This is a genomic window from Photobacterium alginatilyticum, from assembly GCF_009910675.1.
Taxonomy (GTDB): Bacteria; Pseudomonadota; Gammaproteobacteria; order Enterobacterales; family Vibrionaceae; genus Photobacterium; species Photobacterium alginatilyticum.
In genome coordinates, this window is record NZ_RSEJ01000012.1 from 57,415 (window position 1) to 115,085 (window position 57,671).

Annotated in this window: 48 protein-coding genes and 1 tRNA gene (2 of these 49 only partly in view); 34 read left to right on the forward strand and 15 right to left on the reverse strand. The window is 51.6% G+C overall.

Annotated features, from left to right (window positions below):
* From EIZ48_RS12715 to EIZ48_RS29730, 8 genes are all read left to right on the forward strand, one after another.
* Window positions 1-2,606 carry the 3' portion of an efflux RND transporter permease subunit gene (locus tag EIZ48_RS12715; RefSeq protein WP_160651884.1) on the forward strand. It extends 517 nt beyond the left edge of the window, so the window shows 2,606 of its 3,123 coding nt (coding positions 518-3,123); the start codon falls outside the window, past its left edge; its stop codon occupies window positions 2,604-2,606.
* Window positions 2,607-2,783: 177 nt separating this feature from the next.
* Complete coding sequence (locus EIZ48_RS12720) at window positions 2,784-3,293, forward strand: phosphatase PAP2 family protein (RefSeq protein WP_160651886.1); 510 nt, start codon at window positions 2,784-2,786, stop codon at window positions 3,291-3,293.
* Window positions 3,290-4,402: an MJ1255/VC2487 family glycosyltransferase gene (locus EIZ48_RS12725; RefSeq protein WP_160651889.1), complete on the forward strand. Its 1,113-nt coding sequence runs from the start codon at window positions 3,290-3,292 to the stop codon at window positions 4,400-4,402. The genes EIZ48_RS12720 and EIZ48_RS12725 overlap by 4 nt, the downstream gene beginning before the upstream one ends.
* A gap of 346 nt (window positions 4,403-4,748) precedes the next feature.
* Complete coding sequence (gene leuO / locus EIZ48_RS12730) at window positions 4,749-5,705, forward strand: transcriptional regulator LeuO (protein ID WP_160651892.1); 957 nt, start codon at window positions 4,749-4,751, stop codon at window positions 5,703-5,705.
* A 270-nt stretch (window positions 5,706-5,975) separates the two neighbouring features.
* Window positions 5,976-7,808, forward strand: coding sequence for an AMP-dependent synthetase/ligase (locus EIZ48_RS12735; RefSeq protein ID WP_160651895.1), 1,833 nt, complete (start codon window positions 5,976-5,978; stop codon window positions 7,806-7,808).
* A 603-nt stretch (window positions 7,809-8,411) separates the two neighbouring features.
* Window positions 8,412-10,130, forward strand: a complete 1,719-nt coding sequence (locus EIZ48_RS12740) for an acetolactate synthase 3 large subunit (protein WP_160651898.1) — start codon at window positions 8,412-8,414, stop codon at window positions 10,128-10,130.
* Entirely contained in the window at window positions 10,130-10,627 is a 498-nt protein-coding gene (gene ilvN / locus EIZ48_RS12745; protein WP_075763546.1) for an acetolactate synthase small subunit, read from the forward strand. The genes EIZ48_RS12740 and ilvN overlap by 1 nt, the downstream gene beginning before the upstream one ends.
* 319 nt (window positions 10,628-10,946) lie before the next feature.
* On the forward strand, window positions 10,947-11,075 hold the full coding sequence (locus EIZ48_RS29730) for a hypothetical protein (RefSeq protein WP_255724956.1): 129 nt from the start codon (window positions 10,947-10,949) through the stop codon (window positions 11,073-11,075).
* A 54-nt stretch (window positions 11,076-11,129) separates the two neighbouring features.
* On the opposite strand, the gene EIZ48_RS12750 is transcribed toward EIZ48_RS29730, so the two are convergent.
* Window positions 11,130-11,795 (reverse strand): GntR family transcriptional regulator, encoded by a 666-nt coding sequence (locus EIZ48_RS12750; RefSeq protein WP_192928564.1) that lies wholly within the window; start codon window positions 11,793-11,795, stop codon window positions 11,130-11,132.
* Window positions 11,796-12,185: 390 nt separating this feature from the next.
* On the reverse strand, window positions 12,186-13,598 hold the full coding sequence (pykF, locus tag EIZ48_RS12755; protein ID WP_160651901.1) for a pyruvate kinase PykF: 1,413 nt from the start codon (window positions 13,596-13,598) through the stop codon (window positions 12,186-12,188).
* A gap of 1,012 nt (window positions 13,599-14,610) precedes the next feature.
* On the opposite strand from pykF, the gene EIZ48_RS12760 reads away from it, so the two are divergent.
* The 10 genes from EIZ48_RS12760 (at window position 14,611) to EIZ48_RS12805 (ending at window position 23,462) form a co-directional block, all read left to right on the forward strand.
* On the forward strand, window positions 14,611-15,468 hold the full coding sequence (locus EIZ48_RS12760) for a DUF2608 domain-containing protein (RefSeq protein ID WP_160651904.1): 858 nt from the start codon (window positions 14,611-14,613) through the stop codon (window positions 15,466-15,468).
* A 357-nt stretch (window positions 15,469-15,825) separates the two neighbouring features.
* A complete protein-coding gene (locus EIZ48_RS12765) occupies window positions 15,826-17,052 on the forward strand; it encodes an integrase arm-type DNA-binding domain-containing protein (RefSeq protein WP_160651907.1) in 1,227 nt (408 codons plus the stop codon).
* Between the two features lie 354 nt (window positions 17,053-17,406).
* Window positions 17,407-18,438 (forward strand): hypothetical protein, encoded by a 1,032-nt coding sequence (locus EIZ48_RS12770; RefSeq protein WP_160651909.1) that lies wholly within the window; start codon window positions 17,407-17,409, stop codon window positions 18,436-18,438.
* Window positions 18,435-18,791: a hypothetical protein gene (locus EIZ48_RS12775; protein ID WP_160651912.1), complete on the forward strand. Its 357-nt coding sequence runs from the start codon at window positions 18,435-18,437 to the stop codon at window positions 18,789-18,791. Before EIZ48_RS12770 ends, EIZ48_RS12775 begins: the two co-directional genes overlap by 4 nt.
* Entirely contained in the window at window positions 18,788-20,614 is a 1,827-nt protein-coding gene (locus tag EIZ48_RS12780) for a phage major capsid protein (protein ID WP_160651915.1), read from the forward strand. Before EIZ48_RS12775 ends, EIZ48_RS12780 begins: the two co-directional genes overlap by 4 nt.
* A gap of 55 nt (window positions 20,615-20,669) precedes the next feature.
* Window positions 20,670-20,957, forward strand: coding sequence for a hypothetical protein (locus EIZ48_RS12785; RefSeq protein ID WP_160651918.1), 288 nt, complete (start codon window positions 20,670-20,672; stop codon window positions 20,955-20,957).
* Window positions 20,947-21,153 carry a hypothetical protein gene (locus EIZ48_RS12790; protein WP_160651921.1) on the forward strand — a complete coding sequence of 69 codons (207 nt, stop codon included), beginning with the start codon at window positions 20,947-20,949 and terminating at the stop codon, window positions 21,151-21,153. Before EIZ48_RS12785 ends, EIZ48_RS12790 begins: the two co-directional genes overlap by 11 nt.
* Complete coding sequence (locus EIZ48_RS12795) at window positions 21,146-22,558, forward strand: hypothetical protein (RefSeq protein WP_160651924.1); 1,413 nt, start codon at window positions 21,146-21,148, stop codon at window positions 22,556-22,558. Before EIZ48_RS12790 ends, EIZ48_RS12795 begins: the two co-directional genes overlap by 8 nt.
* Before the next feature lie 311 nt (window positions 22,559-22,869).
* Window positions 22,870-23,247, forward strand: coding sequence for a hypothetical protein (locus EIZ48_RS12800; protein ID WP_160651927.1), 378 nt, complete (start codon window positions 22,870-22,872; stop codon window positions 23,245-23,247).
* Between the two features lie 32 nt (window positions 23,248-23,279).
* The gene (locus EIZ48_RS12805) at window positions 23,280-23,462 is read left to right on the forward strand and encodes a hypothetical protein (protein ID WP_160651930.1); all 183 of its coding nucleotides are present in this window, start codon (window positions 23,280-23,282) and stop codon (window positions 23,460-23,462) included.
* A 35-nt stretch (window positions 23,463-23,497) separates the two neighbouring features.
* Here EIZ48_RS12805 and EIZ48_RS12810 read toward each other — a convergent pair whose 3' ends face one another.
* The 6 genes from EIZ48_RS12810 to rpsU all read right to left on the reverse strand — a co-directional run bounded on the left by EIZ48_RS12810 (window position 23,498) and on the right by rpsU (window position 29,918).
* Window positions 23,498-23,893: a hypothetical protein gene (locus EIZ48_RS12810; protein WP_160651933.1), complete on the reverse strand. Its 396-nt coding sequence runs from the start codon at window positions 23,891-23,893 to the stop codon at window positions 23,498-23,500.
* A gap of 1,251 nt (window positions 23,894-25,144) precedes the next feature.
* Window positions 25,145-25,220, reverse strand: a tRNA-Ile gene (locus EIZ48_RS12815).
* A gap of 202 nt (window positions 25,221-25,422) precedes the next feature.
* Entirely contained in the window at window positions 25,423-27,267 is a 1,845-nt protein-coding gene (gene rpoD / locus EIZ48_RS12820) for an RNA polymerase sigma factor RpoD (protein ID WP_160651936.1), read from the reverse strand.
* A gap of 92 nt (window positions 27,268-27,359) precedes the next feature.
* A complete protein-coding gene (dnaG, locus tag EIZ48_RS12825) occupies window positions 27,360-29,114 on the reverse strand; it encodes a DNA primase (protein ID WP_160651939.1) in 1,755 nt (584 codons plus the stop codon).
* 117 nt (window positions 29,115-29,231) lie between these two features.
* The gene (locus EIZ48_RS12830; RefSeq protein WP_160651942.1) at window positions 29,232-29,675 is read right to left on the reverse strand and encodes a GatB/YqeY domain-containing protein; all 444 of its coding nucleotides are present in this window, start codon (window positions 29,673-29,675) and stop codon (window positions 29,232-29,234) included.
* 27 nt (window positions 29,676-29,702) lie between these two features.
* Window positions 29,703-29,918: a 30S ribosomal protein S21 gene (gene rpsU, locus EIZ48_RS12835; protein ID WP_005301411.1), complete on the reverse strand. Its 216-nt coding sequence runs from the start codon at window positions 29,916-29,918 to the stop codon at window positions 29,703-29,705.
* 182 nt (window positions 29,919-30,100) lie between these two features.
* On the opposite strand from rpsU, the gene tsaD reads away from it, so the two are divergent.
* Window positions 30,101-31,120 (forward strand): tRNA (adenosine(37)-N6)-threonylcarbamoyltransferase complex transferase subunit TsaD, encoded by a 1,020-nt coding sequence (gene tsaD / locus EIZ48_RS12840; protein WP_160651944.1) that lies wholly within the window; start codon window positions 30,101-30,103, stop codon window positions 31,118-31,120.
* A 45-nt stretch (window positions 31,121-31,165) separates the two neighbouring features.
* On the opposite strand, the gene plsY is transcribed toward tsaD, so the two are convergent.
* Window positions 31,166-31,789 (reverse strand): glycerol-3-phosphate 1-O-acyltransferase PlsY, encoded by a 624-nt coding sequence (gene plsY / locus EIZ48_RS12845; RefSeq protein ID WP_075763568.1) that lies wholly within the window; start codon window positions 31,787-31,789, stop codon window positions 31,166-31,168.
* A gap of 239 nt (window positions 31,790-32,028) precedes the next feature.
* Between plsY and folB the strand changes: the two genes are divergently transcribed.
* Genes folB through EIZ48_RS12860 form a run of 3 tightly spaced genes read left to right on the forward strand, consistent with a single transcriptional unit; the run spans window position 32,029 to window position 33,678 of the window.
* Window positions 32,029-32,382: a dihydroneopterin aldolase gene (gene folB / locus EIZ48_RS12850; protein WP_160651947.1), complete on the forward strand. Its 354-nt coding sequence runs from the start codon at window positions 32,029-32,031 to the stop codon at window positions 32,380-32,382.
* Window positions 32,379-32,864 (forward strand): 2-amino-4-hydroxy-6-hydroxymethyldihydropteridine diphosphokinase, encoded by a 486-nt coding sequence (gene folK / locus EIZ48_RS12855; protein WP_160651950.1) that lies wholly within the window; start codon window positions 32,379-32,381, stop codon window positions 32,862-32,864. The genes folB and folK overlap by 4 nt, the downstream gene beginning before the upstream one ends.
* A gap of 10 nt (window positions 32,865-32,874) precedes the next feature.
* A complete protein-coding gene (locus EIZ48_RS12860) occupies window positions 32,875-33,678 on the forward strand; it encodes an undecaprenyl-diphosphate phosphatase (RefSeq protein ID WP_160651952.1) in 804 nt (267 codons plus the stop codon).
* Between the two features lie 100 nt (window positions 33,679-33,778).
* On the opposite strand, the gene EIZ48_RS12865 is transcribed toward EIZ48_RS12860, so the two are convergent.
* Window positions 33,779-35,005: a multifunctional CCA addition/repair protein gene (locus EIZ48_RS12865; protein ID WP_160651954.1), complete on the reverse strand. Its 1,227-nt coding sequence runs from the start codon at window positions 35,003-35,005 to the stop codon at window positions 33,779-33,781.
* A gap of 164 nt (window positions 35,006-35,169) precedes the next feature.
* Here EIZ48_RS12865 and EIZ48_RS12870 point away from each other — a divergent pair, with 164 nt between their 5' ends.
* Together EIZ48_RS12870 and EIZ48_RS12875 are read left to right on the forward strand one after the other, a co-directional pair.
* Window positions 35,170-36,843: an ExeA family protein gene (locus tag EIZ48_RS12870; protein WP_160651957.1), complete on the forward strand. Its 1,674-nt coding sequence runs from the start codon at window positions 35,170-35,172 to the stop codon at window positions 36,841-36,843.
* On the forward strand, window positions 36,843-37,733 hold the full coding sequence (locus EIZ48_RS12875) for a general secretion pathway protein GspB (RefSeq protein WP_160651960.1): 891 nt from the start codon (window positions 36,843-36,845) through the stop codon (window positions 37,731-37,733). Before EIZ48_RS12870 ends, EIZ48_RS12875 begins: the two co-directional genes overlap by 1 nt.
* Before the next feature lie 69 nt (window positions 37,734-37,802).
* Here EIZ48_RS12875 and EIZ48_RS12880 read toward each other — a convergent pair whose 3' ends face one another.
* The 3 genes from EIZ48_RS12880 to EIZ48_RS12890 form a co-directional block, all read right to left on the reverse strand.
* Window positions 37,803-38,420, reverse strand: a complete 618-nt coding sequence (locus EIZ48_RS12880) for a TIGR04211 family SH3 domain-containing protein (RefSeq protein ID WP_160651963.1) — start codon at window positions 38,418-38,420, stop codon at window positions 37,803-37,805.
* 114 nt (window positions 38,421-38,534) lie between these two features.
* Window positions 38,535-39,803, reverse strand: coding sequence for an inorganic phosphate transporter (locus EIZ48_RS12885; protein WP_160651966.1), 1,269 nt, complete (start codon window positions 39,801-39,803; stop codon window positions 38,535-38,537).
* Between the two features lie 32 nt (window positions 39,804-39,835).
* Window positions 39,836-40,516: a TIGR00153 family protein gene (locus EIZ48_RS12890; protein WP_075763561.1), complete on the reverse strand. Its 681-nt coding sequence runs from the start codon at window positions 40,514-40,516 to the stop codon at window positions 39,836-39,838.
* A 184-nt stretch (window positions 40,517-40,700) separates the two neighbouring features.
* Between EIZ48_RS12890 and EIZ48_RS12895 the strand changes: the two genes are divergently transcribed.
* On the forward strand, window positions 40,701-42,215 hold the full coding sequence (locus tag EIZ48_RS12895; protein WP_160651969.1) for a CYTH and CHAD domain-containing protein: 1,515 nt from the start codon (window positions 40,701-40,703) through the stop codon (window positions 42,213-42,215).
* A gap of 48 nt (window positions 42,216-42,263) precedes the next feature.
* Here EIZ48_RS12895 and EIZ48_RS12900 read toward each other — a convergent pair whose 3' ends face one another.
* Window positions 42,264-43,049 carry a potassium channel family protein gene (locus EIZ48_RS12900; RefSeq protein WP_160652080.1) on the reverse strand — a complete coding sequence of 262 codons (786 nt, stop codon included), beginning with the start codon at window positions 43,047-43,049 and terminating at the stop codon, window positions 42,264-42,266.
* 202 nt (window positions 43,050-43,251) lie between these two features.
* Here EIZ48_RS12900 and EIZ48_RS12905 point away from each other — a divergent pair, with 202 nt between their 5' ends.
* The 3 genes from EIZ48_RS12905 (at window position 43,252) to hldE (ending at window position 49,360) form a co-directional block, all read left to right on the forward strand.
* Entirely contained in the window at window positions 43,252-44,853 is a 1,602-nt protein-coding gene (locus EIZ48_RS12905) for a methyl-accepting chemotaxis protein (protein ID WP_160651971.1), read from the forward strand.
* A 141-nt stretch (window positions 44,854-44,994) separates the two neighbouring features.
* Entirely contained in the window at window positions 44,995-47,844 is a 2,850-nt protein-coding gene (glnE, locus tag EIZ48_RS12910) for a bifunctional [glutamate--ammonia ligase]-adenylyl-L-tyrosine phosphorylase/[glutamate--ammonia-ligase] adenylyltransferase (protein WP_160651974.1), read from the forward strand.
* Between the two features lie 85 nt (window positions 47,845-47,929).
* Window positions 47,930-49,360, forward strand: a complete 1,431-nt coding sequence (gene hldE, locus EIZ48_RS12915; protein ID WP_075763565.1) for a bifunctional D-glycero-beta-D-manno-heptose-7-phosphate kinase/D-glycero-beta-D-manno-heptose 1-phosphate adenylyltransferase HldE — start codon at window positions 47,930-47,932, stop codon at window positions 49,358-49,360.
* 118 nt (window positions 49,361-49,478) lie between these two features.
* Here the strand turns inward: hldE and tolC are convergent, their stop codons facing one another.
* Entirely contained in the window at window positions 49,479-50,762 is a 1,284-nt protein-coding gene (gene tolC, locus EIZ48_RS12920) for an outer membrane channel protein TolC (protein ID WP_160651977.1), read from the reverse strand.
* A 252-nt stretch (window positions 50,763-51,014) separates the two neighbouring features.
* Between tolC and nudF the strand changes: the two genes are divergently transcribed.
* From nudF to parC, 6 genes are all read left to right on the forward strand, one after another.
* Window positions 51,015-51,653 carry an ADP-ribose diphosphatase gene (gene nudF, locus EIZ48_RS12925; protein ID WP_160651980.1) on the forward strand — a complete coding sequence of 213 codons (639 nt, stop codon included), beginning with the start codon at window positions 51,015-51,017 and terminating at the stop codon, window positions 51,651-51,653.
* Between the two features lie 26 nt (window positions 51,654-51,679).
* Complete coding sequence (locus EIZ48_RS12930) at window positions 51,680-52,108, forward strand: DUF1249 family protein (protein ID WP_075767074.1); 429 nt, start codon at window positions 51,680-51,682, stop codon at window positions 52,106-52,108.
* A 30-nt stretch (window positions 52,109-52,138) separates the two neighbouring features.
* Window positions 52,139-52,966, forward strand: coding sequence for a 3',5'-cyclic-AMP phosphodiesterase (cpdA, locus tag EIZ48_RS12935; RefSeq protein WP_160651982.1), 828 nt, complete (start codon window positions 52,139-52,141; stop codon window positions 52,964-52,966).
* Window positions 52,967-53,545, forward strand: coding sequence for an esterase YqiA (gene yqiA / locus EIZ48_RS12940; protein WP_160651984.1), 579 nt, complete (start codon window positions 52,967-52,969; stop codon window positions 53,543-53,545).
* 142 nt (window positions 53,546-53,687) lie between these two features.
* Window positions 53,688-55,571 (forward strand): DNA topoisomerase IV subunit B, encoded by a 1,884-nt coding sequence (gene parE / locus EIZ48_RS12945; RefSeq protein WP_160651986.1) that lies wholly within the window; start codon window positions 53,688-53,690, stop codon window positions 55,569-55,571.
* 104 nt (window positions 55,572-55,675) lie between these two features.
* A protein-coding gene (parC, locus tag EIZ48_RS12950) for a DNA topoisomerase IV subunit A (RefSeq protein WP_160651989.1) crosses the window boundary here: on the forward strand, window positions 55,676-57,671 show its 5' portion. 269 nt of this gene lie beyond the right edge of the window; only the first 1,996 of its 2,265 coding nucleotides appear in the window; the start codon lies at window positions 55,676-55,678; its stop codon lies beyond the right edge, outside the window.

A 57,671-nucleotide genomic window follows, 5' to 3' on the forward strand; every position in this document is an offset into this window, starting at 1 on the left:
TCTCCGATCACCAGCTCCGGGTGGAGCTGAAAGAAGCCCCGCTGCGCCAGTTGGGCCTCAGTGTCGGTGATATTGCCGATCGTCTGTCCCGCCAGAACTTGAAGCTTCCCAGCGGTAACATAGAGCTGGCGGAGAAAAACCTGTTGATCCGGTTCGATGAGCAGAAGATCACTCCGGACACGCTGGCCAGCACCGTGATCGGTGCCGACAGCGACGGTGCCCTGCTGCGGCTGGGAGATATTGCAACCATTACCGACCGGTTCGAGCTGGATGAACAAAAAGTGCTGTTCGACGGCCAGCCGTCGGCGCTGCTGAAGATCAGCAAGAACAAGGCAGATGATGCCTTGCGGATCAAAGAGCGGGTGGTGCAGTTTGTCGAGGATGAGAACCAAATCGCCCCGACCGGCGTCACGCTTAACCTGACCAATGATATCTCCTCGGTCTTGTGGGATCGCCTGACCATGATGGTGAAAAATGGCTGGCAGGGGGTGGTGCTGGTATTTGCTACCATGTGGCTGTTTTTCACTTTCCGCTATTCGTTCTGGGTAGCCGCCGGGTTGCCGGTGGCCTTTCTGGGCAGCCTGTTCCTGATGGCTGGCCTTGGTTTGTCGATTAACATCATGTCGTTGGTCGCTCTGCTTATGGCGATTGGTATCATGATGGATGATGCCATCGTGATTGCTGAATCGATTGCTGCCCACCTCGAGCGAGGGCTGACGATCCCCGATGCCGTCTCTGAAGGGGTAAAGAAAGTCTTCCCCGGAGTGCTTTCCTCTTATCTCACAACAGTATGTATCTTTGGTAGCTTGTTGTTTTTGGAAGGGGAAATGGGGGCCGTTCTCAAGGTGGTACCTATGGTGCTGATCCTGGTGCTGACCATCAGCCTGGTTGAAGCTTTCCTTATCCTGCCTAACCACCTGAGCCATTCGCTGCAAAAGCAGCAGGCAAGAGGCAGGCATGAGCGGCCGCCGCTGGCATTCAAGGCCCGTTTTCTCAAGCGCTTTGAGACATTCCGTCACAACCAGTTGGTGACTGCGGTAGATGCCGTGGTGCGCTGGCGCTACCTGTTTCTGGGCAGCGTGATTGCGATGCTGTTGATTTCTTTCTCCCTGCTTGCCGGCGGCGCGCTGAAGTTTGTCGGCTTCCCTGAGCTTGACGGTGATATTGCCGAAGCCCGGGTGATCCTGCCGCCGGGAGCGTCATTGGCCCAGACCGAACTGGTGGTCGATGAAATCATCACGGCCGCTGAAAAGCTTAACCGTGAGTGGAGTGACGAGCGGGAAGGCGGGCAGAAGCTGGTCGAGCATATTACTGCGCAATATAACTTCAATGCCGATGCTGATGAAAACGGCCCGCATGTCGCCACGGTAAGGCTGGATATGCTGGGCGCTGAATCGCGCAATAGCCTGATCGATGAGTTTATTGCTGCCTGGCGTGAGGAAGTCGGGGTGATTGCTGCGCCGGTGTCCATGGTCTTCAAGCAGCCGATGGTCGGGCCGGGTGGCCGGGCGGTCGAGATTCGGATGCAGCATGACGATCTTGAGATGCTCAAGGGCGCTTCGATTGAACTGCAGCAGTTTCTGAATGAGTTTGATGGTGTATCCGGTGTGCTGGATGACATGCGGATGGGCAAGCAGGAGGTACTGGTCAAACTGCGCCCGGGGGCCGAAAGCTTCGGCATTGACGGCCAGATGATAGCGTCTCAGCTGCGGGCGGCCTACTTTGGCCAGACTGCTGATGAAATTCAGATTGGCCCAGAGAATATCGAGGTCGAGGTGCGCTTTGACAAGCAGGAAGCGGCCAACCTCCAGACGCTGGCAAGCTTCCCGGTGATCCTGGGCGATGGCAGCCAGATCCCGCTAGCCTCGATTGCCGTGTTGGAATATCAGCGTAACTTTGTCCGTATTCAGCGGATCAACGGGGTCCGGACGCTGAGTGTGTTTGCCGATCTTGATAGCAGCAAGATCAGCTCGACAGAAATTACCCGCCAGTTCCGTAATCGCCTGATGCCCGAGTTGCAGCAAGCATATCCGGGCCTGCGGTTTGATTTTGAAGGCGAGGCCAAAGATACGGCGCAAACCGGTCAGTCGATGGGGATTGGTTTTATGCTGGGTATCTTCGGGGTGTTTGTGATCCTCAGCTACCAGTTCCGAAGCTACCTGGAGCCGTTCGTGGTGTTGCTGGCGATCCCGCTGGCCCTGATTGGCGTTTTCTGGGGGCACTGGTTACTGGGCTTTGCCCTGAGCATGCCCAGTATCATGGGCTTCGTTTCCCTTGCCGGGGTCGTCGTCAATGACTCTATCTTGCTGGTGCAGTATATCCGCCACCATGTCGATGATGGTGACAGCGTGCATGATGCCGTGGTGAAAGCGAGCCGGGAGCGTTTTCGTGCCGTGTTCCTGACGTCCCTGACGACGGCGGCCGGGTTGCTGCCGCTGCTGCTGGAAACCAGCCTGCAGGCACAGGTGATCCAGCCGCTGGTAATATCAATCGTATTCGGGATCTTTACCTCGACCCTGCTGGTGCTGTTTATGATCCCGGCGGCCTACGCCATTCTTGCCGATTTCAATCTGGTGCGAAAGCACGAGGAACTTGTGCCGGCCTAGACCGGTATTGCCATCGCACTCACAAACGGGACCTGTTGGTCCCGTTTTTTTATTGTCTGCTGTCTGGTCTGGCTTTCACACTGGCGTGCTTTGTCATTGAGCCTCCTTGAAAACGTCACGGCATTGTCATCTCGCTTTTTTAGTCTGGCGATAAATTAATCAGTAAAGGACTCAATGATGGCCGTTCTCGCACCGATACAGCGTTTTGATAACGCCTTTTCTACTCTTTGCCTGTGTCATCGGTTTAATTATCAGGTGGCAGCTATGAGCCGGGCGGTTTCTCGTTCGGGAGACGGCCCGCTGTATGCCGTTTTCGGCATGACGGTATGGCTGGCCGACGAACAGCAAGGCAGTCAGGTGCTCGTTCTCGGTTTGCTGGTATTTCTGATCGAGCTGCCGGTTTATTGGTTGCTTAAAAACGCATTCAAGCGCAGTCGGCCCAGTCACCTGCCGAGCTTTATCAAACCCTCCGATAAATACAGTTTGCCCTCCGGACACACGGCTGCCGCGTTCATCATGGCCTCGCTTATCTCGGCGTTTTATCCGGCAGTGGCATGGCTCGTGTGGCCATGGGCGGCACTTGTCGGTTTGTCCCGGGTACTGCTCGGGGTGCATTTTATCAGTGATATTGTGGCGGGCGCATTGCTCGGACTGATCTGCTTCGATTTCGTTCAGGGGGCATTATGAAGATTCTTTACGGCGTACAGGGTACCGGCAATGGTCATATTTCACGGGCCCGGGAAATGGCACGGGCCTTTAGCCAGCTAGATGTCGAGGTGGACTACCTGTTCTCCGGCAGGCCGCCGGAGCACTACTTTGATATGGCCTGTTTCGGGAACTATCAGACTCGTCGCGGTCTGACCTTCGTGACTGAAAATGGCCAGCTCAACCAATGGAAAACCGTGACGCAAAATCACCCGGCCAAGTTCCTGCAGGATGTAAAGGTCTTGGATTTGAGCCGGTATGATGTCGTACTGAATGATTTTGAGCCGGTGACAGCATGGGCGGCTAAGCGGCAAAAGGTACATAGCATCGGGATCAGCCACCAAAGCGCTTTCCTGCACCCGGTTCCCAAGAAGGGTGAAGGATGGAGCGATCGCCTGATCACCCGCAATTTTGCCCCGACCTCACAGCAGCTAGGGCTGCACTGGCACCACTTCGGACATATGATCCTGCCGCCCATAGTGCCGCCAACCCATAGTAGCCAGATCCGCAATGACGGCAGTGTATTGGTCTATTTGCCCTTTGAAGAGCTGGGCAAGGTATTGGCATTGTTATCGCGTTTCTCCCAGCAGCACTTTTATTGCTATCACCCTGCCGCCACCGACGATCAGGAGCTGGAAAATATCAGTATCAGGGCATTGAGCCGGGAAAGCTTTCATTACCGTTTGCAACGCTGCGCCGGGGTAATTGCCAATGGCGGTTTCGAGCTGCCGTCTGAAGCCATCGGGTTGGGAAAAAAATTATTGCTAAAGCCATTACAGGGGCAGTACGAACAGCAGAGCAACGTGGCAACGCTGGAGCAAATGGGACTGGCGATGTCGATGGTCCATCTTGACCCTGCTGCTGTTCGTCTGTGGCTGGACACAGACGCGGCCGGGAAGGTCAAAATTCCCGATGTTGCCCAGGCGATCGCACGCTGGGTGATTGCCGGTGATTGGTATAACTGTGATGAATTATGGCGGCGGCTCTGGCAGCAGGTTGAGTTTCCTGATTTGGTGCATGATTTAATGGTCGAGTTTGACTCATCTCAGGAAGTCGAGAAGGGTATATTTTCAATCACTGGGACTTATTGATAAGTCGTAAAGTGGCTTTTTTAGTTGAATGGATGCGGTGATTAATTGCTCAATAAGGCGTCATTTTTTGCTTATAATTACGCCTTTATTTAATTTATAGAGATTTTATAACTTTTTATATCTGGCTTAAGGTGTTGATTTTGTTTGGTTTGTATTCTGAATTTTAGTGTTTGCTTATAAGTCTTTACATTTGCTGAGTTTCGCCTATTGGTTTCGTCAATCTATTTGAATAATACTGGCCGCATCCCGAAAAGGGGGGACAGTGGTAGGAGCAGAGGAGATGCTCTTTTATTCAGCGGTGGCATAACGGATTTTGCCCCAAATTTAATTCAAGTAGAGGCAAAATATGACGCGAAAAACTTCATCTATTCATCCGACTGATAGCTATAGAATGGAGTCAAATCTAAGAAGTGTTGACCTTAACCTTCTGACTGTATTTGATGCGGTGATGCAAGAGCAAAACATTACCCGTGCTGCCCATAATCTGGGTATGTCGCAGCCTGCGGTAAGTAACGCTGTGGCGCGTCTGAAAGTGATGTTCAATGATGAGTTGTTTATCCGTCATGGCCGTGGGATCCAGCCAACCCAACGTGCGAAGCAGTTGTTTGGTCCGGTGCGTCAGGCGCTCCAGTTGGTAAAAAATGAACTGCCGTCTTCTATCTTTTCACCAGAGACGTCAAACCGTACTTTCAAGCTGGCGATTTGCAGCCCGTCGGACATGCGCTTTGCCCCGCGTATTTTAACTAACGTGGCCGAGCAGGCACCTAACCTGCGTATGCAGCTAGAAGCCGAACTGGATGCTGAACTTGCCCAGAAGATGCGCTATCAGGAAGTTGACTTTGTGATTGACTATGTACGCTTTGACGAGCCGGGTTTTTGCAGCACCGAGCTGTTCAGTGACGAACTGGTTGTGATTGCGGCCGGTAACCACCCGCGTATTGGCGATACGATCACCGAGGCTGAGTTTGCGGCAGAGAAACACGCGGTGCTGAAGTCGATTCCGGGCGTCAAGCTGTTCGCGGATCATATTTATAACCAGCACAATTCGTACCATGAAGCCTACCAGGGCGCGAGCCTGAGCAACATTATGTATGTGGCTGGCCAGTCTGATTTGATTGCGGTTATGCCGCGTTGGCTGGCGGAGTCGGCTGCCCAGTCGCAGCAGCTGAAAATTCTGCCGCTACCGTTTGAATCGGCGAAAATCTGCGGTTACCTGAGCTGGCATGAATCGTCTCAGAAAGACAAAGGTCATATCTGGATGCGAGATCAACTGCTGAACGTCTGTGGTGACAGCTCGTACTAACCACAATTAACCACTGTTTAAGAAGCCAGCGCCTGCTGGCTTCTTGTGATCGCCGGGCCCCGCCTCCTGCCCGGCGACCATAATTTCTTACATTTTGTATTATTTCTTTTAATAACTCGTATCAGGCCTGTACCGACAGGGATAGGGACTGGGATCGCCACGACATAAAAAATAAAATATACCGCTTTAGAGTTGCCTTTTCTGGTGCCGACTGTAGACTTCGCTATCTCTAATAGGCTTACAGGTGTAAGCCAGAATGGCAGAGTAGTTATGGCTGAACGTGATTTTCATATCGTAAATCGAATTCGTGCCCAGATTGCCCGTTTGGGTGATCGGGTGGCATTGCGTCATCAGGTCGGGGACCAGTGGCAGGATATAAGTTGGACGGAGTTTGGTGAGCAGATCCACCAACTTGCCCTGGCAATGCTTAGCCAGGGGCTGAATGTCCAGGACAAGGTCGGTATTTTCTCCAACAACATGCCGCGCTGGACCATTGCAGATTTTGCTGCCCTCTATAACCGTTGCGTCACCGTGCCTATCTACCCGACCAGCACGCCGCAGCAGGCTGCCTATATCATCAATAATGCCGATGTTCGTATTCTGTTTGTCGGCGAGCAGGCCCAGCATGATGCAGCGTTAGAAATAATCGCAGAATGCCCGCAGCTAGAGCGTATCGTCGTAATGTCTGATGCTGTCGAGCTGGCCGATCATCCTTTAGTTTGTCGCTACCATGACTTTGCTGGCCAGGCTGCTAGCGAAGCCTCTGCTGAGAGCGAAACTGAATTGGCACAGCGCCTCGAACAGGCGGCAATGGACGACCTGCTGACCCTGATCTATACCTCGGGTACCACAGGGACGCCGAAAGGGGTCATGCTGGATTACGCGAACATTGGCTCGCAGCTGGAAGGCCATGATACCAATCTTGCTCTGGATGAGGGGGATACGTCGCTTTGCTTCCTGCCGCTGTCTCATGTATTCGAGCGTGCCTGGACCTTCTACGTACTGCACCGTGGCGGTGTAAACTGCTATCTGTCAGATACCAATAAGCTGAAAGAAACCTTGGTAGACGTGAAACCGAACGTCATGTCTGCGGTACCGCGGGTGTATGAAAAAATCTATTCGGCGGTTCACGATAAGGTGGCGAAAGCGCCTTTCCATCGCAAGGTGATTTTCACCTGGGCGGTGAATATGGGGGCGCGGATGGCCCTGTGTCGTCAGCAGCAGCGTAAACCTTCGCTGATGCTCAAAAAGAGCTACAAGCTGGCGGACAAGCTGGTGCTGTCGAAGCTGCGTGAAATTCTCGGCGGTCAGATCAAGTTTATGCCGTGTGGTGGTGCCAAGCTTGATGCCAGTATCGGCCGTTTCTTCCATGCCATTGGCGTTAACGTCAAGCTGGGCTACGGCATGACCGAAACCACGGCCACTGTTTCCTGCTGGGACGACACCTGTTTTAACCCGGACTCTATCGGGATACCGATGCCGGGCGCCGAGGTCAAGATTGGTGACAATAGCGAAATCCTGGTCCGTGGTCCGATGGTCATGCGCGGTTATTACAAGATGCCGGAAGAGACTGCCAAGAACTTCACGGAAGACGGCTTCCTGAAAACAGGTGATGCCGGTGAGTTCGACGAGGCTGGCAACCTGTTTATCACCGATCGCATCAAGGAGCTGATGAAAACCTCGGGCGGTAAGTATATTGCGCCGCAGGTGATAGAAGGCGCTATTGGTAAAGATCACTTTATCGAGCAGATTGCCGTAATTGCCGATACCCGCAAGTTCGTCTCGGCCCTGATCGTCCCGTGCTTCGAGACGCTGGAAGAGCATGCTCGTGAGCTCAACATCAAATACCAGGATCGCCTTGAACTGGTTAAGCACAGCCAGATCGTGGAGCTGATCGAGAAGCGAGTGGTGGAACTGCAGAAGGACTTGGCCCGCTTCGAACAGGTGAAAAAGTTCACCTTGCTGCCGATAGCATTCTCGATGGACAAGGGAGAGCTGACTCCGACGCAGAAACTGCGCCGTAAGGTGATCCAGGACCGTTATCATCAGGAAATTGAGCGGATGTATGAAGAAAGTCATAAAAAGTCGGTGAGACACCACTGATACCGCCTTGCAACCCTCTGTACAAAGGAGCCTTCGGGCTCCTTTTGTGTTTTATTCGCCCCTGTTATTCCTCTATAGCCGTGGGAACCAAGAGTCGCTGTGCCAAGAGCCCCTGGTTTCGCCTTTATCTTTTCCTTTCCCTTCAGATGAATCTTCTCATTGTTGCATTATATTCAGCCCATGATCTCTATTGCGTAGCTCTCCGGCCGAAGGAAGCTGACGTATTTCACCCTGTTGCAGAGGAATAATGTGAACTGCTTTTAGCCAATAGACTTGATTGATAAAAAAGCGTTACAGTTGTTGCGGGTTACCGTTGTTTGTTATGGCAGGCAGCGGCTCACATAGCATGAAGAAGTAAACATGATTTCAATTTAGGCTAAAAATAAGCCCTAACTATGTTATATCAGCCCGTATAGCTAATTGACGTGGTGTAAACACCTCAAAGTCCGGCCACGATAAGGCGATTGTGCTACCCATACTGTCTCTTTCTGTAAACGCGTCACTGACTCCTGCGGTTTACGGCATTGAACAGGTTACAGTCGCTGGGTTGGGTCCGGAGAATTAGCTATATGGGATGATATACGCGACCTGGAGGCAAGAAATATGGAAATGTTGTCCGGCGCTGACATGATCGTTCGCTCGATGATCGATCAAGGCGTAAAACATATCTTCGGATACCCTGGCGGCTCGGTGCTTGATATCTACGATGCCCTGCATGAGAAAAGCGATATTGAACACGTTCTCGTCCGTCACGAACAGGCTGCAGTACACATGGCCGACGGTTATGCCCGTGCAACGGGTGAAGTCGGGGTGGTGCTGGTTACATCCGGTCCCGGCGCAACCAATGCGGTTACCGGTATTGCGACAGCCTACATGGACTCAATTCCAATGGTGGTTTTTTCCGGCCAGGTAATGAGTAACCTGATCGGCAATGATGCCTTCCAGGAGTGTGACATGGTGGGGATCTCCCGCCCGGTCGTCAAGCACAGCTTCCTTGTTAAAAATCCTGAAGATATCCCGGATATCGTCAAAAAAGCATTCTACATCGCATCCAGCGGCCGACCGGGCCCTGTTGTCATCGATATCCCTAAAGATATGCTGAACCCGGCTGAAACGTATCCCTATAAGTATCCCGAGTCGATCGCGATGCGCTCGTACAATCCGACGACCCAGGGGCACAAAGGGCAGATCAAGCGCGGTGTCAAAGCCTTGCTGGCAGCCAAGAAGCCGGTATTGTATGTCGGTGGCGGGGCCATTATGTCTGACTGCGGCGAGCAGATCCTGAAACTGGCCGAATCGCTGAACATTCCCGTTGTGAATACCCTGATGGGGCTGGGCGCCTTCCCGGGCTCGCACAAGAACTGTCTGGGTATGCTGGGGATGCACGGCACCTATGAAGCCAATATGGCGATGCACAATTCGGATCTGATCTTCGGCATCGGGGTGCGTTTTGATGACCGGACCACCAACAACGTCGAGAAGTACTGCCCTGACGCCACTATCATGCACATTGATATTGATCCGTCTTCGATTTCCAAAACCATTGCGGTGGATATCCCGATTGTCGGCTCGGCTGATACGGTACTTAATAGCATGCTTAAGCTGCTTGATGACCAGAGTGGTACCAGCGATGAGCAGGCGATTGATAGCTGGTGGAGTGAAATTGAGTCCTGGCGTGCTCGCAAGTGTCTGAGCTATAACAAGAACAGCGAGCGGATCAAGCCGCAGGAAGTGATTGAGGTTCTGTATAAGCTGACTGACGGTGATGCCTATGTGGCATCTGATGTTGGCCAGCACCAGATGTTTGCCGCGCTGTACTACCCGTTTGACAAACCACGTCGCTGGATTAACTCCGGCGGTCTGGGCACCATGGGCTTTGGCCTGCCTGCTGCAATGGGCGTGAAGTTTGCGTTGCCGGATGCCGAAGTGGTCTGTGTCACCGGTGATGGCAGTATCCAGATGAACATCCAGGAGCTGTCCACGGCGCTGCAGTATGATATCCCGGTTAAGATCATCAACCTCAACAACCGCTTCCTGGGTATGGTGAAGCAGTGGCAGGATATGATTTACCAAGGACGCCACTCCCATTCCTATATGGACTCCGTACCTGACTTTGCCGCTATTGCCGAGGCCTATGGCCATGTCGGGGTCCGAATTTCTGATCCTAACCAACTGGAAAGCGAGCTGGAAAAAGCGCTGGCGATGAAAGACAAGCTGGTCTTTATCGATATCAGTGTGGACGAGACCGAACATGTGTACCCGATGCTGATTCGTGGGGGTTCAATGAGTGAAATGTGGCTAAGCAAAACGGAGAGAACATAATGCGCAGGATTGTATCAGTACTACTTGAAAATGAATCGGGCGCATTATCACGGGTTGTCGGCCTGTTTTCCCAGCGAGGCTACAACATTGAATCGCTGACGGTCGCACCGACTGATGATCCGACCTTATCCAGGCTGAATATCACCACCAATGTGGAAGACGATGCTGCGCTCGAGCAAATCGAAAAGCAGCTGCACAAATTGATTGATATTCTCAAAGTCAGCAATGTGACCGAAACGGACCATGTCGAGCGTGAGCTGATGCTGGTCAAGGTGAAAGCGAGCGGCTTTGCCCGCGCGGAGGTCAAGCGGACTGCCGATATATTCCGGGGGCAGATTGTCGATGTGACGACCCAGATCTATACCATTCAGCTGGCTGGAACCAGCGACAAGCTGGATGCGTTTATTTCAGCCGTCGCCGAAGCCACTGAAATTGTTGAAGTGGCACGAAGCGGTGTGGTCGGTATTGCTCGCGGAGAGCGGGCACTGAAAGCCTAACGCTCTGAACGACAGTTAGTTGTTTTGTATCAAGCCCGGCTCGGGGATCCTGAGCCGGGCTTGTGCTATTTGGAGCCGATAAAAACCTGGCTGTCGGTCAGCCTCAGTCTGACAACTTGCCCGGAAAGGCTCTGCGTCTTAGACTAAAGTCTAATAGGTGATAGCATGAAATATTGGGTGTCGAGGGCTTATCTTGCTTGAGAGTTACTGCCTGATAGCTATCGCATAACTGTCATATCAGCTGCCGCCTTCGACTTAAGTCGCGGTAGCGATAGCGGACAGTTTGGCGAGAAACATGCGTAGCAGAGGAGTTGGGGCGATGGTGAATAAATTTTTGGTTAGGCTAACCACTCTTGGATTATTCTTGCTGGGATTTAATGTCAGTGCGCTGTACTTCTTGTTGGCTGTGCTGCTGCTAAACACTCACCATAAAGAGATCTTCTGGTGATCTGATGTCATGATGGAGTGTTAGCAAGCAAATATAAGTACGAAGAGTAAGTACTTACAGATAGGTTTTGATCATATCAATGGCACGTTGTGAGTGGGTACTTAGAAGCGCCTGCGCTTCATGGTGATTGCGGCTGAGTACAGCCTTCATCATCGCTTCATGTTCGCCGTTGTCATGATAACGCTCCTCATAATGACGTGTCTGGCTAACCCAGATATGCCGATAGCGTTCTATTTGCTCGTAGACATCACGATAGAGCCCAAGCATGACGGTTGACTGACTTCCCTCCAGCAGGGCAAGGTGGAAATCGCTATGGCGTTTCTCCCATTCGTTGAAATCGACATCTGCGTCTGCAGGATTGATTCGACTGAGTTTGTGGTAGCTGGTCAGGATATTGAGCTCCCAAGCTTCATCGCCATTTTTCATCGCTCGCTCAAGTAGGGCTTGAGACAGAAGCTGACTGGTTTCAAATAGCTCTTCAAGCTCGGCAATGGAGACGGGTGCGACCCAACAGCCCTTCTGAGGGGCAAAAATAACATATTTCTTCCACGACAGTTGTACCAGTGCTTCCCGGATAGGGGAGGCACCGACGTCATAACGGGCTTTTAAGTCAGCAACAACAAGCTTTTGTCCCGGAGCCAGTTCACCGAGCAAGATATCTTGTCGGATCATTTCCATGACTTTGTTGGTCAAAGTAGGACTAGACACTGCGTTCCTCATTTTTTTATTGTTTTTTATACTAGGCATTACCGCCTAGGGGGTATTAGTAGTAGCTGATTGAATTTAATTGGTAAAAAAGCATCAGCCAATCCAATCGTAGCCAGAATAGAGTTTGGTCGTTCGGAATTATACCTTGCGGGAATCTGCTACAAAGTGAGTATACGACGGAAAAACCAGTGGGGCGACAGCGAACCCTTGGTTCTGTGAGTCGTTTCAGCTTATCACTACAGATTTATACTATTGAGGTAAGTTATTGATCATTATTGACGGCTAAAAGCATCGATAAGTAAATCAAAGGGCAGGTCTTGGGGGGCAATACCTTGTTTCGTCTCGGTGCTGGGATAAAAAAAGGGAGCCTCAGGGGCTCCCTTCTTTGATTCAGTATTCGTCTTATAGTACGTGTACTGAAGCTGTGTTAGTTGTACCAGAAGGTACTAGCGCGCCAGATACCATAACAACGATATCGCCTTTCGCGCCCAGGCCAGTTTCAAGAGCTAGATCTTTACCGCGGCCGTAGAAAGCATCAGTGCTGTCGATAGATTCAACAACAACAGGAGTAACACCTTTAGTCAGTGCTAGCTGAGCAGCTGTCTTAGTGTTAGTTGTTACCGCTAGGATGTTTGCAGTTGGGAAGTACTTACGTACAGAACGCGCAGACTTACCAGCTTCGGTCGCAACAACGATTAGTGGTGCGTTTAGCTTCTCAGAAGTGTCTACAGCGCCTTTACATACCGCTTCTGTAATGCGAAGACGAGAGCTGTCCAGGCGAGAGCCTAGCTCGGCTTTAAGAGCTGTATCAGTACGCTCACAGATCTGAGCCATGATAGTAACAGCTTCGATTGGGTATTTACCCTTAGCAGACTCACCAGAAAGCATTACTGCATCAGTGCCGTCCATGATTGCGTTCGCAACGTCACCCGCTTCTGCGCGAGTTGGACGTGGGTTCTTGATCATAGAGTCAAGCATCTGAGTTGCAGTGATAACCACTTTACGTGCACGGTTACACTTCTCGATCATCATCTTCTGCGCGAAGATAACTTCTTCAACTGGGATCTCAACACCTAGGTCACCACGAGCAACCATGATACCGTCAGAAGCTTCTAAGATAGCGTCGAAGTTATCAACACCTTCCTGGTTCTCGATCTTAGAGATGATCTGGATCTTCTCGCCGCCGTTTGCATTTAGCAGTTCGCGGATTTCTTTTACGTCTTCTGCTTTACGGATGAAAGAAGCAGCAACGAAGTCAACGCCTTGCTCACAGCCGAACTTAAGGTCAGCTTTGTCTTTTTCAGCAAGAGCAGGAAGTTTTACAGAAACGCCTGGAAGGTTAACACCTTTGTTTTCGCCCAGGTCACCGTTGTTAAGTACTTTACACTTAACTTCAGTTTCAGTTGTTTCTAGTACTTCCATCTCGATCAGACCGTCGTCAACCAGGATAGTGTTGCCTTTAGTCAGGTCTTTAGCGAAACCAGGGTAAGTTACCGCCACGCGGTCTTGGTTACCGATAACAGAAGTGTCTGTAGTGAAAGTGAACTCCTGGCCTGCAACCAGAGAAAAGTCTTGACCGTTTTCTAGCTTGATTGTACGGATCTCAGGACCTTTTGTGTCAAGCAGAACAGCAAGTTGCTTGCCAGTCGCTGCCATTACTTCACGCAGGTTGTTGATACGCTGACCGTGCTCTGCGAAGTCACCGTGCGAGAAGTTAAGACGCATAACGTTCATGCCAGCGTTAGCCAGCTTAGTTAGCATCTCTACTGATTCAGTTTTAGGTCCAATCGTACATACGATCTTAGTCTTTTTCATTGAGGATTGTCTCCGGACGAACTTTTACCCAAGGGAAATTTGAATCACAGAGTTATACCTGAAAACGGACGTACATTTATGTTGAAATACGCCTACAAATTGCGGGCCAGATCAAAAAAACGCAACTTCTCGAGTTCAGTTCTAAGTGATAATACAAATTTTTTACAAAAATATTGCCTTATGAAAGCATCGGGTTGCTTTCATAAGGCAGCTCTTGTGTCCATGTTTTGCTTATGTCGTCCGTCCTTGAAAGATGTTCTCATGCCAGCATGACGAAAGTGTGTCGAGCAGCCATAAAATTGGCTAACAAACAAGCTCAGTATTATAGCACAGCTCGATTCTTTTATCACCTTGTGATGATGCGCAAACTTTTCATCAATGATTTTATTGAGGGTGAGATTATCTACTTATTTCACAGATTTTTTTTGTTGTGTATCAATAGTTGATTTATTTCTAACCCCAAAATAAATCAAAAGCACTGAATGTGTTTTAACGTAAACAGTGTGTTTATTGCTGTGACTATAAATGAAATAAGCCTTTCAGGTATTAAAGGCGATTGCATTAACGTTGAAGGCATTACGTATATGCTTTTAGGGTTTATTGGGTGTGACCGGTGTACTTGAGGGCATGTCTGAACATGGAGGGTAAGGTTCTGTAATGTACCGAGTTGAGTGGAACCCTGGCTTCTGGCGGCCAAGTTATATGATGGCAGCCGCTTTAATATGTGATGGATCCTCATATAGGAAACAGCTTCCGGTTAATCCATCCAAATACTACTTTGGTATTAAAGTAATTTGTTGGTTTATCGTTTGCGTGTGATTTAATGGAAATTCATCGTGGTATGTTGCGCTAACTTCTTATTTGAATGTGATCTGTCTCTGTTTTATTTCTCTTTGTATCAGAAATACTTACCGCTCGCTTAAATGTTATAACATAACAGTTTCTCTGTTATGTCAGCTGTATTCTGATCATTAACCCATTTATTCATATGGATTGAAGTTAAGGGAATTCCATGAAAATAAGAACAATAGCATCTCTGTGTACTCTTCTTTTTGCTGCCAACACCTTTGCTGACGTTGTTGTAAAAGAGACAGATAAATTTCAAGACGTTGCGGACAAAGTGAGCGCGTTGACCGCCAAGGCCGAAAATCCTTTGGTGGTGATTGATATCGATAATACCCTGCTGACAACGACCTCTGATCTTGGCGGTGACATTTGGTACCAGTGGCAGCGTGGAAAGCTGGATGTGAAACCGGCAGATGGCGCCAAGGTTGATTGCTTATTTCAGGACTCTATCGGCCTGCTGTATGAGTTGGTTCCGATGAAAACGATTGAAGATAATGTTCCGGCAACAGTTCGAGGCTGGCAGGACAGCGGGGTGACGGTAATGGCACTGACGTCGCGTTCGCCGAACTACCGCTATGCAACTGAGCGAGAGATGTATCGAAATCAGTATGACATGACGATATCTCCGCTCAAAGAAAAGGGCTCTGATGATATCCCTGTGTATATCGACAATCCTAAGCGAGCGTTAAGCTACATTAACGGTATCATGATGACGACCGGCATGAACAAGGGCACCATGCTGAAGTATGTGCTTGATAAGACCGATCAGAAATTCAGTCAGGTCGTATTTGTCGACGACAGCAAGAAGAATGTCGTGAATATGGAAAAAGCCTACAAGGATGATGCATCCGTTGATATGACTATTTTCCACTACACCAAGGTCGAAGATGATCGCGTGGCGAAATACGGCTCGGTGCTCACTCAGGCTCAGGCGAGCAAAATGGCTAGCGACTGGAAAGAGCTGAATCAGATTCTGGACAAGGTTGCACCGGCACGTATCGGAGATACGTGTCTAGGACGTTAATGATGGGACGAATAACGCAATAGAATGCTCAGAAACAGAAAAGGCTGATAGGTTTCCCTATCAGCCTTTCTTCAATCTGGTGGCCCCTCGCAGACTTGAACTGCGGACCAAGCGATTATGAGTTTCTAGCCTAGCGGTTCATTCTGTTTTAAATCTCGTCTTTGTAAGTTACCATTGCCGACAGTAATTAACGTAAATCATTGATTTTGATGTGTTTTAAATCATTTTTAATCTATTTTGAGTCATGTTTGATTAGGTCTGATTTAAGCTGAATTCGTTATAAATCAGCTTAAATTCAACATGAATCACATTTAGATAAGCGTGATACGGAACATATGCGGTAACGGGTTTATTGCAGTGACAGAGAAAAAGAAGTTAACCAAACGGCTTTTAAACGGCCTACAGCCAACAGAAAAACGCTACAAAGTAATAGATACAGAAACCAGGGGGCTATATGTTGAGGTTATGCCCTCAGGCTCGAGGATTTTTCGCCTACGAAGCAACAGAACATCAAAGCACAGATCGGAAATAACGATCACTATTGGCCGTTATCCAGAGATTGAGCCAGAAGCGGCCCGAGAGGTTGCACTCACTCACCTAGTAGAAATAGCAAAAGGGAACAACCCAAACGAGAAGCGAGTCGACAGAAAAAAGCGGGCCGTTTCGTTAATGCGGGTTTTCCAGGACTACCAGGCCCACAATAAGAATATAAAAGCAGTAACCGCCAACAAGTACGAGGCCCTTTTGCGTCGTAACCTGGCGGATTGGATCGAAAACCCCCTCTTATATATAAGCAGAGAACAGATCAGCGAACGGCACAGAGTTTTAAGCGACCACAGCCAGGCCCAGGCCGACGGCACTTTTCGAGTGCTCCGGGCTTTGTTCAATTTTGCAAAAGAGGAATACCGGGGCCAGGAAAGCGAGATTTTTTTCGACGAGAACCCGGTCGAAATCCTTAAACACCGTAAACAGTGGAATAACGTCAAGCGTAAGACGACGCACGTTAAAAAATCTGACTTGCCGAAGTGGTGGCGAGTAGTTTTTAAAGAGTGGGAACAGGCCAAAGCCGATCGAGAGGTTTATCGGGCGTCGGTTTGTTGTTCTTTACTGGTTGCGCTATTAACTGGCTTACGCAAAAACGAGATCCTTTCCCTGGAATGGCGTCACGTTGATTTTAACAATGATATTTTAACCGTAAACGACACTAAAAACGGCGACGCGCTCGAGTTGCCGATCTCCCCGTTATTGAAATCAATTCTACTAAGCCAAAAGGCATTTACTCGCGAAAAATACGCCTTTCCGTCGCCTGGTTTTGGCCGTGTAAAGGAACCGAAAAAGGTCACGGCAGATTTAAATAAATTGGTCGGTTTCCCTATTGGTTATCACGATTTGCGCCGAACATTTGCAACCATAGCAGAGGGGGCCGTCGTGGGTGGTTATGCCCTAAAGAGATTGCTTAATCATAGAACGGCACGCTCAGACGTAACGGCAGGATATACGATTTTAACCGCCGAAGAATTACGAGAGCCAGCGGCCAAGATTGAGCTGAGAATCATTGAAATTGCACAGGTAGGCGGCCATTAGGTCGCCTTTTTTTGGCCTTGTGAAAAGGTACTAGGTCAAAGGGCCAATGTACGGGTGCAGAGCTGCGCCGAGTTTTGTTAGTGACAAAGTTTAACAGGTCAGCAACTTTAATGTGTTGAAAATAGATGATTGGTAATCTAATTTGATTCAAGTTTGATTTTATATAGCTTAACTTTGATTTAATGCCCTAAAAGTGCCTTGTTTGGTTTTGTGTGGTGCGTTTGAAAGCGTGATCATGTCTGCAAATATAATCAAATTATGCCTAATCATTCCCTTTAAGGGTTTGATTTGATTAAAAGTGATAGAAACCCGTCCTATTCCGATCTTTAATTGGTCGACTTGGGAGGGTTTTACATGAAAATTCACACATCAATAAATGTTCTGATTAAGGAAGCGCAAGCGGCCCGATCTGCATCATTCAGCACAGACGGCGGCGGTAATGTTATCGGCACAATGCCAGGCATTGCCGCGCCAGTGGGCGGCCTCTTTGACTTGCGTCAAATTACGGCGAATCTCGATACCATTCGCGGCCATGCAGTCGGCGAGGGCCAACGCGCGGCAATTGTCGACGTCCCGGTCGGCGTGGCCGTGGAAGATACCGACCTTTTTTCCCTGGTCGATAAATTGTCCCGGCTTTCTCTTTTAGGTGCGTTTATCTCGCCGTTTCCGGCACAAAAAGGCCGAGTCGTTAAGGTTGGTCCGACGGAGGTTAAAAAGAAAACGCGCGGCGAAGATGCGGCCGACGCTACCCCGGCGATCACTTCCTGGCCGTGGACTTGGAAAAGCGGCGATACGATCGACGTTGACGAGTTCGGCGCAACGGTAAAAATCAGCATTAACGCCGAGCAGTTAACCGACTTAAATCTCACTCAGACCGTTTTAACCTCGCTTTCTCTTGGCATGGTTGCAGCCATTGAAAAAGAGACGATCGCGAAGATTGTCGCCCACAAAGACACAAACAAAACAGAACCAAAAGCCGCCGATTTTGCGACCCAAAACGTCGAAGTCGAAAAGGTGCGCGCGCTATGCGGTACAGGCGACACGAAAGGCGGTTTTATTCAGGGTAAATACTACCGCGAGAACATTATCGCCGAGGTTTCCGACAAGTACGCAGGCGAGGCGATTGTCGGCCAGTTTGACCGAGTTATGACTCAGTTATCGCCCGAGGTTTATATCCAGGTGAGCCCGTTCAACCTAGATCAGTCGGTACAAATCACAATGCTTTTCAATCATAAAACGGTACTACTCGAGCCGGGCCTATTGTGGGCGATTCCAAAGGCGGCAGCTTATGACGCAAACCAACCAGAGCCACAGGCAGAGCCGACGCCGGAGCCAGTGGGCGAGACTCCAAAGAAACGAGCAAAGCCTCGTAAGGCGGCAAAATGAAACAGAGAAAAGCACCCGCAAAACTTGCATTAACAAAGCTACAGATTGAGCAGATCCGCAAGCTGTTTAGCCTGGGCGCGCCGTTATGGGTGGAAGAAAACCAGAGTGTTAACTCGATGGTAAAAAACGCCGACACTCGCGCGGTATTTTCACCAGGTCGCCAACCATTCACAGCCAACAATGATGCGGCTATCGAATCGGCTATTTCGGCCACGTTCCCCGAGCTTTCATTTCAGCAACGAGCCCAGGCCGTAAGCGTGGCGAAAAAGCACATTAAAAACCTGATCGCGGGCGAGGTGTTATCGGCTCGTTTGAATCGCGCGAGCGGTTGGGCGGAGGCTTGGAAACGATGACTATAAACCTAGAAAACAGAACGGCCGAGATCGCTTTTTCGAGCGAGAACCCGGTCGAGCGTTGGGGCGGTTTTGAAGTCCTCGACCACAGCGAGGGCGCGGTCGATTTGGTTCGCTTTGAAACTGGCGAGGCCGCTTTATTGGCGGATCACAACTGGCGAGATCAAATCGGGGTAATCCTCGAGGCGAGAATCGATCAGGCGACCAAAAAGGGCCGGGCCCTGGTCAAGTTCAGCCAGAGCCAACGCGGCGAGGAATTTTTCCAGGATGTGATCGACGGTATCCGCCGTTCGATTTCGGTTGGTTATGAAATTCTCGAGGCAAAACTCGAGCAGCACCAACGCGACGGCCTGGACGTTTACCGGATCACACGTTGGCGACCGATTGAGGCGTCGATCGTGTCGGTTCCGGCCGATCTCGAGTCAGGCGTCGGCAGAAGCGATGAAACGGGCCCGCTAACGTGTAGAGACGGCAAAACAGAGTATTACGCGGGCCGAACTATAGAAAATGATTTTAAAGGCTCGGAGAGTCACACAGAGGGCGAGAAAATGACGGATAAAACAAAACCAGACGCGATCACACGCGCAAAAGAAGAAGCAGACAAAAAACGAGCGGCCGACCTAATGGAAATGGGCGAAAACTTTAAATGTCCAGACCTGGCGGCGCGAGTATTCGCCGAGGGCGGCGATTGTGACGATCTGCGAGTGAAGATTTTAGAAAGCCGTAGCACGTCAAAACCAGAAGCAGCCCGATCGGGCGATCTCGATATTGGCCTAACAGACGCCGAGGCGGATTCGTTCCGAATTACAAACCTATTACGCGCCCAGGTTGATCCGCAATACAAAAAACAGGCGGGTTTTGAAATGGAAGCAGCCCGAGCAGTAACCGAGAAAATGGTCGCTCGAGGTATGCCCGTTTCAGACGGTTTTAACATTCCGCTCGAGGTTCTAAAACGTGAGATTAAGGTCGACGGCAACGCGGCCCCATTGGTCGCCGATAACCTGGTCGCGAGTTCGTTTATTGAGTTACTACAAAACAAACTCGGTGTAATGCAAGCGGGCGCGACCGTACTTTCTGGCCTGGTTGGTAACGTGGTGATCCCTCGAGCGTTAACAGGCCCTAAAGCATTTTGGATTAAGAAAGAGGGCGATAACACTACCAACACTACGGCGACTTTCGACGATCTAACCATGACGCCGAAGCACCTCGGCGCGTATGTCGATATTTCAGCCCAGGCACTAATCCAGGCCGAGATCCCGCTCGAAATGTGGCTACGTTCAGAATTGGCGAACGCGATCGCGCTCGAGATTGACCGAGCGGCCATTTACGGCAATCCGTTAGAATCAGACAAAACGACAGCAACAGGCGAGCCGAAAGGCTTAGTTAAATATGCCAAGTTGCCGACCGTCGATTTCACGGCAGAAAACCCGACTTATGCGGAACTTGTCGCAATGGAAACGAAACTCGAGACGGCCAACGCCGAGGGCCCGTTTAAATTCCTAGTGAATCCGGCGACAAAAGGCCACGCTCGAACCACTCAAAAATTCACAGGTGACACGATCACCGGTGGCACGATTTGGGAACCAGGCGGCAAGCTGATCGAACGTCCGGCAATCGTAACCAACCAGATCACCAAAGGCGATATTTTCGCGGGCAATTGGGCCGATCTAGTGGTCGGTATTTGGGGCGGTCTGAATCTTTTAGCTGATCCATATACTGGCGGTAAATCCGGTTCATTGCGTCTTGTAGCGCGTCAGTTCGTTGATACAGCAGTACGCCGCGAGGTTCAGTTCGTACACGGCCGTAAAAAGCCAGCAGCGTAATTAATTAACCAACCAAGGCGGCCCGCGTGGTCGCCTTTTTTTAATGGTGGTAATCATGGTTTTTGAAGTAGGAAAAGACGTCGGCGACCATATCGAACCGACGGCCCAGGAGTACGAGCAAGGCGTTAACCTGGCGATGTATCGAAGCAATGGCAATTTAACGATCGCGGGCTTATACCAGGCATTACACGAAACGGTTAAATCGCCTCGACAAATGACGGCAGACGAACGAGCAGAGGCCGAGGCCCTTATCGCCGAGGAACGGAAAAAGGCACAGACGACCGAGCGTTTACGAGAGATCGACGCACTGGCCGAAAGAATGAGGGCGAGAAATGAAAAATAAAAAATTAGATAGCTTTGAATTTGAAGCCTCTTGTTTAGTCGAAAAGGCCGACGAGTTGAGCAAGGAGGACGCGACAAAATTTATTAAAAATTTCGGTTCGAGAGCCGGGACGTTTGTAAATTCTCAGGGTAACGAGCACGACTGTAAATCGTTCGATATTGAGTTAACGGTAAAGGTGATCGCGCGCTATGAATGAAAACGAATTACTCGAGGCCATGCCCGAGGGTATGGCTAAACGTCTAGTTAGGGAAATGCAGTCGATCGCCTGGCGACAGCAAACAATGCTTTTTATGGGCGGGGCTTTGCACATTGTCGCGGCGGTTATGTCCGGCAAGTTACAGACGCCAAACGGGATCACAACGAGCATGATCTCGATAATGGTCGCGGATACTGGCAAGGGAAAAGAGCCGATTATCAAGGTTGCAAAAAAGGCTTATCAATCGGTTTTCAAAACGAAATTGATTCACGGCCGGATTAAGTCGGCCCAGGAAATGACAAAGACGGCGATCGACGGTTTAGGCCGTCAAAACTATGTTATCGACGAGGTGGTCGGCTTGTTTGGCTGTCTCGAATCAAAAGAGATTTATCACCGGGATATTGGCCCAAACCTTTTAAAGATGATCACAGGCGACCAGTTAGAGGCAAGCCCGGAGGACGTCAAATCGGCTAAAAAGGATCTGGTTAAAGAGTTAAAGACGATAAACGACCACATTAAAAAATTCAGTGGTGACGAGCGGCAACGCCTGGACTTTGAGATCGACCGGGAGGAAATAAAAGCCAAACTCGATTGGATTAATAAGGGATGCAACGGCGTAGAAATAAACCTACTCGGCGCGACTCAACATTTCACGCTTAAAAAGATTGTGAACGAGAATAATATCGCCTCGGGATTGGTTGGCCGTTCGCTTATGGTCTACAGCCCGACAGTAACGCCGCCAAAAACGAAGCCGCAAAAGGTCACGTTAAACGAAAGCGTTTTTATAGACCTTTGCAAGCTGCGTACAGAGAAAAAGCTCGAGTTTAGCCAAGAGGCTAAAAAAAGGATGGATGAACTAGATCGCTATTATGATTCGATTGTTGACGAAATCGGAGTCATGGGGGCCATTGTAATACGAAAGACCGAGATGATCGAACGCCTGGCGGCCCTGGTTGCGATTGATAGTGGTTTTATTGATGTTTCACATATTGAGTGGGCCAACGACTTTTTAACGGCTCAGGAGCGCGTCACGGCCTCAGAATTAAACGTCGCGCAATATTTCGAGGGTAACGGAAAGCTCGACAAGCTAGAAGTAAACGACGCGTTAGCCGCCAGGGTGGGAAATATCCTCGAAAAGAAAGGCAAGCCGTTAGCATGGGGCCAGGTGGTACAAAACGCAGAGAAGCAGAAAGAGTTTAGGATCGCGTCGAAAGCCTGGGCGGCCAACAAACCGACCTACAGCGAGCAAAAGGCATTTTTTAACGAGCCGTTTAACCGCCAACAGTGGGCCAGTGCGAGATTATGCGATTTGATTATCAAGCGCGGAATAGAACTCGGACTATTTGAACACACGCCAAGCCCCACAGGCAGGGGCCTTGGTAGCGTTTCAATCGTCAAAAAGTAGCGATTTAAGGTATCACAAATATACCTGGGATATACCACAAATATACTAGCTAATATCCCTCGGAGCCCTTGCTATATAAGGGCTCATTACAAATATACCAAATATCCCTAATTCCCATAGATAGATCATTTAGTCTCTCTCTTTATATGGATCTATATAGGAATATTTGTCTAAGTCTAGGATGTTGGGATATTTGAGGTATTTACACTAAGTGTATGATTAAAAAGAACAAATTAAGTATATTTGTGGGTATATTTGCGGTATATCTAAGTATATTTATAAAGCTAAGTAATTGTTTTTAAAGGTATTAAATGAGCGAGTTAAAATTTTTAAATATTGATGATTTAGAAAAAGAACTATTACAACCTTGCAAGTTAATCACCGGGAAACCGTCTCGAGAGGGGCTTTACCCGTGGATTAAGTACGAGGACGGCCAGATCGGGATCTGCGAGGTGGTAAACGCTACAGGCGAGCAGTTCGTTAACGATTATCGTTGGATGGATGCAACCACACGCCGCCAGGTAGCCGACTCACTGGCCCACCATTTAGAAAAGGGTTGGTTTACCATCCAGCACGTCTCGGCCTTTGCTGATCTATGGGAGGAGCTATTTAACGAGAACGCCGACCATATACGCGCTATTGATACCGATCTCGCCTGGTGTACTGCTATGCGACGCTTAGGATTTTAAAAGGTACTAGGTCAAACGGTTAACTGACGGGTGTGGAACTGCGCCGAGTTTTGTTAGTGTCAGAAAAAAGTGATGCTCAACATCCGCAATTATTAAAACGCCAGGCTCGAGCCAGTGGCGGGCGAAAGGCCCAAAAGTATCAGTTTTCTATGGTGGTTGAACAGGGTCAAAAGAAAAAGTTATCACCAGGCGAAAGACAACAAAAAGGCCGCTAAAACGTCATGTTTTGCGGCCTTGGTATTGGTGGGGATTAGTTCAGACTACAACAATCTGATGCTGCGCTTTGCAGTTTCATCAATTTATTACGAACTGCTTTCAAGTCGATATCGTTAGGGTCTTTACAAAGATCACTTAATACTGTCTCGCAAGTGTCTAAGGTTTTTCTAACCAAGTTTTGATGTACTGTTGGTGGGATTTTTTCCCCATCAACATACACATAACCATACATTTTAGGTAGAAAAGCGGCGGATAGAGGGTGAGTTCTTGAACTGCGACTGGCTAGTTCTGCAAGCTGGTAAATCTCATTTGGATTGCGATAGCGTCTTACATGACGAAAAAAGTAAAGTTCCTTTTTTTCTTCGGTATCAAATTTAGCAAGTTCAATTTCTAACTTTTCTAACTGTTGATGCTGTTCAGGTGTTGTCATTGCTAGTCGCTCCACGCTATGAGTACATAGTTTTATATGGGGATTCAGACAGTAAAACCAACCCTAAAAGGGTATTTTTCTGATCAAAAATTAAACTTTTTTGTGATTTGGTTTGAATCAAATTTAATTCAGATGAGATAAACAGCGTGAGAAATGACCGAACGAGATCAGTTGCGGCTTAAAAATTAAGCACTTGCACTAAAAGGGCATTGTTTGAAACTGAGTAAGGGGTAAGAATTGCGGCCAATGGTTCACAGAGACTGCAATCTCTAATGACCGAGACAGAAAAACAGAACGGTGAGACAGGTAAACATAAACCTTTTTGCCGTCAAGAATTCAAATCTCAGCCCGGAACCCTGGCCGAGCCGCAATTCTCCCGATTTGGTCGATTGTGTCAACCCTGACAAAGACTGACTGATCAAATCGTCGCCTTTTCTGCTCAATCATTAGTTACTGCATACCTGGAACCATAGCCGGAACTTTGATCCCGGTTATTCGTTGCCGTATCCAGTAGAAAGCGTCCCGCCAGATCTTTTCCCTGCCAGCGAATCAAAATAAATGGGTGTTACCGCCGGGTAACAACAGAATCAAAGCACTTTTAACTTTTCCCGTCGGGCTGGAAGGCTACGAGGGCGACGTCGTCCCGCTATATCTCGTGTTGATATGGTGAGGGCGGATAATACGCATTTACGTGACATTTTAAGTCAATGGTGCACGACGTAGGCTTACGTTAGATCTGTTTGTTGGTGGGAATCAGTAAACAGCGTTGTGTATAAGTTAGGACTCGCATCCTAGCGGGCTGGGTAGTTAGGCGCTTCCTCCATAGATAGCCGTGAGGCTTGAAACCCTTGGGAATAGCGTTGCGGATAAAGGAAAAGTTACAAGTTAACAGTGTTGGCAGGTTCAATTATTTAACCAAGAAAACACTAACAGAAAATTAATGTATGAGAGCGTTAGATAAGAGCTGGATAATGATCGCATTATGCAGCATCACCCTAACCCCTCTAATGATTTTCTATTGTCTAAATTCCAGATACAGCAAAGCCCGCCTCGATGGACGGGTGCTGATCCGGGTTTGTGTCCGTATCCAGTAGAAAGCGTCCCGCCAAGAATGTTTTCTATTTGATTGGTTTACGGTTCAAACTCGTTTACCTTTGCAATACCCTAAAAGGGCGGTACAAATACGGTAACTATACAAAAAGTAAGACGACAAGATTTAGCGAAAAAAAGGTCTAACTCTTTGATTAAATTTGGTGGCCCCTCCCAGACTTGAACTGGGGACCAAGCGATTATGAGTCGCCTGCTCTAACCACTGAGCTAAGGGGCCAGTGTGCGGGAAATTATATGGGATGGTCTGGCGCTTGTCTAGCGAATAAATAGGGTGTTTTGTTTGCTTTTTAAGCAGTTAAAGGAAAAACACATCGCGATGGGTGGTCAGTATAAGATGTTGATCTTCAACCCAAATCACAGAGACAAAAAAGCGAGCCGTTCGGCTCGCTTTTGGGGTGTTATCGGCTTAGGCCTGGCGATTACTCGTCAAGGAAGCTGCGCAGAACGTCTGAGCGGCTTGGGTGACGGAGTTTACGCAGTGCCTTGGCTTCGATCTGACGGATACGCTCACGGGTAACGTCGAACTGCTTACCAACCTCTTCCAGGGTATGGTCAGTGTTCATATCGATACCAAAGCGCATACGCAGTACCTTCGCCTCACGCGGCGTCAGGCCGGCCAGGACATCATTGGTTGCGCCACGCAGGTTGGTTGCTGTCGCGGCATCCATTGGTAGCTGAAGCGTGGTATCTTCAATGAAATCACCCAGGTGCGAATCTTCATCGTCACCGATAGGGGTTTCCATTGAGATTGGCTCTTTGGCAATCTTCAGTACCTTGCGGATCTTGTCTTCCGGCATTTGCATGCGCTCAGCCAGTTCTTCCGGCAATGGCTCCCGGCCCATCTCCTGAAGCATCTGGCGAGAGATACGGTTCAGTTTGTTGATGGTCTCGATCATGTGAACAGGGATACGAATGGTACGTGCCTGGTCAGCGATAGAACGGGTGATTGCCTGACGGATCCACCATGTCGCGTAAGTCGAGAACTTGTAACCACGGCGGTATTCAAACTTATCAACGGCTTTCATCAGGCCGATGTTACCTTCCTGGATCAGATCCAGGAATTGCAGTCCACGGTTGGTGTATTTCTTGGCGATAGAAATAACCAGACGCAGGTTTGCTTCAACCATCTCTTTCTTGGCACGGCGAGCCTTGGCTTCACCGATAGACATACGACGGCTGATATCTTTGATACGTTCGATAGAAAGACCGGTTTCTTCTTCAAGAATACGCAGCTTCAGCGTAGAGCGACGAAGATCTTCTTCGTAGTTCTTCAGGCGCTCGGCATAAGGTTTGCCAGAGTTCAGTGCTTCGTCGATCCACTCGCTAGAAGACTCGTTGCCTGCAAACAAGCTAACGAAGGTTTTCTTCGGCATCTTGCTGTTATCGACACACATGCGCATGATAATACGTTCGTTAGTACGCACTTTATCCATTGACTCACGCAGTGAGCTGACCAGGCGGTCAAATTGTTTCGGGATCAGACGGAACTGTTTGAAGATATCAGAAAGTTCTTCAACAGCCACTTCGGTTTTCGCATCATGACGACCGTGTGTATTGATTGCGATAGCCATCTTCTCGTAAGAATCACGAAGTTCCATGAACTTCTCACGGGCTAGTTCCGGATCAATACCTGCATCTTCTTCGTCTTCATCGTCGCTGTCGTCGCCGTCTTCAAGATCTTTGTCTTCGTCTTCAAGATCGGACTCGCTCAGCTCGGAGCCGATATGGGTTGCTGTCGGTGCTGTTGTTTCCTCTTCGTTCGGGTCAACAAAACCGGAAATAATGTCGGTAAGACGAAGCTCATCGGCTTCAACTTTGTCGAACTGCTCAAGCAGGTGCGCAATAGCTGTCGGGTATTCGGCAACTGAGCACTGAACCTGGTTAATACCATCTTCAATGCGCTTGGCGATGTCAATTTCGCCTTCACGGGTCAGTAGCTCTACGGTACCCATTTCACGCATGTACATGCGTACCGGATCGGTAGTACGGCCGATCTCGCTTTCCACGCTAGACAGGGCTTGAGCGGCGGCTTCAATCGCGTCTTCGTCCGCATTATCTTCAGTCATCATCAACTCATCGGCATCAGGGGCTGTTTCAACCACCTTAATACCCATGTCATTGATCATCTGAATAATGTCTTCAACCTGATCGGAATCGACAATGTCTTCCGGTAGGTGATCATTTACTTCGGCGTAGGTCAGATAGCCTTGTTCTTTGCCTTTAGCGACAAGTAACTTAAGCTGAGACTGCGGATTTTGCTCCATAGACGATATCCAACTTCGGGTCTGAGTGAAAATGTAGTATGCAAAAATGCAAACCAATAATTATAACAAACTTCTTAATTGTTGACCACTTACTAGCCGGGACGGTTGAGTATCAATAACTGCAACTCCCGCTTCTCTTCGACTGATAAGCCGACGGTATTCGATTTAGCCTGCAACTTTTCAATTTGTTGTTTGACGCACTGGCCTAAAACTTTGTCCATTGCGTCCATAAATACATCTAGAGTGTTGTCCTCGTCTTTAGCGAGGGGCAGCTCCCAGGCGGCGAGACGCGCCATCATGTTCTCGTTTTTGCTGCCACGCCAGTACTCTAGTAGCTGGCCTGTAGTGATATTGGGGTTCGATCGGCATTTATCAACTACTGATATCAATAAATTTAGCCCAGGGACCGAATTATCTTCAAACGCCGCCATATCAAATTCGAGGCTGCTGACAAAACGCGGGTTTTGCAGCAGCAGGGCGATAACGTCACGCATCGGCGTTCGCTTGATGTTTTGCTGGGGCTGTCGTGGCCGTTGCGTGTCATCTCGCTTTAGTTCTAGCCTGATCTGATCGGGTGGTAACCCTAAATTATAGCCTAGTGCATTTAGCAGGTATTCTCGCAGGGTTTCACCGGCTACTTTTTCCAACAGCGGCTTGGCCAGCGTTTTCAGCTTTGCCTTGCCCTCCTTGCTGCTCATGTCAACCTGGGCAACCAGCGAATTGAACATGAACTCCGACAGTGACATGGCCTCGTCGACCTGGCGTTCAAAGCCCTCTTTGCCGAACTGGCGGATATAGGTATCCGGATCCTCGCCGTCGGGTAGGAACATGAATTTCAGCTGGCGGCCATCGGTAAGGTAGGGCAACGCCTGCTCCATGGCACGCCAGGCTGCATCGCGTCCGGCCCGGTCGCCATCGTAGCAACAGACGACGGTACCGGTCTGGCGGAACATCATCTGAATATGATCGCCGGTGGTAGAGGTGCCTAGCGAGGCGACGGCATAGTCAACGCCAAACTGGGCCAGGGCGACCACATCCATATAGCCTTCGACAACCAAAAGCCTTTCAGGTTCACGGTGTGCCTGCAGGACTTCATACAGGCCATAGAGCTCGCGTCCTTTGTGGAAGATCGGGGTCTCTGGCGAGTTGAGGTATTTGGGCGTGCCGTCACCCAGTACCCGGCCGCCAAAGCCGATCACCCGGCCGCGGCGATCATGAATCGGAAACATCACTCGGCCACGGAAACGGTCATAGCGGCGACCATTATCGTTTTCGATCAGCATACCTGCTGTAACAAGTGACTTTTGCGATTCAGCATCCCGGCCAAAACGGGTACGGACCATATCCCACTGATCAGGAACAAAACCGATACCGAACTTCTTGACTACTTCCCCTGACAGGCCGCGGTCTTTGAGGTAGTCAATGGCAATCTGGCCTTCCTGGGTACGCAGCTGTGACTGATAGAACTGGGAGATCTGTCCCAACATTTCATACAGGCCGAGCTTTTCCTTGCTGCGTGGGGCCGAGGCACCGCCGCCGCTGCCTTGTTCACGAGGAACTTCCAACCCAAGCTGAGAGGCGAGCTCGTCAATGGCCTCGACAAATTCAAGGCGGTCAAACTCCATGACAAAGTCAAGCACGTTACCATGGGCGCCGCAGCCAAAGCAGTGGTAGAACTGTTTTTCCTGGCTGACGGAAAAAGACGGGGTCTTCTCATTATGGAAAGGGCAGCAAGCACCGAAGTTCTTGCCTTGCTTCTTCAGTTTTACCCGGGCATCAACAATATCCACGATGTCATGTCGTGCAATGAGATCATCGATAAAAGTACGAGGGATTTTTCCTGCCATAGAGAGAGCATTACCTGAAGAGTACGGGAGTAAAATTGTAATTTATTGACGCTAAAATACAAACAAGCCGCGCATTCCTGGATGGATAGCACGGCTTGTTGCAGAATTGGGTTAGTTTTAGCTAAGCTTCGCTTTCACTAACTGGCTAACTTTACCCATATCGGCACGACCCTGAACTTTAGGCTTTAGCACACCCATCAGTTTGCCCATGTCTTGCATGCTGGCAGCACCGGTCGCAGCAATTGCCTCATCCAGCAGAGCAGCAACTTCGTCGTCGCTCAGTGGCTGTGGCATAAACTCTTCCAGCACCTTAATTTCAGCAAGCTCTACATCAGCAAGATCCTGTCGACTTGCAGCTTCGTATTGAGCTACAGAGTCACGGCGTTGCTTGACCATCTTGGTCAGTACTGCCAGCACGTCGTCATCGGAAAGAGTGATCTTTTCGTCAACTTCACGCTGTTTAATAGCAGCAAGAGCAAGACGGATGGTACCAAGACGAGGTTTGTCCTTCGCCTTCATCGCCGCCTTTTGTTCGTCTTTTAGACGTTCAGTCAGAGTCATAACACGTTCCTTCTGTTAATCGGTCGATTAGTACAGACGAACGCGACGCGCGTTTTCGCGAGCCAATTTCTTCAGGTGACGCTTAACTGCCGCTGCTTTCGCACGCTTACGTACAGTAGTAGGCTTTTCGAAGTGCTCACGACGACGTACTTCAGAAAGGATACCTGCTTTTTCGCAAGAGCGCTTGAAACGACGTAGTGCTACGTCAAACGGTTCGTTTTCACGTACTTTGATTACTGGCATGTAATACTCACCTCAGAGTGATTCGGTTAACGCTGACGTTCAAAAGTGTCAGCTGATTAAAAATGGTGCGAAATTCTAATCTGATCTGGGGGCATTTGTAAAGCATTCTGCAACCCTGAACTGGTTAATTTCTGTCAAGGACGGTAGTATTGCCCCCAATTACCATAAGTATAGAGGTTGTTATGCGTATACTGGGCATCGAAACCTCCTGTGACGAAACAGGCGTTGCAATTTTCGATGATGAAAAAGGCCTTTTGGCACATGAACTTTACAGCCAGGTAAAGCTGCACGCGGACTACGGTGGTGTGGTACCTGAGCTGGCTTCACGTGACCATGTAAAGAAGACCATTCCGCTGATCAAGGCAGCATTGGCTGATGCCGGATTGACTCCGGACGATCTTGACGGGGTTGCCTATACTGCAGGCCCGGGCCTGGTCGGTGCCCTGCTGGTCGGTGCGACAATCGGCCGCAGCTTGGCGTACGCATGGGATTTGCCCGCGGTAGCGGTTCACCATATGGAAGGCCACCTGCTGGCGCCGATGCTGGAAGATAATCCGCCTGAATTCCCGTTTGTGGCCCTGCTGGTATCTGGCGGTCATACCATGATGGTTGAAGTAAAAGGTATCGGTGAGTACCAGATCCTGGGTGAGTCGATTGACGATGCCGCCGGTGAGGCGTTCGACAAAACAGCCAAGCTGATGGGGCTGGACTATCCGGGGGGCCCGCTGCTGTCGCGTCTGGCTGAAAAAGGTACGCCGGGGCGTTTCAAGTTCCCGCGTCCGATGACTGACCGCCCGGGGCTGGATTTCAGTTTCTCGGGGCTGAAGACGTTTGCGGCGAATACGATCCGGGCCAATGACGACGACGAGCAGACCCGTGCCGACATTGCATTCGCGTTTCAGGAAGCGGTAGTGGATACGTTGGCGATCAAATGCAAGCGTGCCCTTAAGCAAACGGGGTTCAAGCGCCTGGTGATTGCCGGTGGTGTGAGCGCCAATAAATACCTGCGCGTGGAGCTGGAAAAGCTGATGACCGGGATGAAAGGGGAAGTTTTCTACCCGCGCACTGAGTTCTGTACCGATAACGGGGCGATGATTGCGTATGCAGGAATGCAGCGGCTGAAAAACCATGAAACCATGGATTTGAGTGTGAAGGCGCATCCTCGTTGGCCTATCGATCAGCTACAACCGATCAGCGAGTAAGCGTGTAAGTTTATCGGCCGCAATAACCGGTATCGGAGAGCAGCGCTACGAGTTGTTACCCGAATGCTTGGAGTTGCGGCTGAATTTATTCCAGATTTTCCCTTCTTTTCCTTCCAGCAGGCGACGCACATTGTCGTGATGGCGAAGGACTATCAGACAAGAGAGCATGGATACCGGCATGGTGTATTCAGGTTTGACCAGCCAGGTAAGCATGGGGGCTGCCAGTGCCGTGATCAGCGAGCCGAGTGACGAGTAGCCCGAGATCAACACGGTCAGCAACCAGGTCCCAATCAGCATCCCGCTCAGATCCCAGCCTATCGGTGCCAGAGCCCCCAGGGCTGTAGCGACGCCTTTGCCGCCACGGAAGTGGAAGAAGATCGGATAGATATGGCCGAGGCAGGCGGCGATGCCAATGATACCGAGCAGGAACGGGTTGATACCAATCCAGTAGCTTAGCCAGACCGGCAACATACCCTTGAGGATGTCGCAGACCAGTACCATGGCGGCTGCGCCGCGTCCGCCAAGGCGCAGGACATTGGTGGCTCCCGGATTGCCGGAGCCACTGTCCCGGGGATCCGGCAGGCCGTACAACCGGCAGATCAGTACGGCGCTTGATATGGAACCAAGCAGATAGGCGGCAATAATGATCAGAAGCGCGAGTGGTGTCATGCAAAATTCCAGTTGCTGGTGACAAAGTATTGCTGGTAAATAAGTATCGTCTTTACGCCAGATCTGACCCTGACTTTCATTCCGCTTTGGCACAATGACTGTGGTATAGTGCTTGCGACCTGCTTACGGCGTTATGCCGAGCAAGGGATGAATGTCATCATTGTTGACGATTACGACCTGATAATACGCGTTTTTGCTCAAATTAGGTATCCGACCTCTAACAAAATTAGCGATTGAACATGGATTCAGTATTTATCGAACATCTTGAGGTTATCGCCACTATTGGGGTGTATGACTGGGAACAGACTATTAAGCAGAAGCTTGTGCTTGACCTGGAAATGGCGCACGACAACCGCCCTGCGGCCGAGAGTGATGATGTGGTCTATGCCCTGGACTACGCCGCGGTTAGTGAGGCGGTGACCGAACATATTCAGGGCGGCCGCTTTTTGCTGGTCGAGCGTGTGGCCGAGGAAGTTGCCGGCCTGATCATGACGAAATTTTCCGTGCCGTGGATCCGGGTTCGGGTCACCAAGCCGGGGGCAGTGGCCAACGCCAGTGGAGTCGGGGTGCTGATTGAACGAGGCAGCAAGTGATCACCGCTTACATCAGTCTTGGGTCTAACATCGACCGCGAATACCATATTCGTGTCGCTATTACCGAACTGAAAAAACTGGGCACTGACTTTCGGGTCTCACAAATTTTTGAAGCCGAGCCTGTTGGTTTCTGCGGGCCGAACTTTTACAACTGCGTTGCTGCTATCAATACGCCATTGCCGCTTGATAGGCTGCAGCAGATCCTGAAGCAGCTAGAGCTGCAGTACGGACGGGCACCCGATGCCCGGAAAAACCAGAGCCGGACCCTGGATCTGGATATCTTGCTGTTTGGTGACGTGGTACAGACCGAGGCTCCGATGCTGCCTCGGTCTGACTTGTATAAGTTTGCCTTTGTTTTACGGCCTATGATGGAGCTGTGTCCGGAGCTGGTTATTCCCGGTGACGGTCGGACCATTGCCCAGCTATGGCATTCTTTTGAACCCTCTCAGGCCCTCTGGCCTGTAGAGCGGATTGCATGTTGAAGGATAAATGATGAGTCATTTTGAAGCCTTTGTGTTGGCACTTATCCAGGGGCTGACCGAGTTTTTGCCGATTTCGAGCTCGGCCCACCTTATTTTGCCTTCCGAGGTGTTTGGCTGGGACGATCAGGGGCTGGCTTTTGATGTCGCGGTACATGTCGGCACGCTGGCGGCAGTCATTCTGTATTTTCGCAAGGAAGTTGTTGCATTGCTCGGGGCCTGGATCGGCTCTATTTTTCAGGGCAGGCGCTGCGCCGAAGCCAAGCTGGCCTGGATGATCGTTCTTGCGACGATCCCTGCCTGTCTTTTCGGCCTGTTCATGAAAGACATTATCGAGCTTTATTTGCGCTCGGCCTGGGTCATTGCGGCGACGACTATCTTTTTTGGTCTGCTGTTATGGTGGGTCGATGTCCGGGCAACCCAGCAGGACAACGAATATCAGGCTGACTGGAAGCGCTCGCTGTTTATCGGTCTGGCACAGGCGGCAGCGATGATCCCGGGTACCTCTCGCTCGGGGGCGACCATGACGGCGGCACTTCACCTTGGGTTTACCCGCGAGGCCGCCGCGCGCTTTTCGTTCCTGATGTCGATTCCGATTATTTTGCTGGCGGGCGGCTACCTTGGCACCAAGCTGGTGACCAGTGGCCAGGCGATTGAATTTGGAGCGCTGGGCATTGGCCTGGCAGTCTCGTTTGTCAGTGCCTATGCGTGTATCCACGTATTCCTTAAGCTGGTGACTCGCCTCGGTATGCTGCCGTTCGTGATTTACCGTCTGCTGCTGGGCGCTGGACTGATTGCCTTTCTGCTGAGCCAGTAAGCGTAAGCCTTGAATTAGCAGCCGCAGCATTTGATACCAATGAGAAAGCCCGACGTGATGTCGGGCTTTTTTGATCGTATTGAGCTGGCAGGTTGCAGTTTTAGTCGTCGCTGGCCAAACACGCTTTTACTGCATCGGCGCGATGCATTGCCAGCTGCTCCTTGATGGCCTTGCCGGTAAAGCCCGCCTCGATGATAGGTTTGACGGCAACGTTTTGGGCGGCGACAAAAACAGCCTGCAGAATATCGGCCTGACGGTAGGGATCATCTTCATGGCCTGTTCGTCCGCGAACATCGGCGCGGCAGCACAGGGCCAGTTGCCTGATCCGTTCTGGCTTACGCCAGGCGTCGACCTGGTCGAAGATCTTGATAAAAGTGCCAGGTCGCAGTTCATTGGCATGATGCACCTTGGTGTGCTGGGCGCAGACCATCAGTGCTGTGTCACGGTACTCATTGGGGATCCGGAGTCGCTGGCAGAGCGTTTTGATAGCCCCCAGACCAGTCTGACAGTGCATTTTGTGGCTTGGCCATTCTTCGGCTGGGGTCAGGGCCTTGCCGAGATCATGTACCTGGGCGGCAAAGCGAACTGCGGTATCCGTACTGAGCTTGGCGGCTTGCTCGGCAACTAATAGGGTGTGGAGGCCGGTGTCGACTTCCGGGTGCCATTGCTCGGGTTGCGGTACGCCAAACAGGGCGTCGATTTCAGGCATGATGACACCAAGCGCGCCGCACTGGCGCAGCACCTTGAGAAATACCTCCGGGTTTTCAGACGATAGGGACTTTTCCCACTCTTTCCAGACCCGCTCGGGAGTCAGGGCGGCAAGCTCGCCGGCCACGACCATATCCTGCATCAGGGCTAGCGTCTCCGGGGCCACCGTAAAGCCCAGGTGGGCAAAGCGGGCGGCAAAGCGGGCGACCCGGAGTACCCGCAGCGGATCTTCGACAAATGCGGGGGAGACATGGCGCAGCTGCTTGTCGAGCAAATCCTGCTGACCGTTGTAGGGGTCAACCAGCGAGCCGTCATCAGCCTGGGCGATAGCATTGACGGTGAGATCCCGTCGCATCAAATCCTGTTCAAGCGTAACGTCCGGTGCGGAGTGGCAAATGAAGCCGGTATACCCCATGCCCGATTTTCGTTCAGTGCGGGCGAGGGCAAATTCTTGTTTGGTCTTCGGATGGAGGAAGACCGGAAAGTCACTGCCGACCTGGCTATAGCCCAGATCGAGCATCTGCTGAGGCGTCGCCCCAACCACGACCCAGTCTTTGTCTTTTACTGGCAATCCCAGCAGCGCATCACGAACGGCGCCACCCACAAGGTAGGTCTGCAAGTTTCACTCCTTTTGTATAACAACAGCAAATTTGGGATATCGTACTGATATCCTTTGCATCATAGATCGCTTCATCACGGTATCAGGGTATACAATCTTGAGTAGCAAAGGTAATTTAATCATCAGAACTAGTATTATTCTAATCTGGAACAAGAGTATCAGGCATGTACAAGGATTTCTTCGGGATCGGTGAGTCCCCCTTTTCAATTGTACCCAGCGCTCGCTTCCTTTATCTCAGCGAGCGCCACAGAGAAGCGTTAACCCATATGTTGGCCAGCTTATCCGGGGGCGGGGGATTTGGGCTGCTGACGGGTGAAGTGGGAACCGGAAAAACCACCGTATTGCGGGCACTGGTGGCTCGTCTGCCCCAGGAAACCCAGGTTGCGATAATCCTGAACCCGGCATTATCAGCCCATGACTTGCTGGCCACTATTTGCGACGAGCTCGGCGTCTGCTATCCGGACGATGCCAGCTACAAGGTTCTGACTGATCGGATATACCAGCATTTGCTGGCCAACCATAGCGAGGGCAAGCAAACCCTGCTGCTGGTCGACGAGGCGCAGCACCTGATGCCGGATGTTCTCGAGCAGCTCCGCTTGTTGACCAACCTGGAGACAGACAGCCGCAAACTGTTGAAAGTGGTGCTGGTCGGTCAGCCAGAGCTGCAACAGTTGCTGCAACAGGAGCGACTGCGCCAGCTGGCGCAGCGGATCACCTCTCGTTACCACCTGTTGCCGCTGACGGCGGAAGAAGTGGATGAATACATTAACTATCGCCTGAGAGCTGTTGATTGCCTGTATGCCGTGTTTGATCCGGCGATGACGCGCCAGATCGCCAAGGCAACAAACGGTATTCCGCGCCTGATCAACCTGGTGTGCGACAAAGCCATGCTACTTGCCTGCCAGCAGGCAACGCATCAGGTTAACAAGGCGATAGTCAGCCAGGCCTGTGAGGAGGTGCTGAGCTGGCAGTTGCCAACGGCTGACAGGATGAAAGTGAATACCGGCGGCAGTGGCAGCCGGGTTGCTACCTGGGGAGGTGCCCTGATACTTGGCGGGGTGCTCTCTGCCGGTCTGTGGTATTGGCAAGGACAATCTCTGGTATCACCGGTGGCTGTTGCCCCTGCAGTATCAGAAGCCCAACCATCAGTTGCTCAGCCAGAGCCTGCCGCAGTGGCTGTTGCCCCTCAGGTTCAAGTGGCTAAGCCGGAACCGGTGGTGCTCGACCTGGCCGCCAAATGGCAGCAGTTGATGGAGCAGAGCCGCTCAGAGCGCAAGGCGATGCAAACCTTATATCGTCTGTGGGGCTACGAAACGCATCTCAACCAGGCGAACTGCGAAACCAGTCAGCGAGTCGAGCTGAGCTGTCATCAGGGTAAGATCAGCCTGGAGCAGCTCAGTATTATCAATAGGCCTGTTATCGTGCCGTTGCAGGAAGCCGGAAAGCCGCTCTTCTATGCCGTGGTATATGCCCTGGGTCAGGACAGTGTCGAGTTGCTATTGGGCGAAGAGCGCATTGCGGTAAGCTATGACTGGCTAGAGCAGCGTTGGCAGCAAGAATACACCTTGTTGTGGCGGCCTCCTCTGGGAGACAAGACCACGATTCGCTATGGCCAGCAGGGGCCGCGGGTTGTGTGGCTGAATCAGCAACTGAGCTTGTTGCTGGGCGAGAAAATCACCCGGGACGATCGGTTTGATCAGGTGCTGCTGGATAAGCTTCGCCGCTTTCAGCGGGCTCAGGATCTGAGTGCGGACGGCATTGCCGGGCCCCGAACCCTTATGGTCATTGATTCGGCGTTGAACTTGCCGGGACCGACGCTGCAACCGGAGAGAAGTTAATGTCCAATTTGCTCAATGCTATTGCCCAGTCTGATCAGCAAAATCAGCTGCAGCCTTCGTTGGCGAACAGGCCTGTCCGCCAAGCGGCGGGAGCCCGCCGTGTGCCGTCATGGCTGTTGCCTGCCGTGCTGGTGCTAACACCGGTTGCGGCAACGCTGGCATACATGCACTACACCCACTCCTCCTCTTCGGTCGCTGTTATGCCTCTTCGGGAAACCAGAAGCGCGGAGGCTGTGGCTACAGCATCCACACCGGTTGTCGTGACCGAGCCGCAGGTTGTAAGAGCGGAACCTGTCTTGCCGGCAGCAACTGAGCCTAGCCATCTGCCACAGATACTGGGTGAGGGAGAATCGCAAATCCGTTTCTTGCCATACCCTGAGCTGCGAACCGAGCCGTTACCGTCGCTAAATCGCCAGTTGGCCAACCAGACGCTTGCTGTACCGCTGAGTTCAGGACGGGCGGGAGGCAACGTCGAGGAACCAAAGATTATCTCCTCTGAGCCTAGAGAAGCGGAATGGGGGCTGGACGGGCTCGATTATTCGGAGCTATCACCGCAGCTTGCGCAGCAGTTGAAGTCTGCGATTGCCGCGACGGATAACTTGCCGGTTGATATTCCGCCCGAGCCGGAGGAAATTGCAGCGCCCGTTATTGAGGCCGTGGCACTTGGCGAGTTGCCGGCTTCGGTACAAAACCGCATTCCGCCGCTGAATTTTGAAACCCATATTTACTCGTCGGTTGCCAACAGCCGCTGGGTCAAGGTGAATGGCCGCGAGGCCTTCGAGGGGGACGAGATTGCACCGGGGGTGGTGCTGCGTCGGATAGAGCCGAGACAGGTCGTATTTGACTTCGAATCCTACCTGATCGAAATGCCAGCTCTGTCGGAGTGGTAAAAGGGAGTACCGGAGATAAAAATGGCAGCCAGAGGCTGCCATTTTCTTCGTATGTTATTGATTCAGTGCTTATGCCCAGCCGTTGTTACGCTTGCGACGGCGCGGGATCAGGTGCGGCAGGATCAGGCCAAATAGCAGGCCAGCTCCGGCGACCATACCGCCGTAGGTGAACCACTTCATCAGCAGGTCATCTTTCTGGGTATCAATCTTGGCGCGCAGCTCACGAATTTCAGTCTGTGAGGTCATCAGCTGCTCGTTTAGCTGGCTGTTTTGCGATTCCAGCTCGGTAATTTGCTCGGTGCGCATTTGCAGCGAGTTTTGCAGGCTCTTGGTCTTTTCATCACCGGACATCTGGGCATCCGCCAACGCCGCTTTTACTTCTGTCAGCTCTTTTTCAAGCGCAGGCAGACGTTCTTTCAGGCCAACCTGACGAGAAATTAAATCAGAGTTCACCCAGCCGGTACGGCCGCGGCTGTCGGTAATTTTGCTAAAGCCATTTTCCTTGTTGACTTCGAGCAAGGTGACTTTGGTGCCTGCATTGACACTGCCCATAATACGGAACTGTGTACTAGGGCCGCGGTGCATATAGGTAAACAGGTCGTCAGAAATGTAACGAATCTGTTCAGCTTTCGCCGGCAGGGTTGCCGCGGCGCAAGCGAGTAATAAGATGCTGATTAGATGCTTCACAATATGATCCTTGAGGAGCCTGTATTCTTTAAGAGCACAAATACTAAAAACTTTGTCCTTCGGGTGCAAGAAAAGAGGGAGGCAAAGCCTCCCTCTTTTGAACCTGTACCACTTTTAGCCAAAGAATGCTTGCATCGCGTAGAAGAAGATGACAGCAAGCAATGCCCCGGCAGGAAGGGTAACAACCCATGAAGCCACAATGTTACGGACCACACCCAGGTTTAGGGCGGCAATACCACGTGCAAAGGCAACGCCGATCACACCACCAACCAAGGTTTGAGTTGTTGAGATAGGCAGGCCTGTACCCGATGCCAATACAACCGTTGATGCAGTAGCCAACTGAGCGGCAAAGCCACGGCTAGGTGTCAGTTCCGTAATACCGGTACCGACTGTCGCCATTACTTTGTGGCCCATCGTTGCCAGACCAATGACGATACCGACACCGCCCAGCGGTAGGATCCACCATGCGATCGTACTTTTCGCAGCAAGTTCGCCCATATGCTCAACCGTAGAAACAACAGCAGACAGTGGGCCAATTGCATTGGCAACGTCATTAGAGCCGTGGGCAAATGCCATTGCACAGGCGGTAACCACCATTAGCAGGCTAAATACGCGTTCAACACCGGCATAGCCATTGCTATCAACAGAGCTACCATCATCAGTGTATTTCTTGCTGATGTAGATATAGCCGAAAATCATAACAACAGTAGAAACAGCTACTGCGGCCATCCATGCTTCACCACCCGTAAGGTGCAAGCCGACGTGTTTCAGACCTTTCTTGATTGTTACCAACGCAATGACCATCGCTGTGATAAACATATAAACAGGTACGAAACGCTTGGCATTCACCAGCGGGTTATCAGTATCAAAGATTAAACGTTGGGCACTGATAAAGATCACATAGGCAAAGAAGCCAGAGATCAGAGGGGTGATAAGCCAGCTACCGACGATACCTTGCACCGAAGACCAGGATACAGACTCAGTCCCTGCAGACACACAGGCAAAACCGATAATAGCACCGATAATTGAGTGTGTTGTAGATACAGGCCAGCCCATATAAGACGCGAGCAGAAGCCATGTACCAGCTGCAAGAAGTGCAGACATCATGCCGTAAACCAGTACTTCTGGTTGATCGGCAAAAAATGACATATCGACAACACCTTTACGGATGGTGTCTGTTACTTCACCACCTGCAAGGTATGCACCGGCAAACTCAAAAATCATCGCGATGATAATTGCTTGTTTTACCGTTAGCGCTTTTGACCCTACTGAAGTACCCATAGCATTGGCAACATCATTTGCACCAATACCAATCGCCATCAAAAGACCAAAGATAGCCGCCACCATGATAATCATGGTGCCGTAGTTAGCCAGGATTTCCATTGTAAAACCTTGTTTTTGTTACATTCTCTCGCTTATGAACGCGATAGCATGATTTCTAGTCGCGAGCCGACACGTTGTGCCTGGTCAGCGATACCGCCAACCCACTCGAGAATTTTGTACAGGAACATCACATCCACCGGACTGTGTTGGTCTTCGATGGACATCAGTTGTTGACGTAATTGGATCTGCAAGGTGTCGGTATCATCTTCGATGACATCAAGCTGATTAATCATTTCAGCAACCAGCGTCACCTCTCTGCCCTTGAAGCCTGTTTCCAGCAATTCATCCAGCTCGTTAATAACACGGTTGGCTTGATTTGCTGCATCGAGGCAACGTTGAACATAGGCAACGAAATCCGGGTACATTTCGGCAGGAATTTGCAGCTGACGACCCAAGACACGACCAGCGATATCTTTGGACAGGTTAGCAAGCTTATCCTGTTGGGTAAGGAGGCCTAGCATGTCGGTACGATCGACAGGCATGAAAAGACCACGAGGAAGTTTCAGGCGGATCTCACGCTTCAACACATCCGCATCTTTCTCAAGTTGCGAGATCTGTTCACGTAAGTTCGATGCTTTTTCCCAATCTCCGGCATGACATGCCTCGAAAAAAGGAACAAGCAATTCGCAACACTCATTTACACGAGTAACATGACGTTGCAGCGGTTTGATTGGGGATTTAGCAAAGAGCCCCATAATTGTATTTACTGGCATAGCCGATCAACCTAAAGAGCGCCTAAAGAGGCTAATTCTTGAGCGATGGTCACAGAGGCGCGCATGTTAACTTATAAGTTAGTATAGGGGAACCACTTTTGATCAAGGTTTTGTCGATATTTCATGCTTGCCCCGGAAGGCAATTGCAAATATCCTTGGTTTGCCACTGTTTATAGGTATAACTATGGAAACCGAGATAGAACTGAAGTTTTTCGTCTCACCAGAATTTTCGAGTCAATTATTACGCAAAATATCTGAAGCGAAAATACTGCAGCAAAGTAGTCGAATGCTAGGCAATGTCTACTTCGACACCCCAGACCAAATTCTTCGCCAGCACGATATCGGCCTGCGGGTCCGTCGTTTTGATGATGTATTTGTTCAAACCTTGAAAACAGCAGGACGGGTGGTCGCAGGACTGCACCAGCGTCCGGAATACAATGCTGAAATCAATGGTACCGATCCTGATCTCTCCCTGCATCCTGTTGATGCCTGGCCGGAGAGTGTTAATGTTGCTGACGTCCAGCAGCAGCTAGCCCCGTTATTCTCAACCGATTTCGAACGCCAGCAATGGCTGGTTGCCATGCCAGACGGCAGCCAGGTTGAACTGGCCTTTGATCAGGGTGAAGTCAGCGCCGAAGGGCAGACCACGCCGATTTGCGAGGTCGAGCTGGAGCTGAAATCCGGTCAGACGGATGCGTTGTTTACCCTGGCCCGTGAATTGTGTGCCGAGGGCGGAATGCGCCTTGGCAACCTGAGCAAGGCGGCGCGAGGCTATCGCCTTGCTGCCGGTTACCAGGGGGATCAGGTCACGGCGCTGCCGTTTGTCCCTGTCCGGAGTGGCCAGAATGTTGAGTCGGTCTTTGTTAATATCCTCGAGCATGCGCTCGGACACTGGCACTACCACGAACAAATTTTCGCTGAACGCCAGGAATTGCCTGCTCTGTATCAGATCCATCAGGCGTTGACCCTGATCCGTCAGACACTGGTGATCTTCGGTGGAATGATCCCGCGCCGCGCCAGTGCCTTGGTACGCCAGGAACTGCAGTGGCTGGAAGGCGAGCTTGACTGGCTGGGCGAGTTTGCCAGTATTGAACAGTTGCTGGCCGACAAAGGCCATGTCCTGAAGAAGCTCAATGCGCGCAAGGTACTGATGAAGCAGCTACAGGCAAGGCAGCAGACGTTGCCTGAAGTCGAAGAAATGATGCAGTTGCTGGAGTCATCCCGCTACTGTGGCCTGCTGCTTGATCTCAGTCGCTGGATTTTGAGCCGCGGCTGGCAGCCGTTTCTTGATGACAAGTCGCGTGAGCGCCTGGCCGGTGATATCAAGCCGTTTGCCGATAATGTGCTGAACCGCTCGTGGGAAGAGCTGGCTGATGTGTTTCCGGCTGAGCGCCAGCTGAACCGTATTGACTATCTTGATCAACAGCCGCGCCTGAACCGTAATCTGTTGAGCGGCCTGTGCTTCGCCGAGTTGTACGACGAAGAGAAGCGTGCCGGTTTCAGAATGCCGTGGCTGGACTTGTTGCGTGGTATGGAAGATTTGCAGCAGATGGAGCCAATCAGGTTGTTGCTGGATCAGCAGGATGACGACGATCGCTGCCAAATCGAAAAATGGCTTTCGCGTAAGGAAGAGTCACTGCTTCATGCCATGGATCAGACCCGTCAGATAGGGATCGAGCTGGCACCATACTGGCCGTAAAGCTGATTGGCTACTGACGTTCAAACGCCTCGCAATTGCGGGGCGTTGTTATATGGTACGTCTTTCGCGCTGATCGCTTTTGGCATCGAGCCGCTGTTCCAGATCATCGATACGCTTTAGCAGCAGTTGCTGGCTGGCCAGCATTTGCTGCCATTCCTCTTCATGCCGGGCGGCATCCTTTTGCTGTTGTTTTTCAGGATCGGAAATCAGCGAGCTGACCAACCCTGCCACCATACCGAACAAGCCAACCCCGCAGAGAATGATAACGGCTGCAAGAATTTTCCCGAGTGTGGTGACCGGGAAATGATCGCCGTAGCCTACCGTCGAGATAGTAACAAATACCCACCAGAGTGCATCGCCGGCAGAATGGATGTTGGATTCGGGATCATTGCCTTCCAGCATTAGTATCATTGCCGAGCCGACCGTGACCAGGATGGTCAGGAGCAGGAAAATGGTGGCAACCGTGGCCTCGCGACGATTACTGCGAATATGGTTGAAAATATGATGGCTGGATCTTAGCAGCCGGATGACACGGAAGATCTGGACGATACGGGCAAAGCGGAGTGCCTCGATAACCGGAATGCTGGCAATAAAGTCGGGCCAGTGGTGTTTGAGGTAGTGCACTTTGTGATTGCTGCGCACGAGATCCGTCAATAACTGACACCAGAACAATAGGCAGATGAACGAGTCAACGCCCACAAATAGTGTGTAAACCCTGTCGGTTTGCGGAATAAATATTAAGCTGGTCACAATCGCAAGCGATATGAACGAGAGGACCAGTGCCATCAGGCTCATCGGATTGAGTTCATGTTTGACCGCGTCGATCTTTTTCATCATTTAATTTCCGCAATTGCCTGCCGACCTATAGAATATCAGTTATTGTTTTGAGCATAAAAATAAATCATAGCCGACTGCGGGGTGGGCAGTTTGGCCGGGATTTATTGCTCGAAGTGATGGCAGGCATTGGAGCAATAGCCTCCTCACGGAAGTCGTCATTATTTCCGGGGCTAGCATAAAAATTAAATGGAGATTCCAAATGGCAAAGATGGTTTTCAAACCCTGGGAAAAGGGACTGACCAATATTCGGCTCGTGCCGAAGCTGGTGCTGTTAATGGTATTCAGTACCGTTTTGCTGATCGGAAAGCAGTTATGGGATGCAAACACTTTTTATCAGTCGGTAGTCAGCATTCAGCAGGACCGCTCTCAGGAGCTGGCGGAAGCGAATGCGGCGATGCTGACAACGTTTTTGGCTCAGGGCGAGGCAGGAAAAGCCCTGGCAGAACAGGCGATAGCCGCTCAGTCGAGTAGCTGGGACCACGGAGCGTACCTCTACCTTGTCGAGCGCGACAACGGCAAGCTTCTCGGGCATCCCGAGGCTAAAACAATCAACGGGCTGACGGCCTCAATGGAAAACGGCAATAGCCTGTCTGGCTTTCTGAGTCAGTTTTCAGGGGCGGGCAGCCTGGTACTGAGTAACCAGGAGCGCTTTGAGTATGCCGTCGAGCTGCCAGAGTGGAACTGGCTGGTTGTTGCATCACAGTCGGCGTCCGAGGCCGAAGCGTATTACAACGATTACCTGGTACAGGTTGCCTGGCAGACTGCACTGATGATTGTGTCCTTTGTGGTGATTCTGCTCGGCGGCTCTAGCACTATGCTGCGCCAGACCCGCTATCTTGCGGACAACATTCAGCTGCTCGCTGCGCGTAATCTGTCTCAGCCGATTGAGATGGATTGCCGCGATGAGTACGGCGACTTGGCCCGCGAGCTGGAAAAAACCCGGATACAGCTGAAGGATGTGATCCACAACCAGCGTGACGCGGCTGCCGAGCTGTCGGGTCTTGCCGAAGTCATGTCGATCAGCATGATGGAGACCAAGGAATCGGCGCAGGAAGAGTTCAGCGAAGTTGACCAGCTGGCCTCGGCGATGAGCGAGATGACCTCGACGGTCCAGACCGTGGCTGATCATGCCCGCGAAGCGTCGAATGCCACCGAAGGAACCTCAGAGCAGGCGACTCAGGGGCAGCAGTTCGTTTCGCAGACTATCGGCACTATCAACCAGCTGTCGCAGGATATCAGCCAGTCGGCGAATGCGGTGAACCAGGTTGAGGAGCGTGTCGAGCAAATTGGCAGCGTGATTGTCACTATCCAGAGTATCTCCGAGCAGACTAACTTGCTGGCACTGAATGCAGCTATCGAGGCGGCGCGTGCCGGTGATGCCGGCCGAGGTTTTGCCGTTGTTGCCGACGAAGTGCGTAATCTGGCCCAGCGTACCCAGCAGGCCACGGTCGAGATCCAGGAAATGATCTCGCTGCTGCAAAATAGTGCCCAACAGGCTGTTGGCCTGATGGAGCAGAGTGTGGTGGAAGCCGCAGAAGGGGTGGATCTTGTAACCAACGCCGGGGGCGAGCTGGACAAGATCGTTGACCAGGTCCAGCGTATCAATGATATGAACTTCCAGATTGCATCCGCTGCCGAGCAGCAGAGTGCGGTGGCCGATGAAATGAGCCAGAACCTGACCAATGTTCGCGAGCTGGTGGAAGCCTCTGTGGTGGTAGTCACCGAGCTGACGGAAACTTCGGAGACGATGCAGAACCATGCGACAGAGCTGGAAGGCAAAATCCAGGCCTTTCATGTCTGACGACCACTTGTAAACGGCTGCCACGTTTCCGGAACGTGAGCCAGGTAACTGACAACGCCCGCTAACTAGCGGGCGTTGTGTTATGTTATTGCTAATAAGCATTTAATCCGCTTTGCCAGGGAATTGAATTAAGGAATCGAGATGAACCAGCCTGCTCCGTTGATCACCGCCGCCGACAAAGCCATCGAAAAAATTCAGAGTGCTCATTCTGAGCCGCTGGCCCAGTGGCCCGTGGAGCGCTTGCCGGAGCTGCGGCAGGTGCTTGGTTGCAGTGATTTTGTTACCGCATCGCTCGTACGGGATGGCCAGCTGCTGCCCTGGCTGGCAGATCATGTTGATGATACAGAGCACGCCAGCCAGTATCGCCAGCTTCTGGCTGACAAGCTGGCTTCAGCGACCGATGAGAACAGCCTGATGCGTTTGCTGCGTGCCTTTCGCCGCCAGGAGATGGTATGGATTGCCTGGCGCGATTTCACCGGCAAGGCATCTCTGAGCCAGAGCCTTGATCACCTGTCGCAGCTGGCTGAAGCCCTGATTATGGAAGCCTATTACTGGCTGTATGCCCAATGCTGCAAGGAGTGGGGCACCCCGATGAATGCTCAGGGAGAGGCGCAGCCAATGCTGATCCTCGGCATGGGCAAGCTCGGTGGTGGCGAGCTGAACTTTTCCTCGGATATTGATCTGATCTTTACCTATCCGGAAAACGGCGAAACCGAAGGCGGACGGCGTAGTCTGGCCAATGCCCAGTTTTTTACCCGCCTGGGACAGCGATTGATCAAGGCACTGGATCAGCAGACATTTGACGGTTTCTGCTACCGGGTCGATATGCGGTTGCGTCCGTTTGGGGACAGCGGCCCGCTAGTGATGAGTTATGCGGCACTCGAAGATTATTACCAGGAGCAAGGGCGGGACTGGGAGCGCTATGCGATGATCAAAGCGCGGGTGATGGGACGAGAAAGCTTCAGCCAGTATCAGGAATTGCGCCAGATGTTACGGCCTTTCGTGTTCCGTCGCTATATCGACTTCAGTGCCATCCAGTCGTTGCGACGTATGAAATCGATGATCAGCAGCGAGGTCCGCCGCCGTGGCCTGAGCAACAATATTAAGCTGGGAGCGGGCGGGATCCGTGAAGTTGAGTTTATTGCTCAGTCGTTTCAGTTGATCCGCGGCGGACGCGAGCCCAGCCTGCGCCATCGCGGGCTGCTTGAAACTCTTGCGGCAATGAAGCAGCTGGCCTTGTTGCCGCAAGAGCAGGTTGCCGACCTTGAACAGGGATATAGCTTCTTGCGCCGGCTGGAAAACTTGCTGCAGGCGATCGACGACAAGCAAACTCAGACCTTGCCGGACAAAGTGCTGGACCGGCACCGTCTGGCCTTTGCGATGGGGTATGATGACTGGGACGCGCTGCAGGCGGCAGTCGACAGTCATATGGGCGCGATTCATCAGGTCTTCGAGAACATTATCGGGTCCGAGGAAGAAGAGGTCCACTCTGCTGCCGATGCCCAATACCATGAAATGTGGGCCATGGTGAAAAATGAGGAGGTCGTGCTCAGCATTCTTGACGAGCTGGCGGCCTCTGACGGCGCCAGTCAGGCCAGTACGCTATTGGGAATGAAAGCTGAATTGTCCAAGCGTACTCTGGGTCCTCGCGGCCGGGAGGTACTGGCAAAACTGATGCCGGAGGTCTTGGCGCGCATTGTGCCTCGCCCGGATGCTGCGCAGGTTCTGGCCCGGGTGACCAAACTGATTGTCCGGGTGGCAACCCGGACGACGTATCTTGAGCTATTAAGCGAGCACCCGGCCGCACTGGATCAGCTGGTCCGCCTGTGTGCGGCCAGCCCTATGGTCGCTGAGCAGCTGACGCAATACCCTATTTTGCTCGACGAGCTGCTGGATCCCCAGCACCTCTATAATCCGACACCGCTGGATCAGTATCAGTATGAGCTGTACGAGTACCTGGCCCGGATCCCGGAAGAGGATATGGAACAGCAGATGGAGGCTATTCGTCAGTTTAAGCAGGCGCAGCTGTTGCGGATTGCCGCCGCCGATATAGCCGGCGCACTGCCGCTGATGAAAGTCAGCGATCACCTCACTTACCTGGCCGAGGCGATTATCGGGGCGGTGGTCAACCAGGCCTGGCTTCAGATGGTCGAGAAGTATGGTGAGCCTTCCCACCTGCAGGAGCGTGACGGCAAGGGCTTTGGCGTGTTGGGATACGGCAAGGTCGGCGGCTGGGAGCTGGGATATGGCTCTGATCTGGATCTGGTGTTTCTCCATGACTGTCCGGCCAATGTCTATACCACCGGTAAAAAGGAAATTGACGGCCGCCAGTTCTACCTCAGGCTGGCACAGCGGATCGTCCACCTGTTCTCAACCCGAACCTCTTCCGGTGTGCTGTACGAGGTCGATGTACGTCTGCGCCCGTCCGGTGCATCCGGGCTGCTGGTCAGCACCATGGAGGCTTTTGCCGAATATCAGCAGCAGGAAGCCTGGACCTGGGAGCATCAGGCACTGGTGAGGGCGCGTATGGTGTATGGTGACAGCCCGCTGCAGCAGGCTTTTGCCAAGGTACGGCAGGCTATTTTGATGCAACCTCGCGAAACGGCGGCCTTACAGCAGCAAGTGGTGGAGATGCGCCATAAAATGCGTGAGCATCTTGGCAGTAAGAAAGCCGGGATGTTTGGCCTCAAGCAAGATGAAGGCGGGATCACGGATATTGAATTTATTGCCCAGTATCTGGTCTTACAGCATGCCAGCGGCGAGCGGGCCCTGACCCGCTGGTCTGATAACGTTCGTATTTTCGATACGATGGCCGAGTGCGAGATCCTCAGTATTCAGGATGTACAGGCGCTTAAGCTGGCCTATTGCCATATGCGTGATGAAATTCACCGTCTCAATTTGTTGGGCCTGTCGGCGTATGTGCCTGACGATCAATTTGTTGCCGAGCGTGAGGTGGTACAGCAGGTTTGGCAACAGTGCCTTCAACAGTAAAGGCGATGAAAGGTAAACAGCCCCGAGGCTTTGTGATAGTATTTCTCGGTTTTTTCTTCTCAGTTTTTCTACCCCGGAGATAATAATGAAACTGACTCTTCCTGATTATGATCAAGCAGGTGTTTTGGTTGTTGGTGATGTCATGCTAGACCGTTATTGGTATGGACCAACCGGGCGTATCTCGCCTGAAGCGCCTGTGCCTGTTGTTAAGGTCGATCAGATCGAAGAGCGCCCGGGCGGCGCGGCTAACGTGGCAATGAATATTGCAGCCTTGGGAGGTCATGCTCGCCTGGTTGGCCTGACGGGGATAGATGAGCCGGCGAAAGCGCTGAACGAAAAACTGTCGTCGTTGGATGTTCGCTGTGATTTTGTCTCCCTGCCGGATTACCCGACTATTACCAAGCTCCGGGTAATGAGCCGTGGCCAGCAGCTGATCCGCCTCGACTTTGAAGAAGGGTTCCATGATGTTGCGGCTGATATGATCCTGCCGCGCCTGGAGCAGTCGCTGCCAAATGTCAAAGCGATGATCCTGTCTGACTATGCCAAAGGCGCACTGGAGCATGTCCAGGCAATGGTTCAAATGGCCCGCAAGGCTGGCGTGCCTGTGATGGTCGATCCGAAAGGGACCGATTTTGAGCGCTACCGCGGTGCTACCTTGCTGACACCGAACCTTTCAGAATTTGAAGCTGTGGTAGGCAAGGTCAATACCGACGATGAGCTGGTTGAAAGAGGCTTTGGCCTGATTGAGCGATTTGAGCTTGAGGCGCTGCTGGTCACGCGCAGCGAGCACGGTATGACGTTGCTGCAAAAAGGTCAGGAACCTCTGCATATGCCGACACTGGCGCAGGAAGTCTATGACGTTACCGGTGCCGGTGATACGGTGATCTCGGTATTGGCGGCATCGCTGGCAGCGGGCAAATCACTGTCGGATGCCTGTAAGCTGGCCAATGCGGCTGCCGGTGTGGTCGTTGCCAAGCTGGGTACCTCGACGTTGTCAACCATTGAGCTGACCGAGGCTATTCATGGTAGCCAGGACAGTGGTTTTGGTGTGATTGCCGAAGCCCAGCTTAAGCAGGCCGTTAAGGCAGCCAGAGCACGTGGCGAGAAAGTTGTCATGACCAATGGTTGTTTTGATATTCTGCACGCCGGCCATGTTGCCTATCTGAATGAAGCGGCAAAACTGGGCGATCGCCTGATTGTGGCGGTTAACTCGGATAGCTCGGTACAGACTCTGAAAGGACCGGGCCGACCGGTTAACCCTGAAGATCGTCGTATGGCTGTATTGGCCGGGCTTGGTGCCGTTGACTGGGTGGTGCCGTTTAGCGAAGAAACGCCGCAGCGTCTGATCAGTGAAATCCTGCCAAGCCTGTTGGTTAAAGGTGGTGACTACAAGCCGGAAGAGATTGCCGGTGGTAAGGAAGTGGTTGCCGCGGGTGGCGAGGTAAGGGTACTGAATTTTGAGGATGGCTGTTCAACGACAGAAATCATCGAAGCTATCCGTGGCGGTCGCGGGTAATAGGGCTGTCGCCATAACATTGCTCGAACTTGGCAAAGTACAGCATCTTATAGATAACAAAAAGCGCCATCCGAGGATGGCGCTTTTTTAATGGGGTTTATACCTATGATTGAGCCGGTTATTTGGCTGCCATCAGGCCGGTATTGACGTCCACAACGTCTTGCTCGTTGAGGGAGCCGACAGCCTGTTTCAGTCTTAGCTGGTTCAGGATGTAGTCATAGCGAGCATTGGCAAGCTGACGGTTGGCATCGTACAGACGGCGGGTTGCATCCAGTACGTCAACGATAGTACGGGTACCGACATCAAAACCGGCTTCGGTCGCTTCAAGTGCAGACTTGGCAGAAATCACTGACTGCTGGTAAGCACGAAGGGCGCCGATAGAGGCGTTGATGTTGTTGTAGAAGGCGCGGACATCCTTGACTACACTGCGGTAATCTTCTTCTAGCTGTTCGCTGGAAGAGACGTAGGAGAACTGCGCCTGCTTGACTTCAGAGGTCACGCGGCCACCGGTGTAGAGCGGCAGTTTCAGGTTGATGCCGGCATTTAGCGTACCGTCATCGGTGGTTGGGAGCTTGTCGTCATAGCTGTAACCGGCATCGAACGACAGAGTCGGCAAGTGACCGGATTCAGCAAGTGAAATCTGATCGCGGGCGATGTCTTGTGAAATGCGCGAGGTCAGCAAGCTGAGGTTTTCGGTTTCGGCATCTTTAATCAGCTCAAGTACCTTGCCTTGCGGGCGGCTGGCCGAGAAGCGACCGGTATCCAGGATGCTCAGATCGGTATGCTCCTGGCCGGTGATTTCACGCAGCCCCTCATAGCTGTTGGTCAGCTCATTTTCTTTCAGGATCTCATCGGCCAGTACGCTATCGTACTGAGCCTGGGCATCGTGCACATCGGTGATTGCCGACAGGCCAACTTCGAAGCGCTGTTTGGTCTGCTCAAGCTGACGACCGACCGCGGCTTTTTCGGCGCGGACAAACTCAAGGTCATCCATGGCGCGCAATACTGCAAAGTAAGCATCGGAAACACGCAGGATCAACGCTTGCTGAGTGGTCGCGTATGCGGCGTCTCGCTGACGAGCCTGTTTCTCTGTGATGTCTAGGCTTACCCAACTGGAGCGATTATAAAGTGACTGGCTTAGCGTCAGGCCACCATTGAAGCCATCGGTATCACCGTCCATGCGTGATACGTTGTAGCCTGCTGCTAGGTCAATTTGAGGCAACAGTGCACTACGGGATGAATTAATCGCTTCAAATGCTGCGTCTTTATCGGCTGCAGCACGAAGCAGCTGAGGATCATTTTGTTTGGCTTGTTGGTAGATATCGGCTAAATCATCAGCCAGTGCTGCCTGGCTGAAACTGCCAAGCGCAACGCTAATAATAAGCGGAAGCAATTTTTTCATGGATGCCTTTCCTGGTCCTGACAAAAAAAAGAGATCAAAGCAATCAGTCTATCCGAAGAAACCTTGCCTGAAACTGATCATTGTTCATTTTTACTTAGTTTTACGCTGTTTACTTAATCATATGTGATTGTAATCTATCCAACTACAAAATTGGACTTAAATAAAATCATAATATTTGTCATAAATGTTGAATTAAATCATTGCTGCCAGCCATTTTGAATGAAAAGATATAGAGCAAAGGGAGAAAACATAATGAGTAACGAGTTGCCTTCAGGCTCTGCGCCGGATGTTTATAGCAAAGATGATGTTGAAGTTTTGTCGACGGAGACGCTGTATCAGGGATATTTCAGCATGGTGAAATATCGTTTTCGCCATAAACTTTTTGCCGGAGGCTGGAGCGAGCCGCTTGAACGGGAGTTGTTCGAGCGTGGTCATGCCGCTGCTTTGTTACCTTATGATCCAGTTGAAGATAATGTTGTGTTGGTCGAACAGTTTCGAGTCGGCGCTATGGCGGCAGATTGCTCGCCCTGGCAGCTGGAAATTGTGGCCGGCATTATCGAGCCGAACGAGACCGCCGAGAATGTGGTGAGTCGCGAGGCCGTAGAGGAAGCTGGCGTGACAGTGACCCAGCTGGAAAAAATTACCCGCTATCTGTCGAGTTCCGGTGGTTGTTCCGAAATGCTTGATGTCTTTGTCGGCCGTGTTGATAGCACCAAGGCCAAGGGGATTCATGGCCTGGCCCATGAAGGGGAAGACATTCGGGTGCATGTGGTCTCTCGACAGGAAGCATACCAGTGGATTGAATCTGGTAAAATTGAGAATGCAGCCTCAATCATTGCGCTACAATGGTTGCAGCTAAACTATTTAAGATTACAGGCTCAGGCTCAATAACCAGTCCATTGGTTTAAGGACACCGATTGAATAAAAGATATACCGTTGATTTTGCAGGAATCATGCGTTTGTATGAAACCAACTATGCGAAGCTGCTCCCATTACTGCCAAAAACAGACACGGTGGGAGACGAATGCGTATATAAGGTTTTCGAGCACGAGTACCAGTTGCGAATCACGGAGTCGACCCGCTATACCACAGTGATCGAGCTGTGGCAGCGTGCTGACGGGGAGCTTCCGGATTATCTGATCCCCCGACTGACAGTGCGGTTATACCACGATGCCAGAGTGGCAGAAGTGTGTTCCGCTCAGCAGATTTCTCGGCTTAAGCCGAGGTATGATTACCCAAATTTGCGGATGCACCAGAAAGATGAAAAGCATCAAGTGAACCGCTTTTTGGGTGACTGGCTGGCCTATTGCCTGAAAAATGGGATCAGCAAACAATCGGTTTGTTAACAGTATTAGATAAACAAGGTTTTTGACGTTTTGCAGATGTATTCTCTGCCTCAGACGAACCCAGACAGTGTGGTTCTCCTCCAAATTACCGATACCCATCTATTTGCCAATGAGGCAGGTAGCCTGCTGGGTGTCGCGACCAAGGACAGCTTTCATGCCGTAATGGATGCTGTTGATGCGGCTGCGCGTCCGTTTGATGCTGTGGTTGCAACCGGTGATATCTCTCAGGACCATAGCGAACGGTCTTACCAGCGTTTCAGCGACGGTATCTCGCGTTGGTCGCAGCCCTGTTTCTGGCTGCCGGGCAATCATGACTATCAGCCGAGCATGTCCTCGGTATTGCCGTCTCCGCAAATCAAGCCTTGCCAGCAGGTACTGGCTGGCGAGCACTGGCAGGTGATCCTGTTAGACAGCCAGGTTCAGGGTGTCCCGCACGGAGAGCTGAGCGATGCGCAGCTAGCGATGCTGGATGAGGCGCTGGCATCCCAGCCTCAGCGTCATGCACTGGTATTGTTGCACCACCACCCGCTGGAGGCTGGCAGTGCCTGGCTGGATCAGCATAAATTGCATAATGCCGATGCATTCTGGCTGGTTGTGGACAAATACCCGCAGCAGGTAAAGGCTGTATTGTGCGGCCATATTCATCAGGAGCTGGATCGCCTCTACCACGGGGTACGGGTACTGGCGACACCGTCGACCTGTATTCAGTTTCAGCCTGATTCCAACGATTTTGCGCTGGACAAGCTTAATCCTGGCTGGCGCTACCTTGAACTTATGGCCGATGGCCGGGTGGTAACCTCGGTTTCCCGGTTGCAGGGCGAGTGTTTTGCCCCCCAGTTCGATGCAGGCGGCTACTAGATGAAACCGCTATTGCTTTATATCCATGGCTTTAATAGCTCTCCGAAATCACTGAAGGCGACGGAGATGGCGGAGTATTGTCGTCAGCACCGTCCGGATATTCGTGTAGAGATCCCGCAAATGCCGTGCTATCCGGCCGAGGCAGCAAGTTTCATTGATGATCTTGTTTGCTCACTGCGGCAGGATCACCAGATTGGGTTAGTCGGCAGCTCCCTGGGGGGCTACATTTCAACCTGGCTCAATCATCGCTACCAACTCCCGGCCGTAGTCGTTAATCCTGCCGTCAAGCCGTATGAGTTACTGGTAGACTACCTGGGGGAACAGGAAAATCCCTATACTGGCGAGCGTTACCTGCTTGAGGCCAGGCATATGGAAGAGCTAAAGCAGATGGATGTGCCGGAAATAACGACACCAGAGCTGTTTTGGCTGATGCAGCAAGAAGGTGATGAAGTTCTCGATTACCGTCAGGCCGTGGCTAAATATGCTGCCTGCAAGCAAACCGTGGAGCCTGAAGGCGATCACAGTTTTATCGGTTTTGACCGTTTCCCCGCTGAAATCATTAAGTTTTTAGGGCTCTAAACCGTTGCCAGGCGGGTAATCGCCGAGTGACGGGTGATGGAGCCGGACTCACAATTGTGGGCATTATCCTCGACCTCAGCTTGACAACCGGGCTGGGGTTACTGACTATTGTGGCAAAAATTTTCTCGTAAACTTCCGTAATATGACAGATCAAAGCTATAACGCTGGAGCCATTGAGGTTCTCAATGGCCTTGAGCCAGTACGCCGCCGTCCCGGCATGTACACCGATACGGTCAGGCCTAACCACCTCGGTCAAGAGGTTATCGATAACAGTGTCGATGAAGCATTGGCCGGCCATGCCCGCAAAGTTGAAGTCATCCTCCATGCGGATCAGTCCCTAGAGGTCATTGATGACGGCCGTGGTATGCCGGTGGACATCCACCCGGAAGAAGGGGTATCAGGCGTTGAGCTGATCCTCTGTAAGCTGCATGCCGGTGGCAAGTTCTCCGGCAAGAACTACCAGTTCTCCGGTGGTTTGCACGGGGTTGGTATTTCGGTGGTGAATGCCCTGTCGACACGTGTCGAAGTAACCGTGAAGCGTGATGGTCAGATGTACCAAATTGCGTTCGAAAACGGCGACAAGGTATCCGAGCTAGAGGTGATAGGTACTTGCGGCCGTCGTGCCAAGGGAACACGGGTACATTTCTGGCCGAACGCGACATATTTTGATAGCCCGAAATTCTCGGTATCCCGCTTAAAAAGCAATTTAAAAGCCAAAGCGGTCTTATGCCCGGGGCTTGAGATCGTCTTTACGGATAAGAACACCGATGAAACCCTGCGCTGGTGCTATGAAGATGGCTTGAAGGACTATCTTGCCGAAGGCGTTAAGGGCTACACCTTACTTCCGGAAGAGCCGTTTACCGGAGTGTTTAGCGGCCAGACTGAAGCGGCTGACTGGGCATTGCTGTGGCTGCCGGAAGGCGGCGAGCTGATCACCGAAAGTTACGTTAACCTGATCCCGACAGCGCAGGGTGGTACCCATGTCAACGGCCTGCGCCAAGGCCTGCTGGATGCGATGCGAGAATTCTGTGAGTTCCGTAATATGCTGCCACGCGGTGTCAAGCTGACGGCAGATGATATCTGGGAGCGTTGTGCCTACGTACTGTCAGTGAAAATGCAGGATCCGCAGTTTGCCGGCCAGACCAAAGAGCGTCTGTCCTCGCGTCAGTGCGCGGCGTTTGTTTCCGGGGTGGTGAAAGATGCCTTCAGCCTGTGGCTGAACGAGCGTCCTCAGCTGGCCGAGCAGCTGGCTGAGGTGTGTATTGCCAACGCCCATCGCCGTATGCGTGCCAGCAAGAAAGTGGTTCGTAAGAAAATTGCTTCCGGACCTGCCTTACCGGGCAAGTTGGCAGACTGTTCGCAGCAGGATCTAAACCGTACTGAACTGTTTTTGGTGGAAGGGGATTCGGCGGGTGGATCGGCCAAGCAGGCTCGTGACCGGATGTTCCAGGCGATTATGCCGTTGCGTGGTAAGATCCTGAATACCTGGGAAGTCTCGGCCGATCAGGTACTGGCCTCACAAGAGGTCCATGATATTTCTGTCGCGCTGGGTATTGACCCTGACAGTGATGATCTGAGCGGACTGCGCTACGGTAAAATCTGCGTCCTCGCGGATGCGGACTCCGATGGTTTGCACATTGCAACCCTGCTGTGTGCGCTGTTTATGAAGCACTTCGAGGCACTGGTGCGTGCAGGCCATGTCTATATTGCCATGCCACCGCTATACCGGATTGACCTGGCCAAAGAAGTTTACTACGCACTGGATGAGGCCGAAAAAGATGGCATTATCGAGCGCCTGAGCAGCAAGCGAGGCAAGATCAATGTCCAGCGATTCAAAGGTCTGGGTGAGATGAACCCGCTTCAGCTGCGTGAAACCACCATGGATCCGAATACCCGCCGTCTGGTTCAGCTAACCATTGATGATGATCAGCAGACCAATGAAATGATGGACATGCTGCTGGGCAAGAAACGGGCGGAAGACCGTCGTTACTGGCTGCAGGACAAAGGCGATATGGCAGAGGTGTAAGCCTCGTTATTTAGGCCGTAAAGCCCTGACCTTCTCAAAATATGATGGCTACTGCCTGCTGATGGCGGGCGGTAGCAAAGAATGATTGAACGGAATACCCAACGATGACTGATGTCTCAATGGACGGCGTTGAACAGCTCCCGCTGAGGAAGTTTACCGAAGACGCTTATCTCAATTACTCCATGTACGTAATCATGGATCGTGCCCTGCCGTTTATTGGTGATGGCCTGAAACCTGTACAGCGCCGTATTATCTACGCAATGTCAGAGCTTGGCCTGTCAGCGACGGCGAAATACAAGAAGTCGGCCCGTACTGTCGGTGACGTACTGGGTAAGTACCACCCTCATGGTGATTCAGCCTGTTACGAAGCCATGGTACTGATGGCGCAGCCGTTCTCCTACCGCTACCCGCTGGTGGACGGGCAGGGGAACTGGGGTGCCCCGGATGATCCGAAATCGTTCGCGGCCATGCGTTATACCGAATCGCGCCTGTCACGTTTCTCCGAGGTACTACTCGGTGAACTGGGGCAGGGAACGGCCGACTGGGTACCGAACTTCGACGGTACAATGAAAGAGCCGAAGATGCTGCCGGCCCGCTTGCCGCATATCCTGTTGAACGGGGTAACCGGTATCGCCGTTGGTATGGCGACGGATATCCCGCCGCATAATGCCCGTGAGGTGGCCAATGCGGCCGTGCATCTGATCGAGAACCCGAAAGCCGATCTGGATGAACTGATGACGATTGTCCAGGGGCCTGACTATCCGACAGAAGCCGAGATCATCACGCCTAAGAGCGATCTGAAGAAAGTTTATCGTACCGGTCGCGGCAGCATTAAGATGCGTGCCGTCTGGCACAAGGAAAACGGTGATATCGTGATCACGGCATTGCCGCATCAGGTTTCCGGCTCGAAGCTGCTTGAGCAGATTGCCGCACAAATGCGGGCCAAGAAGCTGCCGATGGTCGATGATCTGCGTGATGAATCCGATCACGAGAACCCGACCCGTATCGTGATTGTTCCGCGTTCAAACCGTATTGACTGCGAACAGCTGATGAATCACCTGTTTGCTTCTACGGATCTGGAGAAGAGCTTCAGGGTTAACCTCAATATGCTGGGCCTTGACGGGCGTCCGCAGGTGAAGGGGCTGGTTCAGATTGTCACCGAGTGGCTGGCGTTTCGTCGTGACACGGTTCGCCGTCGTCTCCAGTTCCGTTTGGATAAAGTGATTGCCCGCCTGCATATCCTTGAGGGTTTGCTGGCTGCGTATCTCAACATTGACGAGGTGATTGAGATCATCCGTACCGAGGATGATCCGAAAGCCGAGCTGATGTCACGCTTTGACTTAAGCGCTATTCAGGCTGATGCGATTCTGGAAATTAAGCTGCGCCAGTTGGCGAAGCTGGAAGAAATCAAGATCCGCGGCGAGCAGGACGAGCTATCGAAAGAGCGTGAGAAGCTCGAAAAGCTGCTGGGATCAGAGCGTCGTCTCAATACCCTGATTAAGAAAGAGCTGCTGGCCGATGCCGAGAAATACGGCGATGATCGTCGCTCGCCGCTGGTTGAACGTGCCGAGGCCAAGGCGCTGACCGAGCGCGATCTGGTGCCAAGCGAAGCCATCACGGTGGTACTGTCGGAGAAAGGCTGGATCCGTCATGCCAAGGGCCATGAGGTGGATCCGACCTCGCTGAGCTATAAATCCGGTGACGGCTATCTGGCCCATGCCCGCGGCAAGAGTAACCTGCCGGCGATTTTCCTCGGTACGGACGGTCGCAGCTATGCGCTGGAGTCCCATAGCCTGCCATCGGCGCGAAGCCAGGGCGAGCCGATTACCGGTCGTCTTAACCTGACACCGGGCTCGAGTATGCGCCAGGTGATGATGGCGGACGATGATCAGCTATGGCTGATGGGATCGGACGCCGGTTACGGCTTTATCTGCAAGACAACCGATATGGTCTCGAAGAACAAGAGTGGCAAGGCGCTGTTGACGGTTCCCGAGAATGCCGAGGTGATGGCCCCTCAGCCGATTAATGATATTGACAGTGACGAAATCCTGGCCATTACCAATGAAGGACGGATGTTGCTGTTCCCGATCAAAGATTTGC

What these genes read in the sequence shown, in the direction of transcription:
- EIZ48_RS12720 (WP_160651886.1), top strand. Translation starts at nt 2,784, where the DNA reads ATGGCCGTTCTCGCACCGATACAGCGTTTTGATAACGCCTTTTCTACT.
- EIZ48_RS12725 (WP_160651889.1), top strand. Translation starts at nt 3,290, where the DNA reads ATGAAGATTCTTTACGGCGTACAGGGTACCGGCAATGGTCATATTTCA.
- leuO (WP_160651892.1), top strand. Translation starts at nt 4,749, where the DNA reads ATGACGCGAAAAACTTCATCTATTCATCCGACTGATAGCTATAGAATG.
- EIZ48_RS12735 (WP_160651895.1), top strand. Translation starts at nt 5,976, where the DNA reads ATGGCTGAACGTGATTTTCATATCGTAAATCGAATTCGTGCCCAGATT.
- EIZ48_RS12740 (WP_160651898.1), top strand. Translation starts at nt 8,412, where the DNA reads ATGGAAATGTTGTCCGGCGCTGACATGATCGTTCGCTCGATGATCGAT.
- ilvN (WP_075763546.1), top strand. Translation starts at nt 10,130, where the DNA reads ATGCGCAGGATTGTATCAGTACTACTTGAAAATGAATCGGGCGCATTA.
- EIZ48_RS29730 (WP_255724956.1), top strand. Translation starts at nt 10,947, where the DNA reads ATGGTGAATAAATTTTTGGTTAGGCTAACCACTCTTGGATTATTCTTG.
- EIZ48_RS12750 (WP_192928564.1), bottom strand. Translation starts at nt 11,795, where the DNA reads ATGAGGAACGCAGTGTCTAGTCCTACTTTGACCAACAAAGTCATGGAA.
- pykF (WP_160651901.1), bottom strand. Translation starts at nt 13,598, where the DNA reads ATGAAAAAGACTAAGATCGTATGTACGATTGGACCTAAAACTGAATCA.
- EIZ48_RS12760 (WP_160651904.1), top strand. Translation starts at nt 14,611, where the DNA reads ATGAAAATAAGAACAATAGCATCTCTGTGTACTCTTCTTTTTGCTGCC.
- EIZ48_RS12770 (WP_160651909.1), top strand. Translation starts at nt 17,407, where the DNA reads ATGAAAATTCACACATCAATAAATGTTCTGATTAAGGAAGCGCAAGCG.
- EIZ48_RS12775 (WP_160651912.1), top strand. Translation starts at nt 18,435, where the DNA reads ATGAAACAGAGAAAAGCACCCGCAAAACTTGCATTAACAAAGCTACAG.
- EIZ48_RS12780 (WP_160651915.1), top strand. Translation starts at nt 18,788, where the DNA reads ATGACTATAAACCTAGAAAACAGAACGGCCGAGATCGCTTTTTCGAGC.
- EIZ48_RS12785 (WP_160651918.1), top strand. Translation starts at nt 20,670, where the DNA reads ATGGTTTTTGAAGTAGGAAAAGACGTCGGCGACCATATCGAACCGACG.
- EIZ48_RS12790 (WP_160651921.1), top strand. Translation starts at nt 20,947, where the DNA reads ATGAAAAATAAAAAATTAGATAGCTTTGAATTTGAAGCCTCTTGTTTA.
- EIZ48_RS12795 (WP_160651924.1), top strand. Translation starts at nt 21,146, where the DNA reads ATGAATGAAAACGAATTACTCGAGGCCATGCCCGAGGGTATGGCTAAA.
- EIZ48_RS12800 (WP_160651927.1), top strand. Translation starts at nt 22,870, where the DNA reads ATGAGCGAGTTAAAATTTTTAAATATTGATGATTTAGAAAAAGAACTA.
- EIZ48_RS12810 (WP_160651933.1), bottom strand. Translation starts at nt 23,893, where the DNA reads ATGACAACACCTGAACAGCATCAACAGTTAGAAAAGTTAGAAATTGAA.
- rpoD (WP_160651936.1), bottom strand. Translation starts at nt 27,267, where the DNA reads ATGGAGCAAAATCCGCAGTCTCAGCTTAAGTTACTTGTCGCTAAAGGC.
- dnaG (WP_160651939.1), bottom strand. Translation starts at nt 29,114, where the DNA reads ATGGCAGGAAAAATCCCTCGTACTTTTATCGATGATCTCATTGCACGA.
- EIZ48_RS12830 (WP_160651942.1), bottom strand. Translation starts at nt 29,675, where the DNA reads ATGACTCTGACTGAACGTCTAAAAGACGAACAAAAGGCGGCGATGAAG.
- rpsU (WP_005301411.1), bottom strand. Translation starts at nt 29,918, where the DNA reads ATGCCAGTAATCAAAGTACGTGAAAACGAACCGTTTGACGTAGCACTA.
- tsaD (WP_160651944.1), top strand. Translation starts at nt 30,101, where the DNA reads ATGCGTATACTGGGCATCGAAACCTCCTGTGACGAAACAGGCGTTGCA.
- plsY (WP_075763568.1), bottom strand. Translation starts at nt 31,789, where the DNA reads ATGACACCACTCGCGCTTCTGATCATTATTGCCGCCTATCTGCTTGGT.
- folB (WP_160651947.1), top strand. Translation starts at nt 32,029, where the DNA reads ATGGATTCAGTATTTATCGAACATCTTGAGGTTATCGCCACTATTGGG.
- EIZ48_RS12860 (WP_160651952.1), top strand. Translation starts at nt 32,875, where the DNA reads ATGAGTCATTTTGAAGCCTTTGTGTTGGCACTTATCCAGGGGCTGACC.
- EIZ48_RS12870 (WP_160651957.1), top strand. Translation starts at nt 35,170, where the DNA reads ATGTACAAGGATTTCTTCGGGATCGGTGAGTCCCCCTTTTCAATTGTA.
- EIZ48_RS12875 (WP_160651960.1), top strand. Translation starts at nt 36,843, where the DNA reads ATGTCCAATTTGCTCAATGCTATTGCCCAGTCTGATCAGCAAAATCAG.
- EIZ48_RS12885 (WP_160651966.1), bottom strand. Translation starts at nt 39,803, where the DNA reads ATGGAAATCCTGGCTAACTACGGCACCATGATTATCATGGTGGCGGCT.
- EIZ48_RS12890 (WP_075763561.1), bottom strand. Translation starts at nt 40,516, where the DNA reads ATGCCAGTAAATACAATTATGGGGCTCTTTGCTAAATCCCCAATCAAA.
- EIZ48_RS12895 (WP_160651969.1), top strand. Translation starts at nt 40,701, where the DNA reads ATGGAAACCGAGATAGAACTGAAGTTTTTCGTCTCACCAGAATTTTCG.
- EIZ48_RS12900 (WP_160652080.1), bottom strand. Translation starts at nt 43,049, where the DNA reads ATGAAAAAGATCGACGCGGTCAAACATGAACTCAATCCGATGAGCCTG.
- EIZ48_RS12905 (WP_160651971.1), top strand. Translation starts at nt 43,252, where the DNA reads ATGGCAAAGATGGTTTTCAAACCCTGGGAAAAGGGACTGACCAATATT.
- glnE (WP_160651974.1), top strand. Translation starts at nt 44,995, where the DNA reads ATGAACCAGCCTGCTCCGTTGATCACCGCCGCCGACAAAGCCATCGAA.
- hldE (WP_075763565.1), top strand. Translation starts at nt 47,930, where the DNA reads ATGAAACTGACTCTTCCTGATTATGATCAAGCAGGTGTTTTGGTTGTT.
- tolC (WP_160651977.1), bottom strand. Translation starts at nt 50,762, where the DNA reads ATGAAAAAATTGCTTCCGCTTATTATTAGCGTTGCGCTTGGCAGTTTC.
- nudF (WP_160651980.1), top strand. Translation starts at nt 51,015, where the DNA reads ATGAGTAACGAGTTGCCTTCAGGCTCTGCGCCGGATGTTTATAGCAAA.
- yqiA (WP_160651984.1), top strand. Translation starts at nt 52,967, where the DNA reads ATGAAACCGCTATTGCTTTATATCCATGGCTTTAATAGCTCTCCGAAA.
- parE (WP_160651986.1), top strand. Translation starts at nt 53,688, where the DNA reads ATGACAGATCAAAGCTATAACGCTGGAGCCATTGAGGTTCTCAATGGC.